54 protein-coding genes and 5 tRNA genes (1 of these 59 cut by a window edge) are annotated in these 56233 nt (G+C 63.9%); 21 read left to right on the top strand and 38 right to left on the bottom strand.

The genetic code is table 11. The annotated features are described in order from the left end of the window. Positions 1-771: the 3' portion of a cytochrome c oxidase assembly protein gene (locus BN2476_RS07765; protein WP_087733579.1), read on the top strand. Its footprint begins 120 nt before the window's first position; only the last 771 of its 891 coding nucleotides appear in the window; its start codon lies beyond the left edge, outside the window; the stop codon is at positions 769-771. Positions 772-784: 13 nt separating this feature from the next. On the opposite strand, the gene BN2476_RS07760 is transcribed toward BN2476_RS07765, so the two are convergent. The 6 genes from BN2476_RS07760 to uvrC all read right to left on the bottom strand — a co-directional run bounded on the left by BN2476_RS07760 (position 785) and on the right by uvrC (position 4943). Beyond that, complete coding sequence (locus BN2476_RS07760; RefSeq protein ID WP_087733578.1) at positions 785-1285, bottom strand: GNAT family N-acetyltransferase; 501 nt, start codon at positions 1283-1285, stop codon at positions 785-787. 164 nt (positions 1286-1449) lie between these two features. Beyond that, positions 1450-1523, bottom strand: a tRNA-Cys gene (locus BN2476_RS07755). Between the two features lie 136 nt (positions 1524-1659). Further along, positions 1660-1735 (bottom strand) — tRNA-Gly (locus BN2476_RS07750). Positions 1736-1800: 65 nt separating this feature from the next. Then, a tRNA-Gly gene (locus BN2476_RS07745) sits at positions 1801-1876 on the bottom strand. A gap of 136 nt (positions 1877-2012) precedes the next feature. Further along, on the bottom strand, positions 2013-2603 hold the full coding sequence (gene pgsA, locus BN2476_RS07740; protein WP_087733576.1) for a CDP-diacylglycerol--glycerol-3-phosphate 3-phosphatidyltransferase: 591 nt from the start codon (positions 2601-2603) through the stop codon (positions 2013-2015). Positions 2604-2759: 156 nt separating this feature from the next. Continuing rightward, on the bottom strand, positions 2760-4943 hold the full coding sequence (uvrC, locus tag BN2476_RS07735) for an excinuclease ABC subunit UvrC (RefSeq protein ID WP_087733574.1): 2184 nt from the start codon (positions 4941-4943) through the stop codon (positions 2760-2762). A gap of 118 nt (positions 4944-5061) precedes the next feature. On the opposite strand from uvrC, the gene earP reads away from it, so the two are divergent. The 4 genes from earP to BN2476_RS07715 all read left to right on the top strand — a co-directional run bounded on the left by earP (position 5062) and on the right by BN2476_RS07715 (position 9218). After that, positions 5062-6243, top strand: coding sequence for an elongation factor P maturation arginine rhamnosyltransferase EarP (gene earP / locus BN2476_RS07730; RefSeq protein WP_087733573.1), 1182 nt, complete (start codon positions 5062-5064; stop codon positions 6241-6243). 367 nt (positions 6244-6610) lie between these two features. After that, entirely contained in the window at positions 6611-7168 is a 558-nt protein-coding gene (gene efp, locus BN2476_RS07725; RefSeq protein ID WP_087733572.1) for an elongation factor P, read from the top strand. 291 nt (positions 7169-7459) lie between these two features. Beyond that, on the top strand, positions 7460-7666 hold the full coding sequence (locus BN2476_RS07720) for a CsbD family protein (protein ID WP_087733571.1): 207 nt from the start codon (positions 7460-7462) through the stop codon (positions 7664-7666). Between the two features lie 166 nt (positions 7667-7832). Further along, positions 7833-9218: a sigma-54-dependent transcriptional regulator gene (locus BN2476_RS07715; RefSeq protein WP_087733569.1), complete on the top strand. Its 1386-nt coding sequence runs from the start codon at positions 7833-7835 to the stop codon at positions 9216-9218. A gap of 77 nt (positions 9219-9295) precedes the next feature. Here BN2476_RS07715 and nagZ read toward each other — a convergent pair whose 3' ends face one another. From nagZ to BN2476_RS07605, 22 genes are all read right to left on the bottom strand, one after another. Beyond that, positions 9296-10327 (bottom strand): beta-N-acetylhexosaminidase, encoded by a 1032-nt coding sequence (gene nagZ, locus BN2476_RS07710; protein WP_087733568.1) that lies wholly within the window; start codon positions 10325-10327, stop codon positions 9296-9298. 64 nt (positions 10328-10391) lie between these two features. Then, positions 10392-10799: a holo-ACP synthase gene (acpS, locus tag BN2476_RS07705; protein ID WP_087733567.1), complete on the bottom strand. Its 408-nt coding sequence runs from the start codon at positions 10797-10799 to the stop codon at positions 10392-10394. A gap of 35 nt (positions 10800-10834) precedes the next feature. Beyond that, on the bottom strand, positions 10835-11599 hold the full coding sequence (gene pdxJ, locus BN2476_RS07700; RefSeq protein WP_087733566.1) for a pyridoxine 5'-phosphate synthase: 765 nt from the start codon (positions 11597-11599) through the stop codon (positions 10835-10837). After that, a complete protein-coding gene (gene recO, locus BN2476_RS07695) occupies positions 11596-12636 on the bottom strand; it encodes a DNA repair protein RecO (RefSeq protein WP_087733565.1) in 1041 nt (346 codons plus the stop codon). The genes pdxJ and recO overlap by 4 nt, the downstream gene beginning before the upstream one ends. Continuing rightward, on the bottom strand, positions 12623-13522 hold the full coding sequence (era, locus tag BN2476_RS07690) for a GTPase Era (protein WP_087733563.1): 900 nt from the start codon (positions 13520-13522) through the stop codon (positions 12623-12625). Before era ends, recO begins: the two co-directional genes overlap by 14 nt. A gap of 61 nt (positions 13523-13583) precedes the next feature. Continuing rightward, positions 13584-14951, bottom strand: a complete 1368-nt coding sequence (gene rnc, locus BN2476_RS07685; protein ID WP_087733561.1) for a ribonuclease III — start codon at positions 14949-14951, stop codon at positions 13584-13586. A 175-nt stretch (positions 14952-15126) separates the two neighbouring features. Next, positions 15127-16020 (bottom strand): signal peptidase I, encoded by an 894-nt coding sequence (lepB, locus tag BN2476_RS07680; RefSeq protein ID WP_087733560.1) that lies wholly within the window; start codon positions 16018-16020, stop codon positions 15127-15129. 19 nt (positions 16021-16039) lie between these two features. Then, entirely contained in the window at positions 16040-17833 is a 1794-nt protein-coding gene (gene lepA, locus BN2476_RS07675; protein WP_087733559.1) for a translation elongation factor 4, read from the bottom strand. Positions 17834-18020: 187 nt separating this feature from the next. Continuing rightward, positions 18021-18278: a glutaredoxin family protein gene (locus tag BN2476_RS07670; RefSeq protein ID WP_268957868.1), complete on the bottom strand. Its 258-nt coding sequence runs from the start codon at positions 18276-18278 to the stop codon at positions 18021-18023. A 5-nt stretch (positions 18279-18283) separates the two neighbouring features. Then, complete coding sequence (locus tag BN2476_RS07665; RefSeq protein WP_087733557.1) at positions 18284-19792, bottom strand: DegQ family serine endoprotease; 1509 nt, start codon at positions 19790-19792, stop codon at positions 18284-18286. A 19-nt stretch (positions 19793-19811) separates the two neighbouring features. Continuing rightward, entirely contained in the window at positions 19812-20852 is a 1041-nt protein-coding gene (locus BN2476_RS07660; RefSeq protein WP_087733555.1) for a MucB/RseB C-terminal domain-containing protein, read from the bottom strand. 4 nt (positions 20853-20856) lie between these two features. Then, positions 20857-21501, bottom strand: a complete 645-nt coding sequence (locus BN2476_RS07655; protein WP_087733554.1) for a sigma-E factor negative regulatory protein — start codon at positions 21499-21501, stop codon at positions 20857-20859. A gap of 99 nt (positions 21502-21600) precedes the next feature. Next, positions 21601-22200 (bottom strand): RNA polymerase sigma factor RpoE, encoded by a 600-nt coding sequence (rpoE, locus tag BN2476_RS07650; protein WP_012400242.1) that lies wholly within the window; start codon positions 22198-22200, stop codon positions 21601-21603. A gap of 129 nt (positions 22201-22329) precedes the next feature. Continuing rightward, positions 22330-22830 carry a protein YgfX gene (locus tag BN2476_RS07645; protein WP_438942866.1) on the bottom strand — a complete coding sequence of 167 codons (501 nt, stop codon included), beginning with the start codon at positions 22828-22830 and terminating at the stop codon, positions 22330-22332. A gap of 4 nt (positions 22831-22834) precedes the next feature. Continuing rightward, a complete protein-coding gene (gene fabF, locus BN2476_RS07640) occupies positions 22835-24073 on the bottom strand; it encodes a beta-ketoacyl-ACP synthase II (RefSeq protein WP_087733553.1) in 1239 nt (412 codons plus the stop codon). 351 nt (positions 24074-24424) lie between these two features. Next, on the bottom strand, positions 24425-24664 hold the full coding sequence (gene acpP / locus BN2476_RS07635) for an acyl carrier protein (protein ID WP_004197638.1): 240 nt from the start codon (positions 24662-24664) through the stop codon (positions 24425-24427). A 148-nt stretch (positions 24665-24812) separates the two neighbouring features. Further along, positions 24813-25562, bottom strand: a complete 750-nt coding sequence (gene fabG, locus BN2476_RS07630) for a 3-oxoacyl-ACP reductase FabG (RefSeq protein ID WP_087733551.1) — start codon at positions 25560-25562, stop codon at positions 24813-24815. A gap of 67 nt (positions 25563-25629) precedes the next feature. Next, positions 25630-26562 carry an ACP S-malonyltransferase gene (gene fabD / locus BN2476_RS07625; protein WP_087733550.1) on the bottom strand — a complete coding sequence of 311 codons (933 nt, stop codon included), beginning with the start codon at positions 26560-26562 and terminating at the stop codon, positions 25630-25632. Between the two features lie 93 nt (positions 26563-26655). Then, positions 26656-27645, bottom strand: a complete 990-nt coding sequence (locus BN2476_RS07620) for a beta-ketoacyl-ACP synthase III (protein ID WP_087733549.1) — start codon at positions 27643-27645, stop codon at positions 26656-26658. Next, the gene (plsX, locus tag BN2476_RS07615) at positions 27645-28775 is read right to left on the bottom strand and encodes a phosphate acyltransferase PlsX (RefSeq protein ID WP_087733546.1); all 1131 of its coding nucleotides are present in this window, start codon (positions 28773-28775) and stop codon (positions 27645-27647) included. Before plsX ends, BN2476_RS07620 begins: the two co-directional genes overlap by 1 nt. A 160-nt stretch (positions 28776-28935) precedes the next feature. Next, positions 28936-29115 (bottom strand): 50S ribosomal protein L32, encoded by a 180-nt coding sequence (gene rpmF / locus BN2476_RS07610; RefSeq protein WP_007741736.1) that lies wholly within the window; start codon positions 29113-29115, stop codon positions 28936-28938. Between the two features lie 114 nt (positions 29116-29229). Then, the gene (locus BN2476_RS07605; RefSeq protein ID WP_087733709.1) at positions 29230-29892 is read right to left on the bottom strand and encodes a DUF177 domain-containing protein; all 663 of its coding nucleotides are present in this window, start codon (positions 29890-29892) and stop codon (positions 29230-29232) included. Between the two features lie 246 nt (positions 29893-30138). On the opposite strand from BN2476_RS07605, the gene BN2476_RS07600 reads away from it, so the two are divergent. Both BN2476_RS07600 and BN2476_RS07595 read left to right on the top strand, forming a co-directional pair. Continuing rightward, positions 30139-30756, top strand: a complete 618-nt coding sequence (locus tag BN2476_RS07600) for a Maf-like protein (protein WP_087733545.1) — start codon at positions 30139-30141, stop codon at positions 30754-30756. Continuing rightward, a complete protein-coding gene (locus tag BN2476_RS07595) occupies positions 30753-31472 on the top strand; it encodes an SAM-dependent methyltransferase (RefSeq protein ID WP_087733544.1) in 720 nt (239 codons plus the stop codon). Before BN2476_RS07600 ends, BN2476_RS07595 begins: the two co-directional genes overlap by 4 nt. Positions 31473-31522: 50 nt before the next feature. Here the strand turns inward: BN2476_RS07595 and BN2476_RS07590 are convergent, their stop codons facing one another. Genes BN2476_RS07590 through BN2476_RS07575 form a run of 4 tightly spaced genes read right to left on the bottom strand, consistent with a single transcriptional unit; the run spans position 31523 to position 34735 of the window. Then, complete coding sequence (locus BN2476_RS07590) at positions 31523-32536, bottom strand: S49 family peptidase (protein WP_087733543.1); 1014 nt, start codon at positions 32534-32536, stop codon at positions 31523-31525. A 45-nt stretch (positions 32537-32581) separates the two neighbouring features. Continuing rightward, positions 32582-32974, bottom strand: coding sequence for a Rieske (2Fe-2S) protein (locus tag BN2476_RS07585; protein ID WP_087733541.1), 393 nt, complete (start codon positions 32972-32974; stop codon positions 32582-32584). Continuing rightward, a complete protein-coding gene (locus BN2476_RS07580) occupies positions 32971-33630 on the bottom strand; it encodes an HAD-IA family hydrolase (RefSeq protein WP_087733540.1) in 660 nt (219 codons plus the stop codon). Before BN2476_RS07580 ends, BN2476_RS07585 begins: the two co-directional genes overlap by 4 nt. Beyond that, entirely contained in the window at positions 33623-34735 is a 1113-nt protein-coding gene (locus tag BN2476_RS07575) for an RluA family pseudouridine synthase (protein ID WP_235850755.1), read from the bottom strand. Before BN2476_RS07575 ends, BN2476_RS07580 begins: the two co-directional genes overlap by 8 nt. 760 nt (positions 34736-35495) lie before the next feature. Here BN2476_RS07575 and BN2476_RS07570 point away from each other — a divergent pair. From BN2476_RS07570 to BN2476_RS07545, 6 genes are all read left to right on the top strand, one after another. After that, the gene (locus BN2476_RS07570; protein WP_087733539.1) at positions 35496-38738 is read left to right on the top strand and encodes an Rne/Rng family ribonuclease; all 3243 of its coding nucleotides are present in this window, start codon (positions 35496-35498) and stop codon (positions 38736-38738) included. A gap of 163 nt (positions 38739-38901) precedes the next feature. Next, positions 38902-40014 (top strand): GTP 3',8-cyclase MoaA, encoded by a 1113-nt coding sequence (gene moaA, locus BN2476_RS07565; protein WP_087733538.1) that lies wholly within the window; start codon positions 38902-38904, stop codon positions 40012-40014. A gap of 14 nt (positions 40015-40028) precedes the next feature. Continuing rightward, positions 40029-40643 carry a molybdenum cofactor guanylyltransferase MobA gene (gene mobA, locus BN2476_RS07560; RefSeq protein ID WP_087733537.1) on the top strand — a complete coding sequence of 205 codons (615 nt, stop codon included), beginning with the start codon at positions 40029-40031 and terminating at the stop codon, positions 40641-40643. A 72-nt stretch (positions 40644-40715) separates the two neighbouring features. Continuing rightward, positions 40716-42014: a molybdopterin molybdotransferase MoeA gene (moeA, locus tag BN2476_RS07555; RefSeq protein WP_087733536.1), complete on the top strand. Its 1299-nt coding sequence runs from the start codon at positions 40716-40718 to the stop codon at positions 42012-42014. Between the two features lie 57 nt (positions 42015-42071). Continuing rightward, a complete protein-coding gene (locus BN2476_RS07550) occupies positions 42072-42347 on the top strand; it encodes a hypothetical protein (protein ID WP_017774653.1) in 276 nt (91 codons plus the stop codon). Continuing rightward, complete coding sequence (locus tag BN2476_RS07545) at positions 42347-42832, top strand: GNAT family N-acetyltransferase (RefSeq protein WP_087733535.1); 486 nt, start codon at positions 42347-42349, stop codon at positions 42830-42832. The genes BN2476_RS07550 and BN2476_RS07545 overlap by 1 nt, the downstream gene beginning before the upstream one ends. A 106-nt stretch (positions 42833-42938) precedes the next feature. Here the strand turns inward: BN2476_RS07545 and BN2476_RS07540 are convergent, their stop codons facing one another. From BN2476_RS07540 to pncB, 5 genes are all read right to left on the bottom strand, one after another. Then, positions 42939-44423: a DNA recombination protein RmuC gene (locus BN2476_RS07540; RefSeq protein WP_087733534.1), complete on the bottom strand. Its 1485-nt coding sequence runs from the start codon at positions 44421-44423 to the stop codon at positions 42939-42941. Continuing rightward, positions 44420-45409, bottom strand: a complete 990-nt coding sequence (locus BN2476_RS07535; protein ID WP_087733708.1) for a 2-hydroxyacid dehydrogenase — start codon at positions 45407-45409, stop codon at positions 44420-44422. The genes BN2476_RS07540 and BN2476_RS07535 overlap by 4 nt, the downstream gene beginning before the upstream one ends. A 52-nt stretch (positions 45410-45461) precedes the next feature. Further along, on the bottom strand, positions 45462-46949 hold the full coding sequence (locus BN2476_RS07530; RefSeq protein ID WP_087733533.1) for a sodium:proton antiporter: 1488 nt from the start codon (positions 46947-46949) through the stop codon (positions 45462-45464). Further along, positions 46924-47586: a LutC/YkgG family protein gene (locus tag BN2476_RS07525; protein WP_087733707.1), complete on the bottom strand. Its 663-nt coding sequence runs from the start codon at positions 47584-47586 to the stop codon at positions 46924-46926. Before BN2476_RS07525 ends, BN2476_RS07530 begins: the two co-directional genes overlap by 26 nt. Before the next feature lie 225 nt (positions 47587-47811). Continuing rightward, on the bottom strand, positions 47812-49011 hold the full coding sequence (gene pncB / locus BN2476_RS07520; RefSeq protein ID WP_087733532.1) for a nicotinate phosphoribosyltransferase: 1200 nt from the start codon (positions 49009-49011) through the stop codon (positions 47812-47814). A gap of 351 nt (positions 49012-49362) precedes the next feature. On the opposite strand from pncB, the gene fdxA reads away from it, so the two are divergent. The 8 genes from fdxA (at position 49363) to BN2476_RS07475 (ending at position 53915) form a co-directional block, all read left to right on the top strand. Beyond that, the gene (gene fdxA, locus BN2476_RS07510; protein WP_087733530.1) at positions 49363-49686 is read left to right on the top strand and encodes a ferredoxin FdxA; all 324 of its coding nucleotides are present in this window, start codon (positions 49363-49365) and stop codon (positions 49684-49686) included. A 116-nt stretch (positions 49687-49802) separates the two neighbouring features. Beyond that, positions 49803-49878: transfer RNA gene (locus BN2476_RS07505), tRNA-Asn, on the top strand. A 63-nt stretch (positions 49879-49941) separates the two neighbouring features. Beyond that, positions 49942-50017 (top strand) — tRNA-Asn (locus BN2476_RS07500). Positions 50018-50227: 210 nt separating this feature from the next. Continuing rightward, the gene (locus tag BN2476_RS07495) at positions 50228-50734 is read left to right on the top strand and encodes a CreA family protein (RefSeq protein ID WP_087733529.1); all 507 of its coding nucleotides are present in this window, start codon (positions 50228-50230) and stop codon (positions 50732-50734) included. A 59-nt stretch (positions 50735-50793) separates the two neighbouring features. Beyond that, on the top strand, positions 50794-51621 hold the full coding sequence (locus BN2476_RS07490; RefSeq protein ID WP_087733528.1) for an AraC family transcriptional regulator: 828 nt from the start codon (positions 50794-50796) through the stop codon (positions 51619-51621). A 214-nt stretch (positions 51622-51835) separates the two neighbouring features. Then, positions 51836-52603 carry an AzlC family ABC transporter permease gene (locus BN2476_RS07485; protein ID WP_087733527.1) on the top strand — a complete coding sequence of 256 codons (768 nt, stop codon included), beginning with the start codon at positions 51836-51838 and terminating at the stop codon, positions 52601-52603. Then, complete coding sequence (locus BN2476_RS07480; protein WP_087733526.1) at positions 52600-52923, top strand: AzlD domain-containing protein; 324 nt, start codon at positions 52600-52602, stop codon at positions 52921-52923. Before BN2476_RS07485 ends, BN2476_RS07480 begins: the two co-directional genes overlap by 4 nt. 227 nt (positions 52924-53150) lie before the next feature. Beyond that, positions 53151-53915, top strand: a complete 765-nt coding sequence (locus BN2476_RS07475) for a DUF4088 family protein (RefSeq protein ID WP_087733706.1) — start codon at positions 53151-53153, stop codon at positions 53913-53915. A gap of 61 nt (positions 53916-53976) precedes the next feature. On the opposite strand, the gene BN2476_RS07470 is transcribed toward BN2476_RS07475, so the two are convergent. Then, positions 53977-56217 (bottom strand): ATP-dependent helicase, encoded by a 2241-nt coding sequence (locus tag BN2476_RS07470; protein ID WP_087733525.1) that lies wholly within the window; start codon positions 56215-56217, stop codon positions 53977-53979. Positions 56218-56233: the final 16 nt, after the last annotated feature.

Here is a 56233-nt window from a genome sequence, read left to right as displayed (position 1 = left end):
CAACTGTCGTTCTGGTTCGGGCTGGTCGCGCTCTATATCGCGCTGCATACGCGGCTCGATTACTACTTCGAGCATGAGTTCTTCATGCATCGCGCGCAGCATCTGGTGCTGCATCATCTCGGGCCGTTTTTTATCGCGCTGTCGTATCCCGGCGCGGCGATGCGCGCAGGAGTTCCGTTCGCATGGCGGCAACGCTTTCTTCGACCCGCGTTGCAGACGCGCTGGGTACGCATGACGCTGGACGTGCTGTTCCATCCCGTCGTCGCTGTCGTTCTGTTCGTTGGACTGATCTATTTCTGGCTGCTTTCGCCGATCCACTTCGTCGCGATGCTCGACTGGCGGCTATATCGCGTGATGAACTGGAGCATGGTGATCGACGGACTGATGTTCTGGTGGCTCGTACTCGATTCGCGGCCCGCGCCGCCTGCGAGGCTGTCGCCTGGGCGCCGCATTCTGATCGTCATCGCGGCGATTCCGCCTCAGATCCTGCTCGGCGCATTTATCTTCTTTACGCCACGCGAGCTTTATCCGATCTATTCGATTTGCGGGCGCGCGTTCACATGGCTCAGTCCGATGCGCGATCAACAGATCGGCGGACTGTTGCTGTGGATTCCCGGTTCGATGATGAGCGTGATCGGCGCGCTGCTCGCGCTCAGGCACTGGATGAGACTGTCGGCGAGCACGCGCCTTCGCAACGAGAAACGCGCGCCGCAGACGGCATCCGTTCAGTCGAAGCCGTCATCGCACGCGCTGCCCGTCAGACTGCATTGAGACACTGCGCGCTTCAGGAAGAACGCATCCAGATATGCGGGATGCCGTCCTCTTCGTGGACTTCCGAAATCGGCTCGAAGCCGAACGCGCCATAGAACGCCTGCAGATGCGCCTGCGCATGCAGACGCACGGGCGTGCCCGGCCACTGCGCATAGATGTGGCCGAGCACGCGTTCGAGCATCGCGCTGCCGAGTCCTTGGCCGCGAAATTCGGCTGTCGTCAACACGCGGCCGATGCGGATGTCTGCATCCTGGTCGTCGGGCAGCAGCACGCGCAGATAGCCGGCAAGCTTCACGCGCGCGCCGGCTTGGGGCGCGCCGTAAGCAAACAGATGCCAGGCCTCGGGATCGAGACCGTCGACATCGCCATACAGACAGTTCTGCTCGATCACGAACACGGCCGCGCGCGCGGCCAGCATGTCGTAGACCTCGACGTTCGTCATGTCATCGAATGCTTTCCAGCGCCAGTCGATATGCGTCGTCTCTTTGCTGCCGGTAGATTGCTGCTCGGTCATGAGATTGACTTGTGTGGGACAGACATCCGTTGGACGTCAACGGGCCGATTATGCCGCGACGATGGGACGAAGGCGAGACGGCCGTTCGCTTGCTTCTCATGCGCGGACGCAAAGCATCAAAGCACAAAAAAGAAAAGCCCCGACGTGTCGGGGCTTTTCTTTGCTGGAGGCGCGAGCCGGAGTCGAACCGGCCTACACGGCTTTGCAGGCCGCTGCATAACCGCTTTGCTATCGCGCCGTAAGCGGACTGCGGACCGTACTCTGTTGCAATGGCAACGGCTCGCAGATTTTGTGCATTGGCCCTAAGGCCAGCTGAGCTCAACGCTTCTGCCGAAGCATCAAACAAAAAGGGAAGCTTTGCTTCCCCATGTGTTTGGAGCGGGAGACGAGTCTCGAACTCGCGACCTCAACCTTGGCAAGGTTGCGCTCTACCAACTGAGCTACTCCCGCATGGACCTGCAATTACCTGCACTCGCAACGTCCTGCTGACTGCTGCAAAACGCTGCTTCAAATTCTGGAGCGGGAGACGAGTCTCGAACTCGCGACCTCAACCTTGGCAAGGTTGCGCTCTACCAACTGAGCTACTCCCGCGTTTTGCTTCTACTGCTTCCCAGTGTTTCGCGTTGTTTGTTACCGCGTTCACCGGAGAAACGAGATTATGTAGAAGGCGCCGAATCGTGTCAACCCTTTTTGTACGAGAGAATAAAAATTTTAGTAGTGACTGCTTTCAGGCCATTCCGCCGCGCTCGCGAATCTGCGGCCACGCGAGCTTCATGTAGTACAGCATCGACCAGATCGTGAGGAACGCCGCGAGATAGATGAGCCACAAGCCCCACACGCGCGTGTCGATCGATAACGCGCCGAGCGACAGCGGACCGTAGAACAACAGCATCGGAATCGCGACCATCTGGCATGCCGTCTTGAACTTGCCGAGCGAGTTCACCGCGACGCTCTTCGATGCGCCGATCTGCGCCATCCATTCGCGCAGCGCCGAAATCGCGATCTCGCGGCCGACGATCACGAGCGCGATCGCCGAATCGAGGCGCGCCAGTTGCACGAGCACGAGCAGCGCGGCCGTGACCATCAGCTTGTCGGCGACGGGATCGAGGAACGCGCCGAACGCCGACGTCTGATTCCATTTGCGCGCGAGAAAACCGTCGAACCAGTCGGTCAGCGCCGCGAGGATGAAGATCGTCGCGGCGGCCAGATTGCGGTGGGCCGGGCTCAGCATCATGTCCGGCAGATAGAACACGCCCACGACGAGCGGAATCAATACGATCCGCAGCCATGTCAGGAAGATCGGAAAATTAAACGGCATGGGGCAGGCGCAAGGTTCTGAGATAAGAGATGCAATTGTGCCGGTTCACCGGACGCGCTACAAGCAACGCGCCAGGAGCGGGTCTGGGCCGAGCAGCGCGGGAAGCAGCCCGCGCACATCGGCGCGCGACTCGCCGTCGCCGGGCGAGCGCACGCATCAATGCAACTGTCGATAGATCTGCTCGGCCAGTGCGCGCGAAATGCCTTCGACGCTCGCGAGATCGTCGACACTCGCCGCCACCACGCCGCGCAAGCCTCCGAAGCGCGCGAGGAGCCGCTGCCGCCGTTTCGCGCCGACGCCTTCGAGCTCCTCGAGCCGCGACGTCTGCCGCGTTTTCCCGCGCTTCGCGCGCATGCCCGTGATCGCGAAACGGTGCGCTTCGTCGCGGATCTGCGCGACGAGCATCAGCGCCGCACTTTCCTTGCCGAGTTCGAGCGACGGCCGGCCGTCCGCGAACACGAGCGTCTCCAGACCGACCTTGCGCCCTTCGCCCTTCGCGACGCCGACCAGCATGCCCAGATCGAGCCCGAGTTCGTTGAACACCTGACGCGCAATCTCAACCTGACCCTTGCCGCCGTCGATCAGCACGATATTCGGCAGCACACCGCCCGCGGCGACGGGTTCCGCACCTTCGGGCGCGACGGCCGGATCGGTGGCGGCTTCCGGTTGCAGACCTGCCGCTTCGTCGTTTGCGTTCGCCGCGGCCTGCTCGACCATCTTCTCGTAGCGACGCGTGAGCACCTGACGCATCGCCGCGTAGTCGTCGCCGGGCGTGATGCCCGTGATGTTGTAGCGCCGGTATTCCGACGACTGCATCTTGTGATGGTGAAAGACGACGCACGATGCCTGCGTCGCCTCGCCCATCGTGTGGCTGATGTCGAAGCACTCGATGCGCAGATGCGCAAGGTCATCGCATTCGAGCGACAGCGTGTCGGCGAGCGCGCGCGTGCGCGACTGCTGCGAGCCTTGCTCGGACAACAAGCGCGCGAGCGCGAGCCGCGCATTCTGCTCGGCCATCGCGAGCCACGCGCGCTTCTGGCCTTGCGGCTGGCGCAGCAGCGTGACCTTGTGCCCGGCCTGCTCGATCAGCAGATCGACGAGCTCGCGGCTGGCGGGCGCGTGACTGACGACGAGCACAGGCGGCACGCGATTGCCGAGATAATGCTGCGCGATGAACGCTTCGAGCACTTCGGCTTCGATGCCGGCGCGCGGCTTCGTGTCGCTATCGGCGCCATCGTCGGTATCGTCCGAGACTTCGTCGCTTTCGTTCGTCCCCGTTGCATCCGAAGCGGCTTCGTCCGCGCGTCCGTCCGTTTCTTCGCCGAGTTCCGCTTCGATATCCACCAGCGCTGATGGCGTAACTGCGGCTACCTCGCCGTCTTCGAGACCGCCCTCCTCCGCCGTCAGTGCGCTTTCGACGTGCGTCGGAAAGTAAGCCTTGTCGCCCAGATGCCGGCCGCCGCGCACCATCGCCAGATTCACGCAGACGCGTCCGCCGAGCGCGACGACGGCAAGAATATCGACGTCGCCCTCGCCGCCCACTTCGATTGCCTGCTGGTGCAGCACCGTCGACAGCGAACTCATCTGATTGCGCACCGCCGCCGCCTGCTCGAACTTCAGTTCGCTTGCAAACGCATGCATCTTCTGCTCGAGTTCCTTCATCACTTCGGACTGCCGTCCGAGCAGAAAGCGCGATGCATTGGACACGTCGCGGGCGTAGTCCTCTTCGCTAATCGCGCCGACGCATGGCGCCGTGCATCGTCCGATCTGATGCAGCAGACACGGCCGCGTACGGTTGTTGAACACGGAATCTTCGCAGGTGCGCAACTGGAATACGCGCTGCAGGATCTGGATGCTCTCGCGCACCGCCCATGCGCTTGGGAACGGTCCGAAATACTGGTTCTTCTTGTCGACCGAGCCGCGGTAGTACGCCATGCGCGGAAAACGATGGCCCGTCAGCTTCAGATACGGATAGGACTTGTCATCGCGAAACAGAATGTTGTAGCGCGGCGCCAAAGCCTTGATGAGATTGTTCTCAAGCAGCAGTGCTTCGGCTTCCGAACGCGTGACGGTCGTTTCGATCTTCGCGATCCGCGTGACCATCATCGCGATACGCGGCGACAGCAGCGTCTTCGTGAAGTAGCTCGACACGCGCTTCTTCAGGTCGCGCGCCTTGCCCACGTACAGCACCGCGCCCTGCGCATCGTAGTAGCGATAAACGCCCGGCATATGCGGCAACTGGCGCAGCACTTTTTTCGGGTCGAACTCTTCGGCGGCGCTGTCGGGCGCGCCGGACTTCGGGGCGGCATCGGATGCGGGTGAGGAATCGGATCGGGTCATGCAGAATCGGGCCGGGCGCCGAGCGTGGGCGGCGCATGTGTAGTTTGGGTACTTTCGCGTGCTTTAGAATCGCCAGTTTAGAACATTCCGCCCGCGCCCGAACCCAGGCGCCGCCATCATGTCCTCCGCTTCCACTCGACGTCCGCAGCCCCCAGCGATCGCGTGCGACATTTTCTGCGCGGTGATCGACAACTTCGGTGATATCGGCGTTTGCTGGCGACTCGCGCGGCAACTCACGAACGAACACGGCTGGCAGGTGCGCGTGTTCGTCGACGATCTGCATGCGTTTCACAAGCTCAATCCATTCGTCGATGTCGAAAAGGCGCGGCAGAGGGTCGACGGCATCGTCATCGAGCACTGGCACGAGCCCGCGCATGCGGGCGAGACGCTGCAGGTGGCCGACGTCGTGATCGAGGCGTTCGCGTGCGAACTGCCGCCCGTCTACATCGCGGCGATGGCACGGCGCAAGCGCGTGCCCGTGTGGTTCAACCTCGAATATCTGAGCGGCGAAGACTGGATCGCGGATTTTCACTTGCGACCGTCGCCGCATCCGCGTTACGCGCTGTCGAAGACGTTTTTCTTCCCGGGGCTCGGCAAAGGCACGGGCGGCGTGCTGAAGGAGCGCGATCTCGACGCGCGCCGCGCGGCGTTCCTGGCGTCGCCTGACGCGCGCGCCGCCTGGTGGCAGGCGAAGACGGGCAGCGCGCCGCCGGAGCAGGGCACAACCGTCATCTCGCTGTTCGCGTACGAAAACCCGGCCGTCGACAGCCTGCTCGCGCAGTGGTGCGACGCCAGCGGCGAAACTGTGCTGCTCGTGCCGGAGGGCCGCATTTCGGGTGCGGTGGCGCGTTTTTTTGGCTTGTCGTCGTTCGCGGCGGGCGCGCGGGCATCGCGGGGCAATCTGCGCGCGCACGCACTCGCGTTCGCCGATCAGCCGGGCTACGACGAACTGCTGTGGGTCAGCGACATCAACTTCGTGCGCGGCGAAGACTCGTTCGTGCGCGCGCAGTGGGCCGCGCGTCCGTTCATCTGGCACATATATCCGCAAGCCGACGACGCCCACCTGCCGAAGCTCGACGCCGCGCTCGCGCACTATGCGCACGGACTTCCCGCGGCTGCGCGCGCGGCGCTCGGCCGCTTCTGGCACGCGTGGAACGGCAACGGCACGCCCGACTGGGCGGAGTTCCAGCGCCATCGCACGAAACTCGCGGCGCGCGCGGCCGACTGGGCGCGCGATCTGGCGTCGATTGGCGATCTCGCCGGAAATCTGGCGGAATTCGCAAAAACTCAGTTAAAATAAGCGGTTATCCAACGGCCGACGACGCAAGCGCGGCACGACGGCGCCACCGGCAGGGGTCTGGCAGGGGTTAGTTTTTGCGGGCCTCCGCAGTTGCGCTGTCAGTGTCACACGAGTACGCGCCCGCTTCGGGTACAAAGAAGCAGACGGACGCTTCGGGTAAAGCAGCAAGGCAGAAGCAGACTGGCATTGGGACGGAAGCAATCGGAGCGGTAAAACGCGCCCGCCCTGTCGACGCCGGCCCCGCTTACCGCGCAATCCAGTTTGATCCGCCTTATAGGGCGTCGAACGCGCGCCGGGCGCCGAACCCGCTTGCGCCGTATGCCGTTGAGCAAAAGTTGAAGCACCTTATTTCGTACAGGACAGTTTTATGAAGATCGCTCAGGAACTCCGCACCGGCAACGTCGTGATGATCGGCAACGACGCGATGGTCGTTCAGAAGGCCGAATACAACAAATCGGGCCGCAACGCCGCCGTCGTCAAGATGAAGTTCAAGAACCTGCTGACGGGCGCAGGCATGGAAACCGTCTACAAGGCGGACGACAAGTTCGACGTCGTCGTGCTTGACCGCAAGGAAGTCTCGTACTCGTACTTCGCCGACCCGATGTACGTGTTCATGGACGCCGACTACAACCAGTACGAAGTCGAAGCGGAAATGATGGGCGACGCGCTCAACTACCTCGAAGACGGCATGGCTTGCGAAGTCGTGTTCTACAACGAGAAGGCCATCTCGGTCGAGCTGCCGACCACGCTGGTCCGCGAAATCATCTACACGGAGCCGGCTGTCAAGGGCGACACGTCGTCGGGCAAGGTCTTGAAGACCGCAAAGCTGAACACCGGCTTCGAGCTGCAAGTGCCGCTCTTCTGCAACATCGGCGACAAGATCGAAATCGACACGCGTACCAACGAATACCGCAGCCGCGCCTAAGTTTGAATCGCGCCACACGGCATTCGTCTTAAGCCCTGACTCACTCAGGGCTTCGAGTTTAAAAAAGCGCCCATCTGGGCGCTTTTTCTTTTTTTCGCGACCGTGTATGGTGGTGGAAAACTTTACCGGCCAGGCATGCAATTTTGCCAGGTCGGTTGTCGCATCCGTGTTTTCAGACCGCGCTCACATTGACTTTTCGAGATAGTTTTTCATTGGCACGACTCCTGCTTTCCGAAGATTTCAGGCCCACGAGGCTTTTCGTTTTATTCGAAAGAAATGGGGAGAGGTGCCATGAACAACGATATCGCTGAAGGCAAGTGGAAACAGATGATCGGGAAGGCGAAAACCGCGTGGGGCCAACTCACGGACGACGAACTGACCAAGGCGAAAGGCCGCGCCGACAAGCTGGCGGGCCTGATCCAGGAGCGATATGGGAAGACGCGCGACGAAGCCGAACTCGAGGTGCGCCGCTTCTTCGATCGCCACCGCGGCCGGTGACGGGCGACCTGCGCCGGGCGAGGTTTTCCCGGCGACTTCCGATGCCGTTGCATCTGACCGGGAGCATTGGCCACTCAAGCCCACTCATCCAGCGCCCGCGCGCTCGGGACCGCCGCTGCGGCCCGTGCGCGTCGGGACTCCGTCCATCTGAACAGTTGCGCTCGTTATGCCACATGCCCTGATTGTCGAAGACGATCCCAATAGCCTGTCAGGCCTGTCCGCGATTCTTGCGGCCGACGGTTTTTCCGTCGACACCGCCATCACGCTCTCAGAAGCGCGCGCAGCGCTGACCCGCTTTATCCCCGACGTCGTGCTCGTCGACCTGAATCTGCCCGACGGTAGCGGCCTCGACCTGCTCCAGCACCTGCCCGCGCAGCCGCCCGGCGGCGCCTTGCCCGTGATCGTGATGACGGGCAACGCGACGGTCGAAAGCGCGATCGAAGGCCTGCGCCATGGCATCTGGGACTATCTGCTCAAGCCCGTCAACATCCCGCGGCTGCGCAGCCTGCTGGCGCGCATTCCGCGGCCCTACGAACTGACCGAGGAAGTCCAGGCGCTGCGCGCGAGGCTGCGCCGCATGGGCCGCTTCGGACCGATGATCGGCCGCAGCGGCGCGATCCAGCATGTGTACGATTCGGTCGAGCATCTCGCGCCGACGGAAGCCGCCGTGCTGATATCCGGCGAAGCGGGCACGGGCAAGGAAGTCGCCGCGCGCACGCTGCACGAGATGAGCCGCCGGCGCAAAGGGCCGTTCGTCGTGCTCGATTGCCGTTCGTCGCCGGCCGCCGCCGGCGGTGGCCGGCCGCTGGACAGCCTGCTGTTCGGCCACGAACGCGGCGCGTTCGGCGGCGCGGAGCAGCGCGAGCCCGGCCTCTTCGAACAGGCGAGCGGCGGCACGCTCTTCATCGACGAAATCACGCTGCTGCCGCGCGCGCAGCAGGAAGCGCTGCTCGGCGCGCTCGATTCACAGACCTTCATGCGCGTCGGCGGCACGAACCAGGTCGCCACCGATTTCCGCCTGATCGCGTCGACGCGCAAGATGCCGCGCGCAGCCGTCGCCGATGGCAGCTTGCATCAGGATCTCGGCCTGCGGCTGGAAGCGGCCGCGCTGTCTCTGCCGCCGCTGCGCGAGCGAGGCGACGATCCGCCGCTCTTCGCGCAAGTGCTCGTCGACGAGCTGAACGATGAGGCGAATGCACGCGGCGTGGCCGATGCGACGAAGCTGATCGGACCGAATTTCGTCCGCGAGTGTCTTGCATACGAGTGGCCCGGCAACGTGCGCGAACTGCAGGAGCGCGTGCGGCGCGCGTATCACGCGTCGGGCGACGTGCTGGAGACGCTGCGCGCCGACGAAGGCAACGGGGTGGGCGGGCGCGATCTGAACGGCGGCCGCGTGCAGGTGACGGTCGGCACGCCGCTCGCCGATGTCGAGGAAATGCTGATCCGCGCGACGCTCGATGCTGTCGGCGGCACGCGGCATCGCGCGGCGTCGCTGCTCGGCATCAGTCCGAAGACGCTGTACAACAAGCTGCAACGGATGCGGCTGAACTGACGCGTTCAGTTCCACGCGCAAAAGAAAAGGACGGGTCGTGCCCGTCCTTTGCATTCGCCCCCTGCGTACGCTTCCAGTCAGGAAGCGAACACCGCGCGCAACAGCGCCTGAGCCTGCTGATACTGCGGCTCGGCGGCGAGCTTCTCCCACGACAACCCCTTGCCGCGCGGACGCATCCGCTTCAGGCGGCGCTTCGACTCCTTCGATTGCGTGAAGCGCAGCGCATCGAGCACCTTCCCCGCTTCGTCCGGCTGGTTGCAGATCAGCACCATGTCGACGCCTGCTTCGAGCGCCGCCGTCGCGGCTTCCGTCAGCGTGCCGCCCTGGCGCGCGGCTTCCATCGACAGATCGTCGCTGAAGACCGCGCCTTCGAAGCGCAGCTTCTTGCGCAGGATGTCCTGGACCCACACGCGGGAAAAGCCGGCCGGCTTGCTGTCGACCTTCGGATAGATCACATGCCCCGGCAGCACTGACGCCAGCGACAAGCCGAGCCAGTCATACGGCGCGACGTCCTCCTTGAGGATCTCGTCGAGCGTGCGTTCGTCGACGGGCACCGCGTGGTGCGAATCCGCCGACGCGAATCCGTGACCCGGAAAGTGCTTGCCGCAATTCGCCATGCCCGCGAGCGCGAGTCCGTGATTGAGGCTCTTCGCGAGCAGCGTGACGACGCGAGGATCGCGATGGAACGCGCGATCGCCGATCACCTGCGAGTTGCCATAGTTCAGATCGAGCACGGGCGTGAAGCTCATGTCGATGCCGCACGCGCGCAACTCCGACGCGAGGATATAGCCGACGGCCGTTGTCACCTTGGTCGCGTGCAGCACGTCGTCGTCCCACAGCGCGCCGAGCTTGCCCATCGACGGCAGCACGGTGAATCCATCGGTGCGAAAGCGCTGCACGCGCCCGCCTTCGTGATCGACGGCGATCAGCAGATCGTCGCGCACGTCGCGGATCGCTTCCGTCAGCGCGACGAGTTGCGCACGGCTTTCGAAATGACGCGCGAAGAGGATCACGCCACCCGTCATCGGATGAGCGAGGCGGCGCTCGTCGTCAGCGTTCAGCGTCTTGCCAACCACGTCGAGCATCACCGGGCCAGGAGTCAGTTTCATCGGGTCTATGAGAAAAAGGGAAAGACCGCGGCGCCGCTTGCGCGCTCGCACCGCGTCGGGGTAATCAGACGGAACGATCGGCCGTTTCGGCGATCACGAACGACACCGCGTAATCGCGCTCGTCGGACAGTGTGACTTGCGACGTGATCCCGCGTTCCGCGAGCCACTCGGCGAGTTCTCCGGACGCCACGCAGACGGGACGGCCGCTCGCTTCGTTGAGCGTCTGCAGCGTGCGCCAGGTCATCGGCCAGCGCATGCCGAGTCCGATCGCCTTCGAGAACGCTTCCTTGACGGAAAAGCGCGTCGCGAGAAACGCAAGCCCGCGCGCCTGCGAGCGCGCGTTGCGCGCCTGATAGATGCGCAGCTCTTCGGGTCCGAGCACTTTCTCGGCGAAGCGCCCGTTGGTGCGCTCCATCACCGCCGCGACGCGGCTCACCTGAACGATGTCGGTGCCGATGCCGTAGATCGCCATATGCGTGCCGCCGCTATTGTGTCGTTGCGTGTCGTTTATGAGCGCGCCGCGAGACGCGCGGCGACCATGATCGCCTTCATCTCGCGCACGGCGTTGTCCCAGCCCGCGAAGATCGCATGCGCGACGATCGCGTGGCCGATATTGAGTTCGACGATGCCTTCGATCGCCGCGATCTGCTGGACGTTCGTGTAGTGCAGGCCGTGGCCCGCATTCACCTTCAGGCCCAGCGACGCGCCGAACTCCACGCCGCGCACGATGCGCTCGTACTCGCGCTGCTGCTCATTCGGTTCGTGTGCGTCCGCGTAAGCGCCCGTGTGCAGCTCGATGACGGGCGCGCCCGCTTCGTGCGCGGCGCGAATCTGCGTTTCGTCGGCGTCGATGAAGAGCGATACGCGCGAGCCTGCATCGGCCAGTTGCTTGCATGCGGCCCGCACCGCTTCGAAATGGCCGGCGACGTCGAGCCCGCCTTCCGTCGTCAGCTCCTGGCGCTTTTCCGGCACGAGGCACACATCGTGCGGTTGCACTTCGCACGCGATATCGAGCATCTCCTTCGTGACCGCGCACTCTAGGTTCATGCGCGTCTTCAATTGCGGCCGCAGCGCGCGCACGTCGGCATCGACGATATGGCGGCGGTCTTCGCGCAGATGCAGCGTGATGGCATCGGCGCCCGCTTCTTCCGCCTGGAGCGCCGCGCGCACGGGATCGGGGTATGACGTGCCGCGCGCGTTGCGCAGCGTGGCGACATGATCGATGTTCACGCCCAGGTCGATCACATTCGGGGAAGTCAGAAAGAAGCTCATAGGTTCTGCAGATCGATCAGAATCTGGCGCGTCGCGAGGGGCGTGCCGCCCAGATAGGTGTTGAGCAAAAAGCGCATCAGCGTCTTGCTTTGCGCGACGGTCTGCGCTCGATGGTAATCGTCCTGCTCCATGTCGAGCAAGGTTTGACCGCTGATGACAGGCCAGTTCGAAGGAACATCGTCCGATACTTCGCGCACGCCGCGCTCGGGATCGAACACATAGCGCCCGTCGGGCACAACGGCTTTGCGCGTCACCGTGCGGTTGAGAGACATCGCATAGCCGGTTTCGCGCAGCAGCACGCGCTCGAACGAACGCAGCACCTGCACGGGCGGTTCGTCGTGCGCGAGGCGCGTCAGCGTGACGACATAGTGATGGAACAGTTGCGGATGCGGATCTTCGCGCGCGAGAAACTTGACGAGCAGTTCGTTCACATAGAACCCGCACAGGAGCGCGTCGCCCGTGAGCGGCAGCATTCCGCCGACCCACTCCGCTCCTGTCAGCGTGCGCATTTCCGACTTGCCGGACCATGCGAGCGACAGCGGCTGGAACGTCTGCAGCACGCCGCGCAGCGCGGAGTGCGGACGCTTCGCGCCCTTCGCGACGAGTGCGATGCGCCCGTGGTCGCGCGACAGCACATCGATGATCAGGCTCGTCTCTCGATACGGATAGCTGTGCAGCACAAATGCGGGCTGCTCGGCGATACGGAATTCGGATGCCGGCGCACGCGGCACGCGCGAAGGCGCGCGGCGTGCGGTCGTCTTGCGCGGCGGTTGATCGGACACGCCGTAGTCGTCGGCGTTTTCTTCAATGTCGTTGTCGCTCGCGGTGCGCGAGACAGCGCGACGAGGGCCGGCACTGCTGCGTTTTACCGTGCGCACCGGCTTCGCGCGTCCGGGCATTGCCGACGACGCAGACGGCTCAGACTCGCCGCTGTGTGTGCGCGCGACGGCGGCGTGATCGGCTTCCGGGTTGGCGTCGTTCGGCAGCGTCATCCACGCGTCAGATTGGGGGCTCGTTGCGCCGTCATTCGTAACCATAGGCGCGGAGTCCGGCTTCGTTGTCGGCCCAGCCACTCTTCACCTTGATGAACGTCTCCAGATACACGGGGCCATCGAACAGCTTCTCCATGTCGATGCGCGCTTCCGTGCTGATCTGCTTCAGCTTCGCGCCCTTCTGGCCGATGATCATCGCCTTGTGCGAATCGCGCTCGACGAGAATCGTCGCGAAGATGCGGCGCAAGCGCCCTTCCGTCTCGAACTTGTCGATCAGCACGGTGCTCGTGTACGGCAACTCGTCGCCCGTCCAGCGGAACACTTTTTCGCGCAGGATTTCGGCGGCAAGGAAGCGCTCGCTGCGATCGGTCAGGTCGTCTTCGCCGTAGACCGGCTCGCCTTCGGGCAGGTATGGCTTGACGGTCGACAACAGGCGCTTGATGTCGTCGGGATTCTTCGCCGACAGCGGCACGATTTCCTTGAACTCGCGCAGCGCGCTCATTTGCTGCATGAACGGGAACAGCGAATCCTTGTCGCCCACGCGATCGAGCTTGTTCGCGATAAGCAGCGTCGGCGCCGAGGCGGGAACGAGGTCGAGCACTTTCTGGTCGTCGGGGCCGAAGCGGCCGGCCTCGATGACGAAAAGCACGGCATCGACGGATGTCAGCGTCGACGTCACCGCGCGATTCAGCGACCGGTTCAGCGCGCCGCTATGGCGCGTCTGGAAGCCGGGCGTATCGACGAAGATGTACTGCGCGTCGTCGTGCGTGTTGATGCCCGTGATGCGATGGCGGGTCGTCTGCGCCTTGCGCGACGTGATGCTGACCTTCTGGCCGACAAGTGCGTTCATCAGCGTCGATTTGCCGACGTTCGGGCGGCCAACGATCGCGACCATGCCGCAACGAAAACCAGTGGAAGTGGAAGCGTTCATATTCGGACTACGGCAGGTTCGTGTGGACGCGCGGTGAGGGCGCGTTCACGTCGGATTGCGTTCAATGACCGGCATCGGCCACGCGCGTTTGCACCGCGCCGGCGACGCCGGGTTCGAGATCGGTCGCGCCCGCGCCAGGCGCGGCCTCGCGAGCACGCGACGCGGACTTGTCGGGGCCGCGGGGATTGGGGTCGAGCTTGTCGGCTGGCTTGTCTGCGGATTTTTCGGCGGGCTTTTCAGCCGGCTTTTCGACGGGGCGCGCCTGGGCTTCGGGCTTGTCGGACGGCTGGCGTTCGGGAAGCCGCACAACGGTTTCCGGTTTGTCGGCGGCCTTGTCTGTCCTTTCGACCTTTTCGCCCTTTTCCTGGGCTGCCCGATCCTGCGTTCCTTTTTCCTGCGCGGACTTTTCGGAAGCGGGCTTTTCGACGACGGGCTTCTCGACGGGCTTATCGGTTGCCCGCGCTGGACGCTCGGCCTTATCGGCGCGCTCCGTCTTGTCGGCCGCCTCCTGACTGTATTCGACGTGCGCCGCGCGGATCACGGCCAGCGGCGCAGCCGCGGCGGCCTGGCCGGCGGACGGCACATCCGGCGACGCCGGCTTCGTGTCGCCGCGCGCAGTACGTTCGGCCTTGCGATGATCCGGTGCACGCAGATCGAGCGCCGCCTGCACGCCCGTCACGCCTGGCACGATTTCCGCCTCGGCTTTGGCCGCCGCTCGCGCGCCTTTCGAGCGCTTCGGCTTGGCAACCATGGAAGGCGCCGCCGCCATCACTTCGTCGAGCGCTTTTTTCGCCGCCGCCTGTTCGGCAGCACGGCGGCTCGCGCCGGAACCGGACACTTTCACATCCAGCTTGGGCACCGTGCATTCGACTTCGAATTGCTGATTGTGCGCCGCACCGTGCGTCGCGACGACGGTATAGGTGGGCAGCGGAATCTTGTGGCCCTGCAGATACTCCTGGAGCAAGGTCTTGGCGTCCTTGCCGAGCGTGCGCGGATCGATGTGGTCGAGAATCGGCACATAAAGACGTTTGATGACCGTCTGTGCGGCGTCGAAGCCGCCGTCCAGGAAGATCGCGCCGAGAATCGCCTCGAGCGCGTCGGCCAATATGGACGGGCGCCGGAAGCCGCCGCTGCGCAATTCGCCTTCCCCCAGTCGCAAGCCTTCTGAAATATTCAGGGCCTGAGCGATTTCGTAAAGCGACTGCTGCTTGACCAGATTCGCCCGAACGCGGGACAGATCGCCCTCGTCGAGCTTGCCGAAACGTTGGAACAATAGCGCGGCCACCGCGCAGTTCAGAACGGAATCGCCGAGAAATTCCAGCCGCTCGTTATGCGTGGCACTGTGACTGCGGTGAGTTAAAGCCTGGCGCAACAATTCCGCATTGCGAAATTCGTAGCGCAAACGGCTTTCCAACGGAGATAGGGGCATGTGCAGAGTATAACGCGGGCGCCACACGGGGCGAAAACGCGGCCCCGGCGCCGAAAAAGCGTGTTGTAGCGACGTTACCGCGCGTTGTTAAAGTAGCGTGATAACACGTCGCGATCAGTGCGCGACGTGTTGCGCGGCTCAGATGCGCATCCGCATAGGGCCGCGCGAAGCGCAATCAATGGAAGCTGCCGATACGCTTCAGATTGCTGAAGTTCATCCAGATGAAGAACGCGCGACCAACGATGTTCTTGTCCGGCGCGAAGCCCCAATAGCGGCTGTCGGCGCTGTTGTCGCGGTTGTCGCCCATCATGAAGTAGTTGCCGGGCGGCACCTTGCACACGACGCCCTGCGCGTCGTACCTGCAGTTGTCGCGATACGGATAGTCTTCGGCGCCGACGATGAACGGCGGCACGGCAGGATTGTTGAGAATCGCGTTCTTGCGGCCGTCGATGTCTTCTTCGAACTGCTTCGCGTAACCGATGCGCTCTTCGTCGAAGTAATCGGGCAGCGGCGCTTCCGGAACGGGCTTGCCGTTGATCGTGAGCTTCTTGTCCTGATACGCGACGACATCGCCCGGCAGACCGATCACGCGCTTGATGTAGTCGACGGACTCGTCCTTCGGATAGCGGAACACGACGATATCGCCACGCTGCAGCGGACGGCCCTCCGTGATCTTCGTATTCACGATGGGCAGGCGAATGCCGTAGTCGTACTTGTTCACGAGAATGAAGTCGCCGACCAGCAGCGTCGGCACCATCGAGCCCGACGGAATCTTGAACGGCTCGACGACAAACGAGCGCACGACGAACACAACAAGAATCACCGGGAAAAAGCTCGCCGTGTATTCGAGCCACCACGGCTGACGGAGCTTTTCTTCACGCAGGTGCGCGCGCGTGGCGGGCGCGTTCTCATCGGCGAAACGCTCGCCGATGCGCGCCTGCTGACGGTCGAACTCGGCGACGGCGGCCTCCGCCGCGCGGCGCCGTTGCGGCAGGAAAACCAGTTTGTCTGCGACCCATGCCACGCCCGTAATGATCACGAGCACAAAAAGAATCAGCGCAAAATTCATAGGGTTCCAGTTCTTAGTCTTATTTGTCTTCGACGCGCAGAATCGCCAGGAAGGCCTCTTGCGGAATCTCGACGGAGCCGACCTGCTTCATCCGCTTCTTACCTTCCTTCTGTTTCTCCAACAGCTTCTTCTTACGCGTAATGTCGCCGCCATAACACTTGGCAAGAACGTTCTTACGCAGCGCCTTGATGTTCTCACGCGCAATGATATGCGCGCCGATCGCAGCCTGAATCGCGACGTCGTACATCTGACGCGGAATGATCTCGCGCATCTTCGCCGCCACTTCCCGGCCGCGGTACTGGCTCTGCGAACGGTGGACGATCACCGACAGCGCATCGACCTTGTCGCCGTTGATCAGCATGTCGACCTTCACGACATCCGACGCGCGATACTCCTTGAACTCGTAGTCCATCGACGCATAACCGCGCGACACCGACTTCAGGCGATCGAAGAAGTCGAGCACGATTTCGCCCATCGGGATTTCGTACGTCAGCTGAACCTGGCGGCCGTGGTACTGCATGTTCACCTGCAAGCCACGCTTTTGCGTACACAGCGTAATCACCGCGCCGACGTAGTCTTGCGGCATGTACAGGTTCACGGTGACGACCGGCTCGCGCACCTCTTCGATCTTCGACGGGTCGGGCATCTTCGCCGGGTTCTCGACCATCACGATCGTGCCGTCGCGCTGCACGACTTCGTACACGACGGTCGGCGCGGTGGTGATCAGGTCCATGTCGAACTCGCGTTCGAGACGTTCCTGGACGATCTCCATATGCAGCAGACCGAGGAAGCCGCAGCGGAAGCCGAAGCCGAGTGCCTGAGACACTTCCGGCTCGTACATCAGCGATGCGTCATTGAGCTTCAGCTTTTCCAGCGATTCTCGCAGCGCGTCGTACTGATTCGCTTCGACGGGATAGAGGCCGGCGAACACCTGTGGCTTCACTTCCTTGAAGCCGGGCAGCGGCTCGGGCGCGGCATTCTTGACGGTCGTGACGGTATCGCCGACCTTCGCCGCCGTCAGTTCCTTGATGCCCGCGATGATGAAGCCCACCTGCCCTGCCGACAGCGATTCGAGATTCTTCGACTTCGGCGTAAACACGCCGACGTGCTCGACAGGATATTCGGCGCCCGTCGCCATCAGGCGAATGCGGTCCTTCGGGCGCAGCGTGCCGTTGACGATACGCACCAGCATCACGACGCCAACATAGTTGTCGAACCACGAGTCGATGATGAGCGCCTGCAGCGGTTCGTCCGCGTCGCCCTTCGGCGGCGGCACCTTCGCGATTAGCGCTTCGAGCACGTCCTCGACGCCCATGCCCGTCTTCGCGCTGCAAGGCGTGGCGTCGGTGGCGTCGATGCCGATCACGTCCTCGATTTCGGCGATCGCGTTTTCCGGATTCGCAGCGGGCAAATCGATCTTGTTGAGCACGGGCACCACTTCGACGCCCAGTTCGATTGCGGTGTAGCAGTTTGCGACCGTCTGCGCCTCGACGCCCTGGCTCGCGTCGACGACCAGCAGCGCGCCTTCGCACGCGGACAGCGAACGGCTGACTTCGTACGAGAAGTCGACGTGCCCCGGCGTGTCGATCATGTTGAGGTTGTACAGCTTGCCGTCGCGCGCGCGGTACGTCAGCGCGGCCGTCTGTGCCTTAATGGTGATGCCGCGCTCGCGCTCGAGATCCATCGAGTCGAGAACCTGTGCTTCCATTTCGCGGTCCGACAGACCGCCGCAAATCTGGATGATGCGATCGGCGAGCGTCGACTTGCCATGGTCGATGTGCGCAATGATCGAAAAGTTACGAATATGATCCATTCAGTGCCGATCAAGCGAAAAAGGCGCGCTCGGACGATTGCGGAGCACGCCTTGTAAGTAGGTGAAAAACTTGTCTATTTTAGCCGAAAAGGGGGTCGACGGGCGCGTCTTGCGGGCGGCGGGAGTCATTCGTGCTCTCTGGCCGACTGTCGCGGCCTCATCTGCTGGCCGCTCGCGGCGACCCCGTTCAGCATGCCGGCGTAGCGCGATGACCGGCTAGCGCCGCGCGCACCCGCGCTTCGTCGAGATGGTAGTGACACAACTCGACGCCCTCATGAACCAGCACGGGCACCCAGTCGTTGTAGCGCGCTTCCAGCGACGGATCCGCGTCGATGTCGATCACTTCGACATGCGCGCCGAACTCGGCCAGCAACGGCTCGAGCGCCGCGCGCATGTCGTCGCAGAGGTGGCACCACGCGCGTCCGTAAAGCGTCAGCGATGCCACGTCGATTACTTCGCCGCGCGCGGGCGGATCGGCACGAACTGCGTGTTATCGCCACGGCGAACCAGCAGCGCGACCATCTTCGACGAATCGAGATGCGAGGTCACTTCTTCGAACTGCTTCGCGCTCGTGATATCCGTGTCGCCGATGCGCAGGATGAGATCACCACGCTGCAACCCGACGCGCGCCGCCGGACCGTCGACGGCGTCGACCTGCACGCCGTTGCGCAGCTTGAGCGACTTCAACTGGTCGGCGGGAATGTCGCTGACCGCGACGCCCAGCGCGTTCGACGCGCGCGGCTTCGGCGTGGGCGGCTTCTTTTGCTCGGCCTTCGCGGTCTTGTCAGGCTGCATTTCGGCGACCGTCACGGGCACGTCGCGCGTCTGGCCCTTGCGCCAAACCGTGATCGTCGCCTTCGTGCCCGGCTTCGTATCGCCGACCATGCGCGGCAGGTCCGTCGCGGTGTCGACGTTATGGCCGTTGAACTTCAGGATGATGTCGCCCGGCTGCACGCCGGCCTTGTCGGCGGGTCCGCCCGGCTCGACGCTGCTGACGAGCGCGCCCTGTGCCTTCGGCAGACCGAGCGAATCTGCCACGTCCTTCGTCACTTCGCCGATCGCGACGGCGATACGGCCGCGCACGACCTTGCCCGAGGCCTTCAGCTGATCGGCCACGCGCATCGCTTCGTCGATCGGAATCGCGAACGAAATGCCCATGAAGCCGCCCGTGCGGCTGTAGATCTGCGAGTTGATGCCGATCACTTCGCCTTGCATGTTGATCAGCGGACCGCCCGAATTGCCCGGGTTCACGGCCACGTCCGTCTGGATGAACGGCAGATAGTCACCCGTGTCGCGGCCCTTCGCGCTGACGATGCCCGCCGTCACCGTGTTTTCGAGGCCGAACGGCGAGCCGATCGCGACGACCCATTCGCCGACGCGCACCTTGTTCGAATCGCCGATCGGCACCGTCGGCAGATTCGCCGCGTTGATCTTCACGACGGCCACGTCCGTGCGGTCGTCGACGCCGATCAGCTTCGCCTTGAATTCGCGCTTGTCGGTGAGCGTGACGTAGATCGTGTCGGCGTCGTCGATCACGTGGGCATTCGTCATCACGTAGCCATCCTGCGACAGGATGAAGCCCGAGCCGACGCCGCTGTTCTGCTCGGTGTCGCCGCCGCCATCCGGCGACTGGTCCTGATCGTTGTTGCCACCGCGTGGCGAATTCGGCGAATTCGGCGTGCCCGGCGATTGTGGCGAGTTTGGCATCGGAATGCCGAAGAAACGCCGGAAGAACTCCGACATGTCGCCGTCGTCCATGCCGGGCGGCAAGCCGCGCGCCGAACTGGTGACCTTCGCCGTCGTGCGGATGTTGACGACGGCCGGCCCGACCTTGTCGACCAGATCGGTGAAATCGGGCAGATTGGCAGCGGGTGCCGCCGACGCCGTGTGCGGCGTGAACGGCAGACAAGCCACCAGCACTGCGGCCGCGAAGAATTTGCGCACCGAAAGAGTCGTCATGTCGTAGCGAACCGAAGGATTACCGGGAAGGCTTGTATTCTATGGCAGCCGCAAATTGCTGCAACGTGGCCTGAGGCACTTCCCCAAGCAGTGTGATCCAGAAATCGCCGCGCCGCTTGACCAGCACGTGCGTTGCGCCGCTGTTTCCCGCCCCTTCCTTGCGTGTGCTTTTTTCGACCGGCTCGACGAAGATCGACAATGCCGCGAGGCCATCCGAGAACACCATCTGATCGACGGGAATAGGCGGATTGGACGGATCGGCCGCCGCCATCGGCCGGCGCAGTTCCCGGATCTTGTGGAAGCCCGCGACGGGCGGCGCGACCTGCCAGCCCTGCGCTTCCATATCGACGGGCTCGACGGGCGGCCGCACGACGTTCCAGCCGGCCGTGTTCTTGATGCCGCTCGCGATGGGCCCCTTGTCGGCGGGAACGCCGATGCGGATCTGCGAAAACGACATCTGTTCGAGCACCTGGCCACTCGGATCGAGCGTCTGCGCGCGCAGCAGCAAGCCTGTCTTCGTGTCGGCCCACAGCTTGTAGGCGAAGCGGTTTGCATCTTTCGGATCGAGCTCGATCACCTGGCTATCGATACCTGCGACGCGGTCCGTACCCAGCATCTTCGGGTCATAGACGGTCAGCACCTGATCACCGCTTGCCGACAGAAGCGCCGGGAACGAATCCTTGTTCTGCCGCTTTTCGACGACGCACAGATGACGCTCGGGCACGAACGTATACAGCTCGTCGTTATGGCGCAGCATCTTGCGAGGCTTGCCGTCGAGGCTTTCGAGCGCTTCGAACTCGCCGTCACTGCGCGTCGTGTAGTGCGAAATGCGCGAGGACTGGACGAAATTGCCGCGCTGATAGACGAATGCGCCTTCGTAGTTCTGCTGCTGGGCGGCCTGATGAATCCGGTTCAGCAGTTCCGCCGCGCTGTGCCGGGCGGCGGAATCGTCCGTTTGCGCAAAGGCATGCGACGTTGCAGACAACATCACGGCCGCGCAAAAGAGGAATGCCGGCAGCCGCCCCCAGATAGTCGTTTTTTTCAACCGCAGACTCTGCATCAGACTATTGGCCCTGCGTCGTCAGGGAGGCCGCGCGGAGCAACGGCATCGAGCCCGACACGACAGGCTGCAGGCCGAACTGCTGATGCGCTTCCAGATATTGATCGAGATTCGCGTCACGGATGATGTTGCCGTCCTGGCCATTTGCCTGCGCCGTGGTCGCGGCCGGCATCGAGGCCATCGCCACGCGCTGCATCGAGTCCGAACGCGGCGCGACCGACGCGACCTGCGTGACGCCCGAGCCCGCCGTGTTCATGCCTTGAAGCTGCGGCATCACGATCCACGTGAGCGTGGCGGCAGCCGCGGCGACGGCAAAAGCCGGAATCACGCGCCGGCGCAACGACAACAGACGGCGCGCGACCGGGATCGAAGCAGGCGCCAGCACATGGGCCTCGCTTTCGAAGCGGGCTGCGAAGCCGCTCATGAACGCGCTGCTTGCGGCCGGGCTGACAGCCAGATCGTCGGAACGCAGCGCGTCGCCGATCAGGTGATAGCACGACCATGCCGCACGACCGTCATGGTCCAGTGCGGCAAGAATTGTATTCGGATGCTCGCTGTCGACGAGTTCCCCGTCGACGAAAGCAGACAGACGCTCGCGATGCGAGCTTGCTTGCGCATTTGTTTGCATTGGCATCGAAACCGACCCCATGATGCTCCCCATCTTTACAGACACCCCGTAGTGACACCACTTAACCCAGATACTGCGCCGCCGTCCGCGAGGCCGGCTAGCCGCTGTGTCCCACAGACGTTACCAGCGCTTGCCCTCGGGTGTGTCAAGCAGCGGACGCAATTTTGCCGCAATGGCTTCGCGAGCGCGGAAAATTCTCGACCTGACGGTGCCGATCGGGCACCCCATCATTTCAGCGATTTCCTCGTAGCTCAGACCTTCAATTTCACGAAGAGTAATGGCGGTGCGCAGCTCTTCCGGTAAAACCGCCATCGCAGCATTGACCGTCTCTGCGATCTGTTTGCTCATCAACATCGACTCGGGCGTGTTGATATCCCTTAGTTGGTCAGCATCCGAGAAAGTTTCAGCCTCTTCGGCGTCCGCTTCGGTCGAAGTGGGCGCGCGCCGGCCCTGGGTCGCAAGGTAATTCTTGGCCGTATTGACGGCAATCCGGTACAACCACGTATAGAACGCGGACTCGCCGCGGAATTGGGGCAGCGCCCGATATGCCTTGATAAAGGCATCCTGGGCCACGTCCTCGACCTCGGCGGGATCCCGCACGAGGCGCGAGATCAGCCGGATGATCTTGCGGTGGTACTTCGAGACCAGAAGCTCGAACGCGGCCTTGTCGCCGTTCTGGACGCGTTCAACCAGCACCTGATCTATTTCTTTTTCGCTCACCTGATAAATCCGTTAACTTTTGCGTGTGTGGCGGGGCACCATTGTAGCTTCCCCTTCAGGATGGCAAGTTACACGCGTTACAGCGGTTACAGTCTTTACAGTCAGGGCGCGGGGCCGTCTGACTGTCTCTCAGACGTGCGCGCTGCGCCTCGCGAGCACGGCAAGCTCACGGAAAACGTCGGGCTCGAGCATGTCGGCTGCGATCAGAAGCCGATGTGATCTGTCGCCCTCGTCTTCGAGCGACAGCATCAGAAGACAGTCGCTCCATTGGCTGCACCCAACGATACGGCCCTGAGCGCGCAATATTCCCGTCCGGCTCCAGACTGACATTCCATCCGGCCCGATTTTAAATGCGTGCGGCTCGTTGCGCGCATGACGGACGGTTGCGAGCGCGAGAATGGCGAAAATAGCCGCACCCGTCAGCGCAGCCCGGACGATGCCGAAACGGGGTGCGACGCTCGCCCAGACGGCGGCAACGGCCGCGACGATGAACAGCGCCGTCGCCAGATACAACGCGGCGGACCGTCGCAGCGCGACGCGCTGCGAGGGTCCGCCGTTCAGTGCGAGACGCGGGGCGTCCGCCGCGGAAGCATTTGCCGGACGAGCCGGAGATGACGATGCAGCCGTCAAACGCTCAGGCGCGCTTGAAAACCAGCGTGCCGTTCGTGCCGCCGAACCCGAACGAGTTCTTCAGCGCGACGTCGATCTTCATCTCCCGCGCTGTGTTCGCGCAGTAGTCGAGATCGCATTCCGGGTCCTGGTTGAAGATGTTGATGGTCGGCGGCGAAACCTGATGATGCACGGCCAGCACCGTGAACACCGATTCCAGGCCGCCGGCGCCGCCGAGCAGGTGACCCGTCATCGACTTGGTCGAGTTCACGACGATGCTCTTCGCGTGATCGCCGAATGCGCGCTTGATGCCCGTCGTTTCCGCGAGGTCGCCCAGTGGCGTCGACGTGCCGTGCGCGTTCAGGTAGTTCACCGAATCGGGGTTCACGCCGGCATTCTTCATCGCCGCGATCATGCAGCGGCGCGCGCCGTCGCCGTCTTCGAGCGGTGCGGTCATGTGGTACGCGTCGCCGCTCATGCCGTAGCCGCTGACTTCCGCGTAGATCTTGGCACCGCGTGCCTTCGCGTGCTCGTATTCCTCGAGCACCATGACCCCTGCGCCCTCGCCGAGGACGAAGCCGTCGCGGTCCTTGTCCCAGGGACGGCTCGCCGTCGCCGGATCGTCGTTACGCTGCGACAGTGCGCGCGCGGCCGCAAAGCCGCCGATGCCGAGCGGCGAAACCGTCGATTCCGCGCCGCCCGCGATCATCACGTCGGCGTCGCCGTATTCGATCAGGCGCGACGCCTCGCCGATGCAGTGCAGACCCGTCGTGCAAGCCGTCACCATCGCCAGGTTCGGGCCCTTCAGGCCGTATTTGATCGACAGATGGCCCGAGATCATGTTGATGATCGACGCGGGTACGAAGAACGGCGAAATACGGCGCGGGCCGCGGTTCAGCAGTTCCGTCTGCGTGACTTCGATCATCGGCAGGCCGCCAATGCCCGAGCCGACCACCACGCCGACGCGCTCCGAATTCGCGTCGGTGATCTCAAGGCCGCTATCCTGCATCGCCTGGATGCCGGCCGCCACGCCGTAATGGATGAACGTGTCCATGTGGCGCGCTTCCTTGCCGAAAATGTAGTCCTCGACATTGAAGCCCTTCACTTCACCGGCGAAGCGGGTGGAGAAGTTCGACGCGTCGAACTTCGTGATGTTGGCGATGCCGGACTTGCCTGCGACCAGATTGGCCCAGCCGTCGGCAACATTATTGCCAACAGGCGAAATAAGCCCCAGGCCTGTAACAACAACACGACGACGGCTCACGGTAACCCCTTTTCCATAGATGACAAAACAAAAGCCACAGTACCCACAGGAATGCGTCCTGTGAACCCTGTGGCTGTTAACCTGACGAACGCTGACCTGCGCGCTGACGAATACGCTGACCGATACAGTGGCGCGAGCACCAGAAACTGCATCAGTAAGCGCAATGACGAAAGAGCCGATAGTCCCTGCATCGGCCAGTGCGCCTTGAACGGCGCCGTCAGGATCGGGCGCATGCGCATGGAAGTCGGCGCCTGCCCTGCTTGCGCCGCCCCGCGGCACGACAGTGCGTCCGCGACAGCGGGCGCTGCAACGTTCGCAGCAGCCGAGGCAACCAGACGGGCGCGAATGGCCTTAGGCCTTGACGTTAGCGCGAGCGTAGTCGATCGCCTGCTGAACCGTCGTGATCTTCTCGGCTTCTTCATCCGGAATTTCCATGCCGAATTCGTCTTCGAGAGCCATCACCAGTTCAACCGTGTCGAGCGAGTCAGCGCCGAGGTCGTTCACGAACGATGCTTCGTTCTTGATTTCCGCTTCGGCAACGCCGAGTTGCTCTGCAACGATCTTCTTGACGCGCTGTTCGATATTGTCCATTACCCCTCCAAGGGAAAAAAGTTCATAAATACAGGTGCGCGCATTTTATCAGGTTTGCATCTGTAAAAAAGCGACGCACAAGGTTGCTGTAAAGCCGTCCTATTGGCGCTTTGAATTGCATCAAGGCGCGGATAGTAACCGAATTTGATTACGACATATACATGCCGCCGTTCACGTGCAACGTCGTGCCGGTGATATAACCGGCCTGCGGCGATGCAAGGAACGTCACGGCGTGTGCGATGTCTTCCGGGCTGCCGAGACGGCCGAGCGGAATCTGCGCCTTCAGAGCCGTCTGCTGCTCTTCGGGCAGCGTTTTCGTCATGTCGGTATCGATGAAACCCGGTGCGACGCAGTTCACGGTGATGCCGCGGCTGCCGATTTCACGTGCAAGCGCACGCGTCATGCCCGCGACGCCCGCTTTCGCGGCCGCGTAGTTCGTCTGGCCGGGATTGCCGGCCGAGCCGACCACCGACGTGATGTTGATGATCCGGCCGCCACGCGCCTTCATCATCGGGCGCAAGACCGCGCGCGACAGACGGAACACGGACTTGAGGTTCGTGTCGATCACGGCATCCCAGTCTTCGTCCTTCATGCGCATTGCAAGCTGGTCCTGCGTGATGCCCGCATTGTTCACCAGCACGTTGAGCGCGCCGAACTCCTTCACGGTGCCTTCGATCAGCGCTTCCGCCGCTGCAGCATCGTTCACGTTCAGCACGGCGCCGCGACCGTTCAGGCCTTCGGCCTTGAACGCTTCCGTGATCGCGTTCGCGCCGCTTTCGCTCGTCGCCGTGCCGATCACCGTCGCGCCCTGACGCGCGAGTTCGATGGCGATTGCGCGACCGATGCCGCGCGAAGCGCCCGTCACGATCGCGATCTGTTTATCGAGAGTCTTTTCCATCATTGAATTCCGCAGTGCCCTGCAAACGCAGGGCTATTTGATTCGTTGCCGCCTCGCAAGGAGACGTTCAGGCCGTCACGAGCTTCAGCACTTCGTCGAGCGTTGCAGGATCGACGATCGACGCGCCGGCCAGATTGCCGTCGATGCGCCTGGTCAGGCCTGCGAGCACCTTGCCGGGACCGCATTCGACCACGTGCGTGACGCCCTGCTTCGCCATCGACTGCACGCATTCGACCCAGCGCACGGGGCCCGCCGCCTGGCGAACCAGTGCATCCTTGATGCCGGCTGGCTCGTTGACGACGGCCACATCGACGTTGTTTACGACGGGGATCGAAGGCACCTGCACGTCGACGCTCGCCAGATACTCGCGGAGCTGATCCGAAGCGGGCTTGAGGAGCGACGAATGGAACGGCGCGGACACGGGCAGCGGCAACGCGCGCTTCGCGCCCTTTGCCTTCGCGAGCTCGCATGCCTTTTCGACGGCAGCCTTGTGGCCGGCGATCACGACCTGCGCAGGCGCATTGAAATTGACCGCTTCGACGACGCCCGCCGTCGACGCTTCCTTGCACACTTCGCGCACCATGTCGTCATCGAGGCCGAGAATCGCGGCCATGCCGCCCTGACCGACGGGCACCGCGTTCTGCATCGCCTGCGCGCGAAAGCGCACGAGCGGCACGGCGTCGCGAAATTTCAGCGCGCCGGCAGCGACGAGCGCCGTGTATTCGCCGAGGCTGTGGCCCGCGACGATGGCAGGCGCCGGACCGCCTGCCGTCTGCCACGCACGAAAGATCGCGTAGGCAGCCGTCAGCATCACGGGTTGAGTGTTGGTCGTCAGGTTCAGGTCTTCAGCCGGGCCTTCGGCGATCAGCTTGCCGAGGTCCTGGTTGAGTGCGTCGGAGGCTTCCTGGAGGGTTTCGCGCACGATTGCGTGATCGGCGAACGCATTGAGCATGCCGACCGACTGCGAGCCCTGCCCCGGAAAAACGAACGCAAATTTCATATCGTCCCCAATTCGATGAATTCAGTTTGTGCGTGGCGCGCGCAGGCCCGCGCAGCCGCTAAGCGGCGCTCAGGCACGGTCGCCCGGTCTTCGTCAGAAGCGAATGACCGACGCGCCCCACGTAAAGCCGCCGCCGACGCCTTCGATCAGCACGTTGTGGCCGCGCTGGATGCGTCCGTCACGAACAGCGACGTCGAGCGCGAGCGGGATCGACGCGGCCGACGTGTTGCCATGTTCGTGCACGGTGACGATCATCCGCTCCTGCGGCAGGCCCAGCTTGCGGCACGTGCTCTGCATGATGCGGATATTGGCCTGGTGCGGAATCAGCCAGTCGATCTGCTCGGGCTTGAGGTCGGCCTTCTGCAGCGCTTCGATAGCGACCTTTTCGAGCACGTTGACGGCGAGCTTGAATACCGCCTGGCCGTCCATGTGCAGGAATGCGCTGCCTTGCACGATGCCGCCGTGCACATTGCCCGGCGTGCAGAGAATGTCCGAGTGGCTGCCATCCGCATGCAACGCGCTCGCCAGCACGCCCGGCTCGTCCGATGCCTGCAGCACGACGGCACCCGCGCCATCGCCGAACAGCACGCACGTCGTGCGATCGTTGAAATCGAGGATGCGCGAGAACGTTTCTGCACCGACCACCAGCGCAGTACGATGTTGCCCGCTTCGAATGAAGCTGTCAGCCGTCGCAACGGCATAGGCAAAACCTGAGCACACGGCCTGCACGTCGAACGCGGCGCCGTTGTTCTTGATCCCCAGCTTGTTCTGCAGCAGACAGGCCGTGCTCGGGAACACGAAGTCCGGCGTCGACGTGGCAACGATGATGAGATCGATCGATTGCGGATCGACGTCGGCGGCTTCGATCGCGCGTTGCGATGCGATCAGCGAGAGCTCGCTCGTCGTGACATCGGGATCGGCGAAGTGGCGCGCGTGGATGCCCGTGCGGGCCACGATCCATTCGTCGCTCGTCTCGATGCCCTGCTTCGCGAGACGATCGGCCAGGTCCTGATTGGAAACGCGGTTGGGCGGCAGATAGCTGCCCGTGCCCAGCACGCGGGAGTAGATAGTGGATTGAGCCATTATGCCTTCGAGGATAGTGCGCTGTAGGGCTCGGCCGGTTGGCCAGAAATCGGACCCGCGATCGGGCTCGCAATCTGGCTCGCGGAACCCGCGCCGCCCGCTTCGCGCGTCGCCTGTTCGAGTGAACCCGCGTTCTCCTCCATCGCGCGGGCAAGACGTTCCAGAACGCCATTTTTGACGGCATCATACCCGCGTTTGATTGCCCACTCAAACGCGTAGGCGTCGGCCGAACCGTGGCTCTTGATCACGAGCCCGCGCAGGCCGAGGAGCGCCGCGCCGTTGTATTGCCTGTGATCGACTCGTTTCTTGAAACGCAGCAGCACGGGCAGCGCGAGCAGAGCCATCACCTTGGTCATCCACGAACGGCCGAATTCTTCCTTGATGATGTCGGAGAGCATCTGCGCGAGGCCTTCCGACGTCTTCAGCGCAACGTTACCGACAAAGCCATCGCAGACGATCACGTCGACGGTGCCTTTGTAGATATCGTTGCCTTCCACGTTGCCGCGGAAGTTCAGCGTGCTGGTGCGAAGAAGCTCGCCTGCGCGCTTGATGGTGTCGTTGCCCTTGATGACCTCTTCGCCGATATTCAGGAGCCCGATGCTCGGGCGCTCCTTGCCTTCGACAGCCGACACCAGCGCATGTCCCATCTCGGCGAACTGCAGCAGATGCTGCGGCTCGCAGTCGACGTTCGCGCCGAGGTCTAGCATGGTCGTGTAGCCGGTGGGATTGGGCAGTGCGAATGCAATCGCCGGACGTTCGATGCCCGGGAGCGTTTTAAGAACATAACGGGAAACGGCCATCAGCGCGCCGGTGTTGCCGGCGGAAATGCAGGCCTGCGCCTCGTCTTCCTTGACGCGATTGAGTGCAACGCGCATCGACGAGTCTTTCTTCTTACGAAGCGCGACTTCAACCGGATCGTCCATTGCGACGATCTCGGATGCGGGTACGACCGTGAGTGCCGGATCGTCTGCCGCCTTCAGCTTTTTCAGCTGCGCTCGAATCGCGTTTTCGATGCCGACGAGCATCAGATGCGCATCGGGATGCGAGCGAACGAAGTTGACGGCAGCGGGCACAGTCACGGACGGCCCGTGGTCGCCTCCCATGCAATCTATCGTGAGCTTTACAGTCATGGAATGCGACGAATTTCAGGCACAAAAAAGCGGCAGTTGAATGCCGCCTTTTCGATGAACCGGGAAAATGTCAAGCGAGCCGATCGCCATGCGAAACGCTAACGCGTTGAACCCCGCAGGGATATCCCAACTGAGCCCAACTGAGCGCAATGCCGGGCGATTAGTCGTTTTTCGTCTTGACGACTTTCTTGCCGCGGTAGTAGCCGTTCGGGCTGACGTGGTGACGCAGATGCACTTCACCCGTGCTCGGCTCGACAGCTAGCGGCGCTGCGTTGAGGAAATCGTGCGAGCGATGCATACCGCGCTTCGACGGCGACTTCTTGTTTTGTTGAACTGCCATGATAACTCCTGAAAATTTTCCGAATTCTAACACAGCCCGATCCGGCAACCGCCATAGGCCGCGTGGCTGAAACCATCGCGCCCGGCGCGCCCTACCGCGCTCCCATGCAACTGTTCAGTGCTTCTTGCCGCCGGTTCCGCCCGACTTCAGGCCTTCGAGCACCGCGAAAGGATTTGGCCGTTTGGGTTCTTTCCCCTCGCTGGCTTCGCCCTTGGCAGCAACTTCGCCTTCCGCCTTCGCGGCTTCTTCGCCTTCCAGCCCGCTGGCGCCCGAAGCGAGGCTCTCGTGCACTTCAGGACAGACATCGTGCTTCGGCACGAGCGGCAACGAAAGCAGCAATTCCTCTTCGATCAAGTCGACAAGATCGAACTGGCGTGACCCGACGATCACATCGACTTCATCCTCGTCCAGAGGAAACTCTTCAGCTTCCTCTTCGGTTTTGACGATCCGGTAAATCGCATCGACGTTGAACGCCTGCTCATACGGAGACAGGCAACGCTGACATTCGAGCCATGCGGCGCCGTGAATCGCGAGCCTCAGATACGGCTGCTGACCCTCGGTGCCGTCGTCCTGCAATTCCGGCTGCATCGCCCCTTCGGCTTGCCAGGTGAACGCGGTATCGCGATCTGGCGCTTCCTCCGGGACTTCGTTTAACATGCGCGGCAGTTGCGAGACGCGCACGGTACCCGCAGCCTGACGTCCACTACGGGCAAATTCGAAGAGGTCGAGTTCGCGCGGGTCGACGAGACCAGCAGGTTTGCCAGGATGTTGAGTCATGTGCGCTCCTGCGTCGGCAAGGATTTCAGCCGGGTAAATCGCCATGCCTTGTTTTCTGTCGCTACCGGCCTCACCGACCTTTTTAAGTCCGCGTAGCGCGCCATACGGCAAAGCATACCGATGAAAAGCCCAAAATCATATCCGTTTTGTCTTTTCGAGTCAAACACTTAAGACCTGCCATGCGAAGGCGTTTGCGCCCGCCTTTTTGCATCCGGTTTTACCTTCAGATCGAGGTTCCATTTCAGCATGCCGGATTTCCCCAAACGCCCGCCCCGCCTGATTCTGGCGTCGAGTTCGCCGTATCGCCGCGAGTTGCTCGATAGACTGCGCATTCCGTTCGACGTCGTCGTGCCCGCTATCGACGAAACGCCGCACGTAGGGGAATTGCCGGAAGCGACGGCGCTGCGCCTCGCGCAAGCCAAGGCGCAAGCGGTCGCCAACGGGCTCGCCACCGGCGAGCCGGCGCTCGTCATCGGATCCGACCAGGTCGCGACCTATGACGGACACCAGATCGGCAAACCCGGCACGCACGAGAAAGCGCTGGCGCAACTGCAAGCCATGCGCGGCCGCGAAGTGCTGTTTCATAGCGCGCTGTGCCTGTTCGACAGCCGCTCGGCCACTGCGCAAATCGCCGATGTGATCACGCGCGTACGCTTTCGCGACCTGCCGGATGCCTCGCTTGACGCGTATTTGCGCGCCGAAACGCCCTATGACTGCGCCGGCAGTGCGAAAGCCGAAGGTCTCGGGGTCGCGCTCCTCGAAGCCATCGAATCCGACGATCCGACCGCGCTGATCGGCCTGCCACTGATCGCGCTCACGAGGATGCTGCTCGCCGCGGGCTATCCGCTACTGGAGGCGCAATGAGCGGCGTGCTCTACCTGATTCCGAACACGCTCGGCGACGGCGACGCCGCCGCGCTCGACGCCGTCATGCCCGCGCCCGTTCGGGCCCGCGCCGCAGCCCTGCACTATTACATCGGCGAAAACGCGAAAACGACGCGTGCATTCCTGAAAAAAGTCGGGACGGAGCGTCCAATCCAGGAAATCGAGATCCGCGAACTGAATGTCAACACGCCGGCCGGCGAGATCGACAAGCTGCTCGCGCCCATCCTGGCGGGAACGGACGCCGGGTTGGTGTCGGAAGCGGGTTGCCCGGCCGTCGCCGATCCGGGCGCGCTGCTCGTGCGGCGCGCGCACGAGCGCGGCGTCAAGGTCGTGCCGTTCGTGGGGCCGAGTTCCATCCTGCTCGCGCTGATGGCGTCAGGACTGAACGGCCAGAGCTTTGCGTTTCACGGCTATCTGCCCGTCGATGCCAACGAGCGCGTAAAACGCCTGAGTGACCTTGAGCAGCAGTCGCGCAAAGCCAAGCAGACGCAGATTTTCATCGAAACGCCCTATCGGAACCGCGCGCTACTCGATGCGCTGATCGCGACCTGCGCGCCGTCGACGCTGGTCTGCGTCGCCGTGGATCTGACACTGGAAAGCGAAACGATCGTGAGCCGGACGGTCGCGGACTGGAAGAAAAAGCCCGCGCCTGATCTGCATAAGCGCCCGGCGATCTTTCTGATTCTGGCGACTTGATACCGGAAAATAGTGGCCAGATGATTCCTGGCCACTGCACCGCAGACACCTTATCGAAGGTTCAACTTTCCAATCGTCGCCATCGCGCGCACGGCGCCGCTGCCGACCGCCGCGCCGAACTTCCGCGCCACGCGATCCGTGATGCTTTCCTTCACCGTGTAATCCACGACGTCCGGCGCCTTGATGATTTCTCGCGCGACAAAGTCGGTATCGCCGAAGCCGTCCGCGAGGCCCAGTTCGACGCTTTTCTCGCCCGTCCAGAAGAGGCCAGAGAAAATATCCGGCGCGTCTTTCAGCCGGCTGCCGCGGCCCTGCTTCACCGCGTCGATGAACTGCGCGTGGATCTGATCAAGCATCGCCTGCGCATGTTCGTCCATCTTCGGCGTATCGGGCGAGAACGGATCAAAAAAGCCCTTGTTCTCGCCGGACGTGCGCATCCTGCGCTGGATGCCCAGCTTGTCCATCAGCCCCGTAAAGCCAAAGCCGTCCATCAGCACACCAATCGAGCCAACGATGCTCGCCTTGTCGACATAGATCTTGTCGGCGGCGGCCGCAACGTAGTAACCGCCCGACGCGCACATGTCGCCGACGACGACATAAAGCGGAACAGACGGATATTTGGCGCGCAGCCGACGAATATCGCGGTAGATGATGCCCGCTTGCACCGGGCTGCCGCCCGGACTGTTGCAACGCAAGACGACGCCCGCCGTGCCTGCGTCATCGAAGGCACTTTCCAGCGCCGTATCGATATCTTCCGCGTTCGCGTTCGTATCTGCGGCGATCTCGCCATCAAGTGTAATGAGCGCCGTGTGCCGACCGGCGGTCGCGACCTTTTCGCCGCTGAAATCGAAGATCGCCAACGCGATGAGCACCAGCACGCCGAGGAACATGAACCTGAAGAAGATGCGCCAGCGTCGGGCCGCCCGCTGCTCCTTGATTGCGGCAAGCGCAACCCGCTCGAGCGCGCCGCGCTCCCAGTTCAGCTCGTCGGCGGCAGCGCCGCGACGGGATTCACGGCTCGATGCGGCCGGTTCCTGAGGATCGGGAGTGAGATTGTCGGACATGCGTCGCCGCCAGATAGAACGGGGTTTGGAAATGATGCTGGGAAATCAGGCAGATGCGGGAAGCAGATCGCCGTCCGGGAGCCAGAACACCGCGCGACCTTCGGGCGTGTCGCGTTCGTCGACCTGCACCGGGCGAAGCCTGCCGCCGCGGCACGGACCGCCGACGCATTTGCCCGTGTCCGGCGCGTAAATTGCGCCATGCGTAGCGCACATCAAGTATAAACCGGACGATTCGAAGAACTGCCCCTCGCTCCAGTCCATCTCCATCGGTACGTGCGCGCAGCGGTTCAGATAGCCGTACGCGACGCCGTCATAGCGGATGAAGAAGACGACGGCGTCGCCGCCCGCGTGCGTCGCGTTGCGGCGGACGCCCATGCCGCCGTCGACCAGTTCCTCGGACGCGCAAATGCGCACGGGCTCCAGCGCTGCGTCCGTCATGCATGCTCCCGCAGCCAGCCCGACAGCGATGCGACGCTGTCCGCGACGTATTTCGGCTCGAGCGCCGCCAGCGAACCGGCGGGATGCGCGCCGTACGTGACGCCGATGCCCGAAACGCCCGCATTGATGGCCATCTGCAGATCGTGCGTGGTATCGCCGATCATCACCGTGCGCACGGGGTCCTGCCCCAATTCGCGCGTCAGCTCGTGCAGCATGGCGGGATGGGGTTTCGAGAACGTCTCGTCGGCGCAGCGCGTGCCGTCGAAAAGGCTCGTGAGCCGCACCTGGTCCAGCGCCCGATTCAGCCCGACGCGGCTCTTGCCCGTCGCGATCGCGAGCAGATAGCCCTGATCGCGCAAATCGGCCAGCATTTCGCGCACGCCCGCGAACAGTTCCGTCGTCTGATCCTTCACCAGATAGTGGAAGCGGTAGCGCTCGGCGAGGCGCGGATAGTCGGACGGATCGAGCGTCGGCGCGGCGATCTGCAGCGCGTCGCGCAAGCCGAGGCCGATCACGAAGCTCGCCGCTTCGTCGGCAGGCACGGGCAAGCCGAGGTCGCGGCAAGCGGCCTGGATGCTGCGGGTGATGTGGACGGTCGAATCCATCAACGTGCCGTCCCAATCGAAGACGATCAGATCAAATTGCTGCCTAGCCATGCGTTCCCGTCTCGTTTCGTGGTTGTCCGCGCTTCGCGTCGTCTTGCGCGTTGTCCTGCGGTTCGTGCTGTTTCGCCTGACCGCGGCTCTCGCGCGGCTGCGCGCTCATTTCGGCAAGCTGCTCGACGAAGCGCCGGCAGTCGGCCGGCAAAGGCGCTTCGATTTGCAGCGTCTCGCCCGAGGCCGGGTGCGTCAGCTTCAGCCGGTACGCGTGCAGAAACATGCGTTTCAGACCGGGCTGTGCATTGGCGCGAGCGAGCGCCTTGTTCAGCGCAAAATCGCCGTACTTTGCGTCGCCGACGATCGGTAGCCCGAGATGCGCCAGATGCACGCGAATCTGATGAGTCCGTCCCGTTTTCAGTTCGGCCTCCAGCAACGCGTAGCCGGGCCAACGGTCGACGAGGTTAAAAATCGTGTGCGATGGCAAGCCGTCCGGCTGCACGCGCACGCGCCGCTCGCCATCGGGCAGCAGGTACTTGTGCAGCGGCTCCTTCACCGCGCGCCGGCGGCCCCAGTCGCTCGCCCACTCGCCGTGCACGCACGCGTAGTAGCGCTTGTCCATCCGGTTTTCGCGGATCTGCTCGTGCAGATTGACGAGCGCCGCGCGTTTTTTCGCCAGCATCAGCACGCCCGACGTTTCGCGATCCAGCCGATGCACCAGTTCCAGAAACTTCGCCTGCGGGCGCGCGGCGCGCAACTGCTCGATCACGCCGAACGCGACACCGCTGCCGCCGTGCACCGCGACCCCGGCCGGCTTGTCAATGACGAGCAGATGCTCGTCCTCATACAGAATGTCGAAATGTGCGGACGGCACAGGCGCGTTCACGGCCGGCTCGTCGGCCCGCGCGACCCGAACGGGCGGCACGCGCACCAGATCGCCATGAGCGAGCCGGTACTGCGCATCGACCCGACCCTTGTTCACGCGCACTTCGCCACTGCGCAGGATGCGATAAATATGGCTTTTCGGCACGCCTTTACAGACGCGCAACAAGAAGTTGTCGATACGCTGGCCAGCCGCACTGTCGTCGATTTCGATCATCGACACCTGATCGCTTGCGACCGCGTTCGCGACCGATTTCTGGGATGTTTTGCCTAACTCTTTCATTCTGAATATAATTTGCCCAGCAGTCTGCGGCGGCCGACTATATAGGATCGGCGCATTAAACCGAATCGCGGGTGGATTGTGCAGGTGCAAGCTATAAAACGCTATTTTACTTGTGCCGGGGGCTGGTTGCTCGCCCTGAAAATGAGATGCAACAAGTTGCACGCACGGATCACGACACGGCAGGGACGGCGCCCACAGGCACGTTCGGTCACTGTCGGCTCCGTCGGTAACGGAATTTTGGTCAAAAAGAATTTGACTGGCGAGCTTCGGCAGCGGGCGGCTTTGATGTCCCTTTAGCGCGAAGCGGCCAGTGGCGAAAATACGGCGTGCGCCCGAGGCGTCCCGCAGAAAGTGCGGGACATGGCGACGTCAAAATGAGGCGAGACACCCCGAGCGGGCGGAGCACGCGTTGTGAGCGAGCTTTCCCGCTGCGGCAAGACCGCAGCCTTCGAACCTGTCCGGACGCGCGCCCAGCTGGCGCGCCGGCGCATGTGGACGGAGGCGTATGCAAGTCGGCTGCCAGGACCCGCGGCGTGTCGGGCCATTATTTGAAGCCGTGTTCGCATGTGCCCTGCGGCAGCGCGTCCAGTTTCCGTCGGACGGCGCCCATTCAAGGCAATTCTCCCGCCATCTTTCCCGCTCCAGCGTGCTTGTGAAAACACAATAAGGCGCGGCATGCCGCTGCCGTTGCCGTCGGCTGGCCGGGTTCGATCCCGCGCGCCGTCGGCTCGGACAGGCAGAGCCGCTCTGGAGCCGTTCAATGAAACGCATGTTGTTCAATGCGACGCAGCAGGAAGAACTGCGCGTCGCCATCGTCGATGGGCAAAAACTCATCGACATCGACATCGAAACTGCCGGGCGCGAACAGCGCAAAGGCAATATCTACAAGGGGATCGTGACGCGCATCGAGCCGTCGCTCGAAGCCTGCTTCGTCAACTACGGTGAAGACCGCCACGGTTTTCTCCCGTTTAAGGAAGTCGCCCGCCAGTATTTCCGCGAAGGCATCGACATGCGCTCGGCGCGCATCCAGGACGCCCTCAAGGAAGGCCAGGAACTGATCGTCCAGGTCGAGAAAGAAGAACGCGGCAACAAGGGCGCTGCCCTCACCACGTTCATCTCGCTCGCCGGCCGCTACCTCGTGCTGATGCCGAACAATCCGCGCGGCGGCGGCGTGTCGCGCCGGATCGAAGGCGACGACCGCCAGGAACTGCGCGAAACGATGGCCCAGCTGCAACTGCCGGAAGGCATGAGCATCATCGCGCGCACGGCGGGTATCGGCCGCAGCGCCGAAGAGCTGCAGTGGGACCTCAACTACCTGATGCAGCTGTGGCACGCGATCGAAGCCGCGTCGCAAAGCGGCACACAAGGTCAGCCGATGCTGATCTATCTCGAATCGAGCCTCGTCATCCGCGCGATTCGCGACTACTTCCAGCCGGATATTGGCGAAATTCTCATCGACACCACGGAAATCCACGACCAGGCGCGCGCCTTCATGGATATCGTGATGCCGGACAATGTCAACAAGGTGAAGCGGTATCACGACGACGTGCCGCTTTTCTCGCGTTTCCAGATCGAGCACCAGATCGAGACGGCGTACTCGCGCACGGTGCCGCTGCCGTCGGGCGGCGCAATCGTGATCGACCACACGGAAGCGCTCGTCGCGATCGACGTGAACTCGGCGCGCGCCACCAAGGGCGCGGACATCGAGGAAACGGCCACGCGCACGAACCTCGAAGCCGCCGATGAAGTCGCGCGCCAGTTGCGTCTGCGCGACCTGGGCGGCCTGATCGTGATCGACTTCATCGACATGGAGTCGGCCAAGAGCCAGCGTGAAGTCGAGCAGCGCCTGAAGGACGCGCTCAAGCACGACCGCGCGCGCGTCCAGATGGGCAAGATCTCGCGCTTCGGCCTGATGGAGCTGTCGCGCCAGCGTCTGCGCCCGGCGCTGTCGGAAGGCAGCCACGTGACGTGCCCGCGCTGCAACGGCACGGGCCACATCCGCGACACCGAATCGTCCGCGCTGCAAGTGCTGCGGATCATTCAGGAAGAAGCGATGAAGGAAAACACGGCGGCGATCCACTGCCAGGTGCCCGTCGAAGTCACGGCCTTCCTGCTCAACGAAAAGCGCTCGGAAATCAACAAGATCGAGTCGCGCTTCAAGGTCAACGTCGTGCTGGTGCCGAACAAGCACCTCGACACGCCACATTACAAGCTCGAGCGTCTGCGTCACGACGATGCGCGCCTCGACGATCCGCGCGCCTCGTGGAAGATGGCCGAGGAAGCCGCGCGCGAACTGGAATCGGAAACGGGCTACAGCAAGCGCGCCGAGGACGTGAAGCCGAAGCAGGAAGCGGCTGTGAAGGGCATCACGCCGGAGAAGCCGGCGCCGAGCGCCCCGGTCCGCACGCCGGTGCCCGCAGCCCCTGCCGCAGCCGAGATGAAGCCCGCGACGGGCGGCTTCATCGGCTGGCTGAAGGGTCTGTTCGGCATGCAGCCGGCCGCCCCTGCACCGGCTCCGGCACCCGTCGAAAAGCCAGCGAAGCCGGCGCGCGCCGAACGCCCCGAGCGCGGTGAGCGCACGGGCGAACGCGGCGGCGACCGCAACCGCAACCGTCGCGGCGGCGCAGGCGGCCGCGACTCGGCACGTGGCGAAGGCGCGGCAACGCAAGGCCGTCAGGGTCAGCCGTCGCAGCGTCGCGAGGAACGCGAACCGCGCGAAGCACGTGAACAGCGTGGCGGCCGCGAGCAGCGCGAAGGCCGCGAATCACGCGAGACGCGTCCGGAGCGCGTCGAGCGTGGTCAGGAGCGCGCAGAACGCGCAGAAGCCGCCGAAAACGCGCCGCGCGGCGAGCGTCAGGACCGCGGTGAGCGCCGCGAACGTGGCGAGCGCCCGGAACGCGGAGAGCGCCGCAAGCCGCAGCAGGAGGCCGCTGAAGCACTGAACCAGAACGAAGCCCAGGCAGACCTCGCCGCGCAGGCGCAAGCCGGCCTGACGGGCGGCGCTGCCCCCGTCGAAGAAGCGCGTGATGGCGAAGAGCGCCGCCGCCGCCGCCGCGGTCGCCGCGGTGGCCGTCGCGAGCGCGACGAGGAAGGCCTGAACGTGAACACGGCAGCGGACGTTGCCGAAGCTGAAGGCGAAGCAACAGCAGCCGCGTCGGCGGAAGCGCCTGTTCGCACGCCGGAGCACACGGGCCGTCACGAAGCGCAGCCTCAAGCAACGGCTCCCGCCGGGCAGGAATCGGCAGAAACCGTGAAGCCGGTCGAAGTCGTCGTGGCAGCCGTCGCGACGGGTGCAGCCGTGGTCAGCGAACTGCATGCGTCGGCCGAAACGCCGTCGCTCGCCGTCGAAAAAGCAGCGAAGGCAGAAGCCGTCGTGCCCGCCGATGAAACCCCCGCTGCGCCGCAGGCACAACCGGAAGCGCAAGCAGCCGAGCCCACGGCCGTCGAGCCGCGGGAAGCTGCGCCGGCGGCCCCTGCCGAGCCCGCTGTCGAAACCCCTGCGCCGGTTGAAACCGCCCCGGCAGCCCCGTCCGCCGAAGCGCCCGCGCCTGCAGCAGCCGAACCCGCCGCAGCCGAGCCCGTCGCCGAGCCGGTGGCGGCAACGCCTGCTGCTCCCGTCGCGCCCGCTGCGGAAACGGAGCCGGTCGCCGAAGCACCCGTTGCAGCTCAGCCGGAAGCCCAACCGGTCACCGAGCCCGTCGCGCATGCGGCCCAACCCGAGCCGCAGCCGGCAGAAGCCGCACCTGTGACGACGGCCGCCGAATCGCACGCCGCCCGCACGAACGGAACGGCATCGGCTGGCCTGTCCGGCGAAGCGCTGAAGTCAATGCTGGAAAGCGCCGGCCTCGTCTGGGTCAACACCGACTCCGACAAGCTGCGCGCCGCCCAGGAAGCCGCTGCGCAAGCCGTCAAGCCGACGCGCGTGCCGCGCGAGCGCAAGCCGCTTCCGCCCGTCGACACGACGCCGATGCAGCAGGTCGAAACGGCAAAGCATCCGCAGTAAGCGCTTGCCAACCCAGCCTGCGCTGCAACGCCAGGCAACCGAAAAGCCCGCCCTCCAAGGCGGGCTTTTTGTTGCCCGTCGTACCGGTGGACCGCGCGTTCGCCCTACTGTGTCGGATAAGGCCTTCCGCTAGAATGAAGGCTGATATTTCAGAAACGTCATCATGTCCCGACGCATCATTCCCGTTGCCGATGTCAGTGCCGTTCCGAACGTTGCCGGCCCCGCTCGCGTGCCGCGAGGCGAATTGACGGACACGCTGTCGCGCCCGCTGCGCGATCTGCGCATCTCGGTGACCGACCGCTGCAACTTCCGTTGCGTCTACTGCATGCCGCGCGCGGTGTTCAACAAGGACTACCCGTTCCTGCCGCACAGCGCGCTCCTGACGTTCGAGGAAATCGAGCGCCTCGCCGCGATTTTCGTCGCGCATGGCGTCGAAAAAATCCGCCTGACGGGTGGAGAGCCGCTGCTGCGCAAGAACCTGGAATTTCTGATCGAGCGCCTCGCCCGCATGACGACTGCGGCCGGCAAACCGCTCGATCTCACCTTGACCACTAACGGTTCGCTGCTCGCGCGCAAGGCGCGCAGCCTGAAAGACGCTGGCCTGAATCGCGTGACCGTCAGCCTCGACGCACTCGACGATGCGCTATTTCGCCGCATGAACGATGCCGATTTCGCGGTGCGCGACGTGCTCGAAGGCATCGACGTCGCGCAATCGGTCGGCCTGACGCCGCTGAAGATCAACATGGTCGTCAAGCGCGGCACGAACGACGGCGAGATCGTGCCGATGGCGCGGCACTTCAAAGACTCGGGCGCCGTGCTGCGGTTCATCGAATACATGGACGTCGGCACCTCGAATGGCTGGAACATGACGGAAGTGCTGCCGTCGGCGGAAGTCGTCGCGAGGATCAGCGAGCACTACCCGCTGATGCCGCTCGAACCGCACAGCGCGGCCGAAACCGCGCAACGCTGGGGCTACGCGGACGGCATTGGCGAAATCGGCGTGATCTCGAGCGTGACCCGCGCGTTCTGCGGGACGTGCACGCGCGCGCGGCTCTCGACGGAAGGCAAGGTCTATCTGTGCCTGTTCGCATCGTCGGGCCACGACCTGCGCGCGCTCGTGCGCAACGGCACGAGCGACGAGGGCATCGCGACCGCCATCGCCAACATCTGGCACGCGCGCGGCGACCGCTACTCGCAACTGCGCGGCAGCGCGAGTGCGGCATCGATGGCGTCGGCGGAAGAACGGCGCGTCGAAATGTCGTATATCGGCGGCTGAAACCGCGCACCTTCATGACGGTTTCCCGGGACGACATCGCAGGCCTGCTGCTCGCCGGCGGACGCGGCTTGCGTATGGGCGGCGCCGACAAGGGCCTGCAGACGCTGCACGGCGAGCCGCTCGCGCTGCATGTGCTGAGGCGTCTCGCGCCGCAGACGGGGCCGCTGCTGATCAGCGCAAACCGCCACCTGCCGCGCTACGAGGCGCTCGGCGCGCCCTTTCACGCGAAAGTCATCGGCGACACGCTGCCCGATTTTCCCGGCCCGCTCGCTGGCCTGCTCGCGGGCTTGCGCGCGGCGCGCACGCCGTTCGTGCTGTCAGCCCCATGCGATACACCGGGCTTGCCCGACGATCTCGCCGAACGCCTCTCATCCGCGCTCGACTCACGGCACGCCGACATCGCCACCGTCACGACCACGGACGCCCAAGGCAACACGTCGATCCATCCCGTGTTCGCGCTGCTGCGCACGTCGCTCGCCGACGATCTCGAAGGCTTTCTGCAAGCGGGCGAGCGCAAGGTCCGCACGTGGTACGCGCGCCACAAGGCCGTTGAAGTCGCCTTTCCGGACGAGCGCACGTTTTACAATATCAATTCATTGCAGGAACTTTCCGACCTCGAACGACGTTGAGGGTTTCTGCCGTCATTTGCCGCGTTCGCCCGGCCGCCGCCGCACCGCATCCCGTCGCGACGCTCCCCTTTCATGACCACGCTGAACGAAACCTCGAGTTGCGTCGCACAGTACGACGCTCAAGCTTTGCCGGTGTCCGCCGCACAGGCGATCGTCCGCGAATGGGCGACGCCCGTCACCACGATTGAACGGGTCCCGTTGCACGACGCGCTGAATCGTGTGCTTGCACAGGACATCGTGTCGCCCATCGACGTGCCCGCGCACGACAACTCCGCGATGGACGGCTACGCGTTCTCCAGCGCGTCGCTCAGCGGCGAGGCAAGCGAGATTGCATTGAGGGTCGCGGGCAAGGCGCTCGCAGGTCATCCGTTCGCCGGCGAGATCACCGCCACGCAATGCGTGCGCGTGATGACTGGCGCGACGATGCCTCGCGGCTGCGACACCGTCGTGCCGCAAGAGAACGTCGCGCGCGACGACGCCGATACGATCCGTTTCTCCACGCAGTCATTGAAGGCGGGCGCGAACCGTCGGCTCGCGGGCGAAGACCTCGCGTGCGGCGCAGTCGCGCTGAAGGCTTGCCGCATCGTGCGCGCATCGGACCTCGGGTTGCTGGCGTCGCTCGGCATCGGCGAGGTGCCCGTGCGGCGGCGCCTGCGTGTCGCGTTCTTTTCGACGGGCGACGAACTGCGCTCGATTGGCCAGCCGCTCGATGCGGGCTGCGTCTACGACAGCAACCGCTACACGCTGTTCGCGATGCTCAAGCGCCTGCATCTCGACCCGATCGATCTCGGCGTGATCCGCGACGAGCCCGCCGCCCTCGAAGACGCGTTGCGCACGGCTGCGGCGAGCGCCGATGTCGTGATAACCTCCGGCGGCGTTTCGGTCGGCGAAGCCGATCTGACCAAGCAGATGCTGCGCGTGCTCGGCGACGTCGCGTTCTGGAGTCTCGCGATGCGCCCAGGCCGGCCGCTCGCGTTCGGCCGCATCTGGTCGGGCGGCAAGCCCGGCGTGGGCGAGCCGGCCATCTTCTTCGGCTTGCCCGGCAATCCCGTCGCGGTGATGGCGACGTTCTACCAGATCGTGCGCGAAGTGCTGCTGCTGATGTCCGGCGCGAACGTGGCCGCGCCTGCGCTAATCCGCGCGGCGTGCCGTCAGTCGATCCGCAAGCGGCCGGGCCGCACCGAGTTCCAGCGCGGCGTCGCCGAACGCAACGAGCAAGGAGACTGGCACGTCACGCCGACGGGCTCGCAAGGCTCCGGCGTGCTTAGTTCGATGAGCGAAGCGAACTGCTTCATCGTGCTCGCCCACGAACAGGCCGACCTCGATCCGGGCGACGCCGTCGACATCATGCTGTTCGACGGCCTCATCTGAGCGGGCACGGCCGACATGCTTTTCACGCAATCCAATACGACTACGGGTTTGACTGATATGAAAAAACAGATCTCGTTCATTGCACCGGGGCAAACCGCAAAGGCACTGATCCTCGTGTACCTGACATTCAGCGTGCCGATCGTTCTGCTCGGCGTGCTGGTCGCGTTCATCCGTTACGGGTCGGTGGAATTGAGCACGGTGTTCAGCGCGCTGCTGCTCAACGCGATTCTGGGCTTCATCCTGCTGTGGATTGCGTGCCACGCGTACAACTGGGTGGCGTCGCGTTTCGGCGGCATCGAAATCCACCTGAGCGACGTGCCGGAGGAAGCGTGATGTCAGCGACGATCCGCGCAGCCACGCCCGCCGACGTCGGCGCAATGCTCGCGCTGATGCGCGAACTGGCCGAGTTCGAAAAGCTCACGCATCTGTTCATCGCGACCGAGGAAGGCGTGCACGATGCGCTGTTCGGCACGCGCCCTTCGGCGGAAGCGCTCGTCGCCGAACGCGCAGGCAGGATCATCGGCTATGCGCTCTTCTTCCACAACTACTCGACGTTCCTCGGACGCCGCGGCCTGTATCTCGAAGACCTGTACGTGCAGCCCGCCGAGCGCGGCACGGGTCTCGGCTCGAAGATGTTGCGCCATCTGGCGGCATTGGCCGTCGAGCGGCAATGTGGGCGGTTCGAATGGTCGGTGCTGGACTGGAATCAGCCCGCCATCGACTTCTATCAGAAGATGGGCGCGACCGTGTTGCCGGACTGGCGCATCGTGCGCGTGACAGGCGATGCGCTCGATCAGCTGGCGGCGAGCGCGGGCTGATCCGCTGTCTGTGTAACCGCGAAATCAGAAGCGCTATTGAGAAATCGCGAGGCATAACCGATCCGGCAATGCCTCGCCCGTTTTCCCTCCCGTCCTTACACCTCCGTCAAGACTCGTCGGCATCCGCGCCCGATAGCGAGTCCCCGAGCAGCCCCGCCGCCCGCTCTTCGGGCAACGCTTCGACGTCGCGCAGCTTGCGGTTCATCTGACGCGTACGCACTTCCGCCGCCTCGATCGAACGCGTGACCGTTTCGAGTTGCGACTTCGTCTTCGCCAGCACGTCGCCGAACTTGCCGAACTCGGTCTTGACGGCGCCCAGCACCTGCCACACTTCGCTCGAACGCTTCTCGATGGCGAGTGTGCGGAAACCCATCTGCAGGCTGTTCAGTAGCGCCGTCAACGTGGTCGGCCCCGCGATCGTCACGCGATAGTCGCGCTGCAACAGATCGCTGAGCCCCGGACGACGCAGAATTTCCGCGTAGAGCCCTTCCGTCGGCAGGAACAGCAGCGCGAAGTCAGTCGTGTGCGGCGGCGACACGTACTTCTCCGCAATCGTCTTCGCTTCCGCGCGAATCCGCCCTTCCAGCGCGCGCGACGCCTCGTCGACAGCGACGGGATCGGCGCGCTCCTGGGCTTCGATCAGGCGTTCATAGTCCTCACGCGGAAATTTCGCATCGATAGGCAGCCACACTGGCGTGGCCGCCGCTTCCGGCGACGGTTGACGCCCCGGCAGCTTGATTGCGAACTCGACGCGATCGTTGCTCTTCGGAATCGTCGCGATGTTCTTTGCGTACTGATCGGACGTCAGGATCTGTTCGAGCAACGCCTCAAGCTGCACTTCGCCCCACGTGCCGCGCGTCTTCACGTTCGTCAGAACCTTCTTCAGATCGCCCACGCCCGCGGCAAGCGTCTGCATTTCGCCAAGACCGCGGTGCACCTGTTCAAGACGATCGGACACGAGCTTGAACGATTCGCCGAGCCGCTGCTCGAGCGTCGCGTGCAGCTTTTCATCGACGGTGCGGCGCATTTCTTCGAGCTTCGTCGCGTTGTTGGTCTCGATGTCCTTCAGACGCTGCTCGATGGTCGTGCGCACCTCCGCGAAGCGCCGGTCGTTCGCTTCCGTGACCTGCGACAGTTGATGCTGCAACGTTTCGCCGAAACGCCTCAACGTCATGCTCTGTTCGTCGCGCGCCTGTTGTGCCTGCTGCTGCAGGCTCTGACGCACGGCGTCGAGCTGTTGCGCGTTGGTCTCGGTGAGCTTGACGAGCTGCTGCGCAAAGCCGTCGATCTTGCCGGCCTGCACCGTCGTCATGCTCGTGAACTGCGATGCGAGTGTTTGCTGGAATTGCGAAAAGCCGCCGCTCAGTTCGGAGCGCGACACGCGCGCAGTTTCGGAAATCTCGCTGCGCAGCTCGCGTTCGAGCCGCTCGGTCGAGCGCGCCTGCACGGCCGAGGCCGCTTCCAGGCGCTCGCCGAGTTCGGCAAAATGCATCAGCTGGTGCGCGCCATTGCTGCCGCGCATCAGCATCACCAGCGCGATCACCAGCGCGACGGCCAGAACTGCGACAGCCGCGATCAACACCATCGTCATGAGCGCGCCTTCCCGATCACATCAGGGTTGATCGGATTCGGCGGGCGCCCCGCGCGTGGACCAACGCCTAGCGCCGCGATCAGATTGTCGGCGGCGAGGTTGGCCATCGCGCGGCGCGTCGCTTCCGTCGCGCTCGCGATATGCGGCGTCAGCACGACATTCGGCACCGTCAGCAACGCCGGATTGACCTTCGGCTCGCCTTCGAACACATCGAGCCCGGCAGCCCCGATCCGCTTCTCGCGCAGCGCAACGGCGAGCGCCGCGTCGTCGACGATGCCGCCGCGCGCGATATTCGTGAGCGTCGCGGTCGGCTTCATCAGCGCGAGTTCGGCAGCGCCGATCGTGTGATGGCTTTCCGACGTGTACGGCAGCACGAGCACGACGTGATCGGCGCGTCGCAGCAGCTCTTCCTTCGATACGTACTGCGCATTCAGTTCGGCCTCGATCCCGGGCGCGACACGCGAGCGGTTGTGATAGATCACATTCATGCTGAAGCCGCGCGCGCGGCGCGCAAGCGCCTGCCCGATGCGCCCCATGCCGATCACGCCGAGCGTCGAGCCGTGGATATCCGAGCCGAGAAAGCCGTCGTACGACCACTTCTCCCATTTGCCCGCGCGCAGCCAGTGCTCCGATTCCGCAATGCGGCGCGCGGTGGCCATCATCAGCGCCCAGCCGAAATCGGCCGTCGATTCGTTGAGCACGTCGGGCGTGTTCGTGCCGAGCACGTTCGCCGCGTTGAACGCCGCCATGTCGAAGTTGTTGTAGCCGACGGCCATGTTCGACACGACGCGCAGTTTCGGTGCCACGGAGAGCACCGACGCGTCGATGATGTCGCCCGCCGTCAGCGCGCCGTCCTTGTCGGCGATCCGGCGCTTCAGTTCGTCGGCGGGAAGCACGTCGCCGTCGTTCCAGTCGACTTCGAAGTGCTGCTTGAGCCGCTCGATCACATCCGGAAAGATGGGACGCGCAACCAAAACCTTTTGCATTGCCATTCTCCGAGTATCAGGCCGCGACGCGCGCGTATCGGCGCGCGCGGCGTTAAAAGAAAATCCACGACGTCGCGATGAACAACGGTATCAGCACGCCCCCCGACCACGCGAGGTACGCGAAAAAGCCGGGCATCCGCACGCCACGCGATTCGGCGATCGCCTTGACCATGAAATTCGGCGCGTTGCCGATATAGCTGTTCGCGCCCATGAACACCGCGCCCGCCGAAATGGCCGCGAGCGTCGAGGCGCCCGTGGTCATCAGCGTCTGCGCGTCGCCGCCCGCGAGATTGAAGAACACGAGATACGTCGGCGCATTGTCCAGAAACGAAGACAGTAAACCCGTCGCCCAGAAGTACATCACGTCGCGCGGCTGGCCGGTCGTGTCGTTCACGAGATGCACGATACCGCTGAACGCACCCGCCTCGCCCGCACGCAACATCATGATGACGGGCGCGATCGTCACGAAGATGCCTGCGAACAGCTTCGCGACCTCTTCGATGGGCGCCCAGTTGAACGCGTTGCCCTCGCGCGCCGCGCGCGGCGTCACGATCAGCGACAGCACCGTGAGCGCGATCAGCGCCCCGTCGCGCACGATATTCTGCAACGCGACGTGCGTGCCCGCCACATCGAACGCGATGCCGGGCGTCCAGATGCCGCTCATCAGCACGAGCGCGATCACAAGCGCAAGCAGCGCGAAGTTGATCTTGCCTTCGATGCCGATGGTCTGCGTGTCGGGCGACGGGTCGACGTGAAGCATCTCTTCGCGCCGCCGGAAATAGTACGAATCGAGCGCGTAGAACACGACTAGCAGCACGGCACAGACGAACAGCATCGGTAGCGCGAGATGGACCGTCGTCCAGAAGAAACCGACGCCGTTCAGAAAGCCGAGAAACAGCGGCGGATCGCCCAGCGGCGACAGCGAGCCGCCCACGTTCGCGACCAGAAAGATGAAGAACACGACGACATGCACAACGTGCTTGCGATTGTCGTTCGCGCGCAGGAGCGGCCGGATCAGCAGCATCGCTGCGCCCGTCGTGCCCATGATGCTGGCGAGCGCCGTGCCGAGTGCGAGCAGCGCCGTATTCAGACGCGGCGTGCCGTGCAGGTTGCCCGTCACGCAGATGCCGCCCGCGACGGTATAGAGCGCCGTCAGCAGCACGATGAACGGCACGTATTCGTCGAGCAATGCATGGATCAACGTGCCGAACGCCGCCGATGAGCCGAACGCAAACGCGAACGGCAAGAGGAACGCGATGGCCCACGCCGCCGAGACCTTGCCGTAATGGTGATGCCAGAGCTTCGGCGCGGCGAGCGGAAGCACGGCGATCGACAGCAGGATGCCCGCGAACGGCACGCCCCACCATAAGGAAAGCGATGCGCCATTTACTGTGGCCGCCGATGCCGCAAGCGGCCAGCACGACAGCGCGAACGCGAGCGACAGACCCGCGATCCACGCGGACTTCAACCGGTTCGTCACCGCTCGTGCATCGTGACCATGCGTGTGCGGAACATCAAGCGCCACGCACGACAATCGCATGCACGCGATAAGGACCGTGCGCGCCGAGCACGATGGTTTGTTCGATATCGCCCGTACGCGACGGGCCGGAGACGAAGTTGACCGCGCGCGGCAGCTCGCCGCGTTCGCTGCGGATCAGATTGAACGCCTCTTCATGACCCGCGACGATGCGCGACGCTGGCACGATCGCAATGTGCGTCTCCGGCAGCAGGCCCGCCGACGCATACGTCTGCGGACCCGACAGCAGCACCAGCGTGCCCGTTTCAGCCGTCGCGCAGAAACAGCCCGTAATGCCGACGCGGTCTTCGTCCCTCGGCTTGCGAAATTCGACTTCGATGCCGGAACCGGCCCACGGCAACGCTTCGAGCGTCTGCCATGCGATGGCCTGAGTCGAAAGATTCAGTTCGGCGAGGTAGCGATGCGCGGCAGCGGGCACATCGGAAAGCGACTCGACGGTGTCGACTGTGGTCGCCATCTTCTTGGCCTGCTCGATGAAATGAGAGACGAGATCGGCGGGCATCGGCGGACGCGGTCCTTGCGGATGGCTTGCGACATACGCTTGCACCGCCTCGCGCTCGGACTCGGCCGGCTCGGGCTCACGCCCTTGCGCTGCGCGAATGCGCGCCAGGATGTTGCGACGGGCGGTCGATGTATCCATGAGCCATATCCTCGTGCCGGTGATCGTGTCGATCTTGTTGAATGCGCAAACTGGTTGCGCGTGCACTGCGCACATTGACCCATGAATTATACCGGCCGCCCTGTGCGCGAACACCTGGCCGAACGGCTAATGGCGGCGCTCGCGTGAAGCACAGACAATAGCCTTCATGCGCTTGCATGCACCCGGCGGCACAACCACGAAACGAACCACGAAAGGGGCCGCGCGTTACTTGCCGACTTCTTCCTCGGCGGGCTGCTCGATGCCGAACACTTGCCGGAGATAGGCCAGATACGCCTTGTCTTCGCACATGTTCTTGCCCGGCGAGTCCGACAGTTTCGCCACCGGCTGGCCGTTGCACTTGACCATCTTGATGACGATCTGCAGCGGGTTGTAGCCGAGGTCGTTGGTGAGATTCGTGCCGACGCCGAACGCGAGCTTGCATCGGCCGCGAAAGCGTTCGTACAGCTGCAGCACCTTCGGGATGTCGAGTGCGTCGGAGAACACGAGCACCTTCGTGCGCGGGTCGCAACGGTTCGCTTCGTAGTGGGCGATAAGGCGCTCGCCCCAGTCGAACGGGTCGCCGGAATCGTGGCGCGCGCCGTCGAAGAGCTTGCAGAAGTACATGTCGAAATCACGGAGGAACGCCTTCATGCCATACACGTCCGACAACGCGATGCCGAGGTCGCCTCGATATTCCTTCGCCCACATCTCGAAGCCGTAGATCTGCGAATCGCGCAGACGCGGACCGAGCGCCTGGCAGGCCTGCAGGTATTCGTGCGCCATCGTGCCGAGCGGCGTGAGGCCGTGCTTCATCGCGTAGAACACGTTGCTCGTGCCCGCGAACTGCTCACGCAGCCCGTCCTTGAGCGTGAGGATCACTTCTTCGTGCCAGCGCCCGGAGAAGCGGCGACGCGTGCCGTAATCGGCGATCTTGCAATCGGCGAACTCGGGGCGCGCGCCGAGCAGCTGGATCTTGTCGCGCAGACGCTCGCGTCCTTCGCTGTAGTCGGGCTGCTGCTGCGTGTTGCGGAAATACACTTCGTTGACGATCGCGAGCACGGGAATTTCGAAGAGGATCGTATGCAGCCACGGCCCCTTGATATAGATGTCGATTTCCCCGTTGCCTTTCGGCGAAGGCGTGATCGAAATGTACTTCTCGTTCAGATGGAAGAGCGCGAGGAAGTCGATGAAATCGCTCTTGATGAAGCGCATCTGGCGCAGGTAGTCGAGTTCGCCTTCATTGAACCGAAGCTCGCAGAGCTTGCGCACTTCGCGGCGGATCTCGTCGACGTACGGCACGAGGTCGACGTTCGGCGTGCGGCAGCGGAACTTGTATTCGACGTTGGCGGCCGGGAAGAGATGCAGCACCACCTGCATCATCGTGAACTTGTACAGGTCGGTATCGAGCAGCGAAGTAATGATCATGATCTTGCAAACCGGGACTGCATAAAAACGGAAGACGTCGGGCCTCGTGCGCCCTCGCCCATTTTCGTACTCCGTATGCGCTGCGAGCCTCGCGCAAAACGGGGGAGCTCGCGAAGACGCTGTCGCATGTTACCCGAATGCGCGCCGGCCGTTGCTCCACTGCGGCACAGCCGGCGGGCGGCGGCAAGGCGCGTTCGGCGCGAATCCGCCCGCCATAAACTAATCACCAAACGATATAAAAGCCCCGACGGCGATCGCGTATGCACTACTTGACGTTACGTTACAATAACGCTTTTGGCGTCTTGCCATCTCCCCCACTACCAAAAGATATCGTTTGCAGGAGTTGCCTGAATGACTCACGTTGTGACCGAAAGCTGCATCAAGTGCCGCTATACCGACTGCGTCGATGTGTGCCCGGTGGACTGCTTTCGCGAAGGTCCCAACTTCCTCGCGATTGACCCGGACGAGTGCATCGACTGCGCTGTGTGCGTTGCGGAGTGCCCGGTGAATGCGATCTACGCCGAAGAGGACGTGCCTGGCGACCAGCAGCACTTCACGCCGTTGAACGCCGAGCTGGCGAAGGCATGGCCGAGCATCACGAAGACCAAGGCGCCGCTGCCCGAAGCCGACGAATTCAAGGACGTGAAGGATAAGCTCTCGCTGCTCGAGCGTTGATCTCCGCAGCAGACCTGTCGCTCCTGTCCGGATCAGTCGAATTATATTGAGATGAATCACGGGTATTGACAGCTTCTGCTCCACCTCCTACAATTTCCCTTCTCTGCTGTTGTTGTTCCCCGATAGCTCAGTCGGTAGAGCGCCGGACTGTTAATCCGTAGGTCCCTGGTTCGAGCCCAGGTCGGGGAGCCAAGAATTGCAAAGGCCCGTTAACCACAACGGGCTTTTTTATGTAGTGACACGTTGTATTGCTGTTCCCCGATAGCTCAGTCGGTAGAGCGCCGGACTGTTAATCCGTAGGTCCCTGGTTCGAGCCCAGGTCGGGGAGCCAAAATTCGAAGGCCCGCATCCGTGCGGGCCTTTTCTTTTCCGCGATCGTTTTTCGACGGTCCTTTCCCGGAAACGCCCTCCTTCGACGATCGACGAGTCCGATATCCGTCACGCTAGCGCTTACGGCCACGGTCCCCACACGCAACCAGGTTACGATGACGCACTCACGGGCCATCGCCCCGACTGCCTTCACATTTCTTCCGGTCACCTGATGAAAATCGTTCCGCACTGCGCACGAGCCGCGCGCGCCGTCACCTTCGCCACGTCCGCCGCTTTCGCCACATTCGCGTCCGCGCCGCTCGCGCACGCGGAGGAAGTCGCCAGCGTCAACACGAACTTTCATATCACCGGCTCGGACCGCGTGGTCGTCGAAGCCTATGACGACCCCGCCGTGCAGGGCGTCACCTGCTATGTGTCGCGAGCGCGAACGGGCGGCATCAAAGGGACGCTGGGCATCGCCGAAGATCCGACCGAGGCGTCGATTGCGTGCCGTCAGGTCGGTGCCATCAAGATTCCCGAACCGCTGCGGCAACAGGCCGACGTGTTCACGGAACGGATGTCGCTGATCTTCAAGACGCTGCACGTGGTGCGGGTCGTCGACACGAAGCGCAACACGCTCGTCTATATGACCTACAGCGACCGCGTCACGACGGGCAGCGCGAAAAACAGCGTCACGGCCGTGCCGATGCCCGCCGGCACGACGATTCCCGTCCGCTGACGCAGCGGACCGCGGCACGCGATGCGCGGTAAACTGGCAGGTCCACCCGGACATCGATCATGACTTCGACCCGCTTCCGCGATAACGCCCGCTACTGGCGCACGCCGCTTTTGCCCGGCGCGGATCTGCTCACGGCCGAATATCACGATCACGAGTTCACGCCGCACTGGCACGACGCGTACACGATCCCCGTCATCGAAGCGGGTGCGGAAACCTATCGGTATCAAGGCTCGCATTACGTCGCCGAGGCGGGCAGCGTGCCCGTGATCAACCCCGGCGAAGTGCACACCGGCTCGCGGGCAATCGACGAAGGCTGGCGTTATCGCGTGTTGTACGCGCCCGTCGATTTCATCCATGCGCTCGCCGAAGACATCGCGGGCCGCGCGCAGCCGCTGCCGTGGTTCGACGCCGACGTGATCCGTGATCCGGACCTCGCCGTTCGGCTCGCTCGCGCGCACCGGCTGCTCGAATCGAACGACGATCCCCTCGCTGCGGAAACCGCGATGCTCGACGCGCTGTCGACGCTGCTCGTCCGCTACGGCCGCACCCGCGCCGACACCCCGCAGCACAACGCTGCGGATACCCGCGTCGCCACGATGAAGGAACAGCTCACAGGCGACCTTGCCGCGCCGCTCAAGCTCGCCGAACTGGCCGATGCCGTTGGCCTGTCGCCGTTTCACGCGGCACGCCTCTTCACGCGCGCGACGGGGCTCCCGCCGCACGCGTGGCGCAACCAGATCCGCTTGCAGCGCTCGCTGGCGCCATTGCGCGCGGGCGCGTCGGTAGCGGACGTCGCGGCGGCAAGCGGCTTTACCGATCAGAGTCACTTCACGCGCCATTTTCGCCGCATGTTCGGCGTGCCGCCGGGCCGCTGGCAGTCGTCCTGATAGCGTCGCACGCGCTAACGCGTGCAAGTGCGACTCGCACCGCTAGAATCCCGCGCGACAACCACGCGTCCGCAAGCCACCCGCGAGCGCAGCAGAACGCGCGCCGCAAACGCAAGCCCGAATACAAGCGCAAGCCCAAACGCTCGCCGCGAAGGCAAAGACAAAGGCAAACGCAGCGCAAGAACGTACAAGCCGGCCCGCCCCTCGCGCGGCTATGCTCGGCCGTATCGAGGAGAAAAGATTGACTCACCCAGCACAACCCATTCACCGGCTCAAGGAACTGATGGCGGGCGCGCGCGACACGATCCCGATGATCGTCGGCGCGGCGCCGTTCGGCGTCATCTTCGGCACGCTCGTCGCATCCGGCCCGTTGCATCTGTGGCACGGCCAGCTGATGTCGCTGATCGTATTCGCCGGCTCGGCACAGTTCATCGCGCTCGGTCTGATTGCGGGCCATGCGAGCTATGCCGTCGTCTGGGCGACGACGCTCGTCGTGAACGCCCGTCACGTCCTCTACAGCGCGACGCTCGCGCCGTATGTGTCGCATCTGCCGTCGCGCTGGCGCTGGGCGCTCGGCGGCCTGCTTACCGACGAAGTGTTCGCCGTCGCGTGGGCGCATTACCGGCTGCATCCGCCCGGCTCGGTCGGTCCTTACTACTTCCTGGGCTCGGGTCTGTCGATGTACGTCAACTGGCAGGTCTGGACGCTAGTCGGCCTGCTGTTCGGCGCGGCGTTCCCCGGCCTCCAGTCGCTCGGGCTCGATTTCGCGATGGTCGCGACGTTCATCGCGATCGTCGTGCCGCAGCTCGTCGCCGTGCGTTATCTGGCTGCGGCGGCCACGGCCGGCGCGCTCGCGTTCTTCTGGCAGGACTGGCCGTACAAGCTCGGCCTGCTGGGCGCCGTATTCGCGGGCGTCGCTGTCGGCGTGCTGCTGTCATTGCCGGCGCTGCAGCGCACCCGCACGGCGGAGGTCTCGCAATGAACTATGTGATTCTGATTCTCGGCATGGCCGTCATCACATGGCTGATCCGCGCCGCCGTGTTCGTGCTCGGCGACCGCATCGTGTTTCCGCCGCTCGTGCGCACCGCGCTCGGCTTCGTGCCCGTCACCGTGCTGACGGCGATCATCGTGCCGATGGCCGTCTCGCCGCACGGCGCGGAAGCCGAATTGACCTGGCGCAACCCGCAACTCGTCGGCGCGCTCGCGGCCGTCGCCGTCAGCGCGCTCACGCGCCGGCCGCTGCTGACCATTGCCGTCGGCCTCGCCGTGTTCTTCCTGTGGCAGGGCGTCGTCCTGAAGTGATCTCGCCGCCGTACGCGCGCCGTTTGCCCGGACGGCGCGCGCCCTCAAGTTCCCTTTCAATCCGCCGATAAACACTCGTGGCCCGCGAGCCAGGCCGCGTCTGCCGACGCCCGGCCGGCATGCCGGGCCGAACCGCGCCGGACATCGGTGCCGCCAGCGCACGGGGGCGGCGGCACAGGGACGAACGCCTCGACGGCGTCCGCGCGGTCGACGAAACGGGACAAGAAATGGGTCAGATTACCCTTCACATCAAGGACGAAACGCTCGCATCCTTGCGAAAGGATTTCGAGGCGTTCGTGCGGGTCTCGCTCAAGCTGGACCCGCAGTTCGCGACGCCATCGTTCGAGGATTTTCTGCGCGCCAAGCTCCTCGACAACATGGTGCCGCTGACCGAGCACGCCGTGCAGCGGATGCTGCAGGGCGGTCAGTACGCATGGGCGAAACGCACGCTGGACAAGGAGTTTCCGGACGTCGTCGCGATCCTGATGAAGCAGGCGAGCGAGTTCGGTTTCGGCTTTGCTGCGCGCTCCGAGTGGACGCCGGAAGAGCTGGCCAAGCAGAGCCGCGAATGGGCGGCCGCGATCGTCAAGGAAGCGGAAGGCGCGCCTGCGCTGGTCGACCCGCTTGCCGCGCAGATCAAGTCGGCGGCGCAGGATATCCAGGCGCTCGAGGAAGTGATGCAGACGCCCGCGTGGCGTCTCGCCGAATCGCTGCGTCAGCGGGTCTACGAGGCGAAGGTCGCGTGCGAGACGAGTGTCGGCAGCTCGGCGCGCGAAAAGCTCGGCGAACTGCGCGGCCTGTTGCGCCTGGGCATTTCGCACGGCTCGTTCCAGAAGCAGGAAGCGCAGCAGATCATGGAGTATCTGCGGCTCCTGAAGCCGGAAATTTTCGTCGAAGAGCCGTACGACGTATTCACGCGGCTTGCGGCGTGGCTGCGCAACTTCTTCATGCCGCCGCCCAGGCCGCAGCAGCAACAGCGGCAGTCACGCTAGGCGGCTTTCGCGCGACGGCAACGCCGCGCGTCGTCACGGCCTCACCCGCATCGCGGCAAGCTCAGTCCCACATCTTTCTGAGCTTCGCCGCGATTTCTATTTTGGCCTGCGCGGCGGCCGCGAGCCCCGCAGGCGACGGCGCCGTCACGACGGGCGCGGGCGGCCATGCATGCGGGTCGAACAGCGGCAACAGATGCGGCGGAATGAAGCGCGTGCGCGACGCCCACACGTGCCGGTCGCCGAGATGCGTCTGGTTGTGCACGTAGAACCGCTGCGGCATCACGATGTGCAGGTCTTCCTTCGCGCGCGTCATCGCGACGTACAGCAGGCGCCGCTCCTCGTCGATTTCCTCTTCGCTGCCCGTGCCGAGATCGGACGGAATGCAGCCGTCGACGCCATTGAGCACGAACACGTTGCGCCACTCCTGCCCTTTCGCCGAATGGATGGTGGACAGGATCAGATAATCCTCGTCGATCAGCGGAACGCCGGACTCGTCGCTGGTGGCGTCGGGCGGATCGAGCGTCAGCTCGGTCAGGAAGCGCTCGCGCGACGCGTAGGTGCCCGCGATGCTCTCCATCTGCACGAGATCGGCCTGGCGAATCGACGCGTCCTCGTGATTGCGTTCGAGATGCGGCTCGTACCAGCGGCGCACCATCTCGAACTCGGCGGGCCACGGCGTCTGCCGCGCGCATACCGACGACATCAGCGCGACGAACGGATGCCAGTCTTCGAGCGCGCGCGCCGGCGGCGCAAAGGCGGCGAGCGCGTTGGCCGTGCAATGCGAAACGCCGTGCGCGGCATCCAGCGTGCCGCCGCTGGAGCCGCGCGAGTCGGCGCGCGAGGCGATGTCGTCGAGCACGCGCGCGGCCGTCGCCGGCCCGACGCCGGGCAGCAACTGCACGACGCGAAAACCAGCGACGCGGTCGCGCGGATTCTCAGCCCAGCGCAGCACGGCCAGCACGTCCTTCACGTGGACGGAATCGAGAAACTTCAGGCCGCCGAACTTCACGAAAGGGATATTGCGCCGCGTCAGCTCGATTTCGAGCGCGGCGCTGTGGTGCGCGGCGCGGAACAGCACGGCCTGCGCCTTAAGCTTCATGCCCGCCTCGCGCGCGGCCAGCACCTGCTCGACGATGTAGCGCGCCTGGTCGGCATCGTCGGCGACGGTAACGAGATGCGGGCGCTGCGCCGACGCCTTGTCGGTCCACAGATTCTTCGTGTAGCGCTCGCTGGCGAGGCCGATCACCGCATTCGACGCTTCGAGGATCGGCTGCGTCGAGCGATAGTTGTGCTCGAGCGTGACCTGCTTGGCGGGCGGATCGAAGTGCGCCGGGAAATCGAGAATGTTGCGCACGGTCGCGCCGCGAAACGAATAGATCGATTGCGCGTCGTCGCCGACCACGGTCAGTCCGCGCCCATCAGGCTTAAGCGCAAGCAGGATCGACGCCTGCAGCCGGTTGGTGTCCTGATACTCGTCGACGAGCACGTGATCGAAGCGACCGGACAGATCGGCGGCGATCGCGGGCTCCGCCGCCATGTGCGACCAGTAGAGCAGCAGATCGTCGTAGTCGAGCACGCTCTGCTTCTGCTTCGCGTCGACGTAGGCGGCAAAGAGCGCGCGCAGGTCGGCTTCCCACTCGCGGCACCACGGGAACGCGCCATTGAGCACATTGGCCAGCGAAGCGCCCGTGTTGACGACACGCGAATAGATCGTGAAGCACACCGACTTCGACGGAAAGCGCTTTTCCTTCGCCGAGAAGCCGAGTTCGTGGCGCACGAGATTCATCAGATCGGCAGAATCTTCGCGGTCGTTGATCGTAAATGTTGGCGACAGGCCGATCAGATCCGCGTACTCGCGCAACAGCCGCGCGCCGACGCTATGGAACGTGCCTGACCATGTCAGCCCCTGCGCGAGCGCAGCGCGCGTGCCGAGCGCCGCGCCGGCGATGCGGGTCACTCGCCGGGTCATTTCGAGCGCGGCGCGGCGCGAAAACGTGAGCAACAGAATGCGGCGCGGATCGGCGCCCTTCACGACGAGGTTCGCGACGCGATGAGCAAGCGTATTGGTCTTGCCCGAACCCGCGCCCGCGATGACGAGCAGTGCGCCCGCCGGACGCGCAACGTCTTCCGTGCCGTATTCGACGGCTTCGCGCTGGGCGTCGTTGAGCTTCGCGAGCCAGTCGGCGGCGGCCGCCTGCTCGGGCGAGCCTGTCGCGGCTGACGGCGATGAAGACAGGGAATCGGCGACGGAAAGCACGATTGGCGGGTCGGGAAGTGAAGGCGACGCATACTGTATATCCATAAGGGCTATCCACTTA

The organism is Paraburkholderia piptadeniae (genome assembly GCF_900007165.1).
GTDB lineage: Bacteria > Pseudomonadota > Gammaproteobacteria > Burkholderiales > Burkholderiaceae > Paraburkholderia > Paraburkholderia piptadeniae.
The sequence above is the reverse complement of the archived record's forward strand: the minus strand, read 5'-3'. Positions and strand labels throughout refer to the sequence as shown.

What these genes read in the sequence shown, in the direction of transcription:
- BN2476_RS07760 (WP_087733578.1), bottom strand. Translation starts at nt 1,285, where the DNA reads ATGACCGAGCAGCAATCTACCGGCAGCAAAGAGACGACGCATATCGAC.
- pgsA (WP_087733576.1), bottom strand. Translation starts at nt 2,603, where the DNA reads ATGCCGTTTAATTTTCCGATCTTCCTGACATGGCTGCGGATCGTATTG.
- uvrC (WP_087733574.1), bottom strand. Translation starts at nt 4,943, where the DNA reads ATGACCCGATCCGATTCCTCACCCGCATCCGATGCCGCCCCGAAGTCC.
- earP (WP_087733573.1), top strand. Translation starts at nt 5,062, where the DNA reads ATGTCCTCCGCTTCCACTCGACGTCCGCAGCCCCCAGCGATCGCGTGC.
- efp (WP_087733572.1), top strand. Translation starts at nt 6,611, where the DNA reads ATGAAGATCGCTCAGGAACTCCGCACCGGCAACGTCGTGATGATCGGC.
- BN2476_RS07720 (WP_087733571.1), top strand. Translation starts at nt 7,460, where the DNA reads ATGAACAACGATATCGCTGAAGGCAAGTGGAAACAGATGATCGGGAAG.
- BN2476_RS07715 (WP_087733569.1), top strand. Translation starts at nt 7,833, where the DNA reads ATGCCACATGCCCTGATTGTCGAAGACGATCCCAATAGCCTGTCAGGC.
- nagZ (WP_087733568.1), bottom strand. Translation starts at nt 10,327, where the DNA reads ATGAAACTGACTCCTGGCCCGGTGATGCTCGACGTGGTTGGCAAGACG.
- acpS (WP_087733567.1), bottom strand. Translation starts at nt 10,799, where the DNA reads ATGGCGATCTACGGCATCGGCACCGACATCGTTCAGGTGAGCCGCGTC.
- pdxJ (WP_087733566.1), bottom strand. Translation starts at nt 11,599, where the DNA reads ATGAGCTTCTTTCTGACTTCCCCGAATGTGATCGACCTGGGCGTGAAC.
- recO (WP_087733565.1), bottom strand. Translation starts at nt 12,636, where the DNA reads ATGGTTACGAATGACGGCGCAACGAGCCCCCAATCTGACGCGTGGATG.
- era (WP_087733563.1), bottom strand. Translation starts at nt 13,522, where the DNA reads ATGAACGCTTCCACTTCCACTGGTTTTCGTTGCGGCATGGTCGCGATC.
- rnc (WP_087733561.1), bottom strand. Translation starts at nt 14,951, where the DNA reads ATGCCCCTATCTCCGTTGGAAAGCCGTTTGCGCTACGAATTTCGCAAT.
- lepB (WP_087733560.1), bottom strand. Translation starts at nt 16,020, where the DNA reads ATGAATTTTGCGCTGATTCTTTTTGTGCTCGTGATCATTACGGGCGTG.
- lepA (WP_087733559.1), bottom strand. Translation starts at nt 17,833, where the DNA reads ATGGATCATATTCGTAACTTTTCGATCATTGCGCACATCGACCATGGC.
- BN2476_RS07665 (WP_087733557.1), bottom strand. Translation starts at nt 19,792, where the DNA reads ATGACGACTCTTTCGGTGCGCAAATTCTTCGCGGCCGCAGTGCTGGTG.
- BN2476_RS07660 (WP_087733555.1), bottom strand. Translation starts at nt 20,852, where the DNA reads ATGCAGAGTCTGCGGTTGAAAAAAACGACTATCTGGGGGCGGCTGCCG.
- BN2476_RS07655 (WP_087733554.1), bottom strand. Translation starts at nt 21,501, where the DNA reads ATGGGGTCGGTTTCGATGCCAATGCAAACAAATGCGCAAGCAAGCTCG.
- acpP (WP_004197638.1), bottom strand. Translation starts at nt 24,664, where the DNA reads ATGGACAATATCGAACAGCGCGTCAAGAAGATCGTTGCAGAGCAACTC.
- fabG (WP_087733551.1), bottom strand. Translation starts at nt 25,562, where the DNA reads ATGGAAAAGACTCTCGATAAACAGATCGCGATCGTGACGGGCGCTTCG.
- fabD (WP_087733550.1), bottom strand. Translation starts at nt 26,562, where the DNA reads ATGAAATTTGCGTTCGTTTTTCCGGGGCAGGGCTCGCAGTCGGTCGGC.
- BN2476_RS07620 (WP_087733549.1), bottom strand. Translation starts at nt 27,645, where the DNA reads ATGGCTCAATCCACTATCTACTCCCGCGTGCTGGGCACGGGCAGCTAT.
- plsX (WP_087733546.1), bottom strand. Translation starts at nt 28,775, where the DNA reads ATGACTGTAAAGCTCACGATAGATTGCATGGGAGGCGACCACGGGCCG.
- rpmF (WP_007741736.1), bottom strand. Translation starts at nt 29,115, where the DNA reads ATGGCAGTTCAACAAAACAAGAAGTCGCCGTCGAAGCGCGGTATGCAT.
- BN2476_RS07605 (WP_087733709.1), bottom strand. Translation starts at nt 29,892, where the DNA reads ATGACTCAACATCCTGGCAAACCTGCTGGTCTCGTCGACCCGCGCGAA.
- BN2476_RS07600 (WP_087733545.1), top strand. Translation starts at nt 30,139, where the DNA reads ATGCCGGATTTCCCCAAACGCCCGCCCCGCCTGATTCTGGCGTCGAGT.
- BN2476_RS07595 (WP_087733544.1), top strand. Translation starts at nt 30,753, where the DNA reads ATGAGCGGCGTGCTCTACCTGATTCCGAACACGCTCGGCGACGGCGAC.
- BN2476_RS07590 (WP_087733543.1), bottom strand. Translation starts at nt 32,536, where the DNA reads ATGTCCGACAATCTCACTCCCGATCCTCAGGAACCGGCCGCATCGAGC.
- BN2476_RS07585 (WP_087733541.1), bottom strand. Translation starts at nt 32,974, where the DNA reads ATGACGGACGCAGCGCTGGAGCCCGTGCGCATTTGCGCGTCCGAGGAA.
- BN2476_RS07580 (WP_087733540.1), bottom strand. Translation starts at nt 33,630, where the DNA reads ATGGCTAGGCAGCAATTTGATCTGATCGTCTTCGATTGGGACGGCACG.
- BN2476_RS07575 (WP_235850755.1), bottom strand. Translation starts at nt 34,735, where the DNA reads ATGAAAGAGTTAGGCAAAACATCCCAGAAATCGGTCGCGAACGCGGTC.
- BN2476_RS07570 (WP_087733539.1), top strand. Translation starts at nt 35,496, where the DNA reads ATGAAACGCATGTTGTTCAATGCGACGCAGCAGGAAGAACTGCGCGTC.
- moaA (WP_087733538.1), top strand. Translation starts at nt 38,902, where the DNA reads ATGTCCCGACGCATCATTCCCGTTGCCGATGTCAGTGCCGTTCCGAAC.
- mobA (WP_087733537.1), top strand. Translation starts at nt 40,029, where the DNA reads ATGACGGTTTCCCGGGACGACATCGCAGGCCTGCTGCTCGCCGGCGGA.
- moeA (WP_087733536.1), top strand. Translation starts at nt 40,716, where the DNA reads ATGACCACGCTGAACGAAACCTCGAGTTGCGTCGCACAGTACGACGCT.
- BN2476_RS07550 (WP_017774653.1), top strand. Translation starts at nt 42,072, where the DNA reads ATGAAAAAACAGATCTCGTTCATTGCACCGGGGCAAACCGCAAAGGCA.
- BN2476_RS07545 (WP_087733535.1), top strand. Translation starts at nt 42,347, where the DNA reads ATGTCAGCGACGATCCGCGCAGCCACGCCCGCCGACGTCGGCGCAATG.
- BN2476_RS07540 (WP_087733534.1), bottom strand. Translation starts at nt 44,423, where the DNA reads ATGACGATGGTGTTGATCGCGGCTGTCGCAGTTCTGGCCGTCGCGCTG.
- BN2476_RS07535 (WP_087733708.1), bottom strand. Translation starts at nt 45,409, where the DNA reads ATGCAAAAGGTTTTGGTTGCGCGTCCCATCTTTCCGGATGTGATCGAG.
- BN2476_RS07530 (WP_087733533.1), bottom strand. Translation starts at nt 46,949, where the DNA reads ATGCGATTGTCGTGCGTGGCGCTTGATGTTCCGCACACGCATGGTCAC.
- BN2476_RS07525 (WP_087733707.1), bottom strand. Translation starts at nt 47,586, where the DNA reads ATGGATACATCGACCGCCCGTCGCAACATCCTGGCGCGCATTCGCGCA.
- pncB (WP_087733532.1), bottom strand. Translation starts at nt 49,011, where the DNA reads ATGATCATTACTTCGCTGCTCGATACCGACCTGTACAAGTTCACGATG.
- fdxA (WP_087733530.1), top strand. Translation starts at nt 49,363, where the DNA reads ATGACTCACGTTGTGACCGAAAGCTGCATCAAGTGCCGCTATACCGAC.
- BN2476_RS07495 (WP_087733529.1), top strand. Translation starts at nt 50,228, where the DNA reads ATGAAAATCGTTCCGCACTGCGCACGAGCCGCGCGCGCCGTCACCTTC.
- BN2476_RS07490 (WP_087733528.1), top strand. Translation starts at nt 50,794, where the DNA reads ATGACTTCGACCCGCTTCCGCGATAACGCCCGCTACTGGCGCACGCCG.
- BN2476_RS07485 (WP_087733527.1), top strand. Translation starts at nt 51,836, where the DNA reads ATGCTCGGCCGTATCGAGGAGAAAAGATTGACTCACCCAGCACAACCC.
- BN2476_RS07480 (WP_087733526.1), top strand. Translation starts at nt 52,600, where the DNA reads ATGAACTATGTGATTCTGATTCTCGGCATGGCCGTCATCACATGGCTG.
- BN2476_RS07475 (WP_087733706.1), top strand. Translation starts at nt 53,151, where the DNA reads ATGGGTCAGATTACCCTTCACATCAAGGACGAAACGCTCGCATCCTTG.
- BN2476_RS07470 (WP_087733525.1), bottom strand. Translation starts at nt 56,217, where the DNA reads ATGGATATACAGTATGCGTCGCCTTCACTTCCCGACCCGCCAATCGTG.